General features: G+C 55.3%; 56 protein-coding genes, 1 tRNA gene and 1 other RNA gene (1 of these 58 running past the window's edge). 35 read left to right on the top strand and 23 right to left on the bottom strand.

Annotated elements, in window-relative coordinates:
• Both LRM19_RS17580 and LRM19_RS17575 read right to left on the bottom strand, forming a co-directional pair.
• On the bottom strand, positions 1-420 hold the 5' portion of the coding sequence (locus tag LRM19_RS17580; protein ID WP_111963226.1) for a YggT family protein. It extends 147 nt beyond the left edge of the window; only the first 420 of its 567 coding nucleotides appear in the window; the start codon lies at positions 418-420; its stop codon lies off the left edge, out of view.
• 21 nt (positions 421-441) lie between these two features.
• Complete coding sequence (locus LRM19_RS17575; RefSeq protein WP_271369537.1) at positions 442-1,143, bottom strand: YggS family pyridoxal phosphate-dependent enzyme; 702 nt, start codon at positions 1,141-1,143, stop codon at positions 442-444.
• Between the two features lie 17 nt (positions 1,144-1,160).
• On the opposite strand from LRM19_RS17575, the gene LRM19_RS17570 reads away from it, so the two are divergent.
• Positions 1,161-2,141: a type IV pilus twitching motility protein PilT gene (locus tag LRM19_RS17570; protein ID WP_271369536.1), complete on the top strand. Its 981-nt coding sequence runs from the start codon at positions 1,161-1,163 to the stop codon at positions 2,139-2,141.
• A gap of 9 nt (positions 2,142-2,150) precedes the next feature.
• On the opposite strand, the gene ruvX is transcribed toward LRM19_RS17570, so the two are convergent.
• From ruvX to metK, 8 genes are all read right to left on the bottom strand, one after another.
• Positions 2,151-2,567 (bottom strand): Holliday junction resolvase RuvX, encoded by a 417-nt coding sequence (ruvX, locus tag LRM19_RS17565; RefSeq protein ID WP_127732267.1) that lies wholly within the window; start codon positions 2,565-2,567, stop codon positions 2,151-2,153.
• The gene (locus tag LRM19_RS17560; protein ID WP_020883695.1) at positions 2,567-3,127 is read right to left on the bottom strand and encodes a YqgE/AlgH family protein; all 561 of its coding nucleotides are present in this window, start codon (positions 3,125-3,127) and stop codon (positions 2,567-2,569) included. The genes ruvX and LRM19_RS17560 overlap by 1 nt, the downstream gene beginning before the upstream one ends.
• A gap of 87 nt (positions 3,128-3,214) precedes the next feature.
• Positions 3,215-4,162, bottom strand: a complete 948-nt coding sequence (gshB, locus tag LRM19_RS17555) for a glutathione synthase (protein ID WP_047173570.1) — start codon at positions 4,160-4,162, stop codon at positions 3,215-3,217.
• Between the two features lie 19 nt (positions 4,163-4,181).
• The gene (gene rsmE, locus LRM19_RS17550; protein WP_127732265.1) at positions 4,182-4,913 is read right to left on the bottom strand and encodes a 16S rRNA (uracil(1498)-N(3))-methyltransferase; all 732 of its coding nucleotides are present in this window, start codon (positions 4,911-4,913) and stop codon (positions 4,182-4,184) included.
• A 51-nt stretch (positions 4,914-4,964) separates the two neighbouring features.
• Positions 4,965-5,672, bottom strand: coding sequence for a deoxyribonuclease I (endA, locus tag LRM19_RS17545; RefSeq protein ID WP_115876242.1), 708 nt, complete (start codon positions 5,670-5,672; stop codon positions 4,965-4,967).
• A gap of 94 nt (positions 5,673-5,766) precedes the next feature.
• Positions 5,767-6,264 carry a SprT family zinc-dependent metalloprotease gene (locus LRM19_RS17540; RefSeq protein ID WP_021242073.1) on the bottom strand — a complete coding sequence of 166 codons (498 nt, stop codon included), beginning with the start codon at positions 6,262-6,264 and terminating at the stop codon, positions 5,767-5,769.
• Between the two features lie 58 nt (positions 6,265-6,322).
• Positions 6,323-7,720, bottom strand: coding sequence for a galactose/proton symporter (gene galP / locus LRM19_RS17535; protein WP_111963220.1), 1,398 nt, complete (start codon positions 7,718-7,720; stop codon positions 6,323-6,325).
• Positions 7,721-8,066: 346 nt separating this feature from the next.
• Complete coding sequence (gene metK / locus LRM19_RS17530) at positions 8,067-9,221, bottom strand: methionine adenosyltransferase (RefSeq protein ID WP_014885184.1); 1,155 nt, start codon at positions 9,219-9,221, stop codon at positions 8,067-8,069.
• Between the two features lie 425 nt (positions 9,222-9,646).
• On the opposite strand from metK, the gene LRM19_RS21245 reads away from it, so the two are divergent.
• The 4 genes from LRM19_RS21245 (at position 9,647) to speB (ending at position 13,152) form a co-directional block, all read left to right on the top strand.
• Entirely contained in the window at positions 9,647-9,790 is a 144-nt protein-coding gene (locus tag LRM19_RS21245; protein ID WP_442876251.1) for a hypothetical protein, read from the top strand.
• A 94-nt stretch (positions 9,791-9,884) separates the two neighbouring features.
• Entirely contained in the window at positions 9,885-10,016 is a 132-nt protein-coding gene (gene yqgB, locus LRM19_RS17520) for an acid stress response protein YqgB (protein ID WP_127312443.1), read from the top strand.
• 8 nt (positions 10,017-10,024) lie between these two features.
• Positions 10,025-12,001, top strand: coding sequence for a biosynthetic arginine decarboxylase (gene speA / locus LRM19_RS17515; RefSeq protein WP_008499744.1), 1,977 nt, complete (start codon positions 10,025-10,027; stop codon positions 11,999-12,001).
• Positions 12,002-12,231: 230 nt separating this feature from the next.
• Positions 12,232-13,152: an agmatinase gene (gene speB, locus LRM19_RS17510; protein ID WP_014071686.1), complete on the top strand. Its 921-nt coding sequence runs from the start codon at positions 12,232-12,234 to the stop codon at positions 13,150-13,152.
• Between the two features lie 52 nt (positions 13,153-13,204).
• On the opposite strand, the gene LRM19_RS17505 is transcribed toward speB, so the two are convergent.
• A complete protein-coding gene (locus LRM19_RS17505; protein ID WP_115876239.1) occupies positions 13,205-14,473 on the bottom strand; it encodes an OprD family outer membrane porin in 1,269 nt (422 codons plus the stop codon).
• Positions 14,474-14,683: 210 nt separating this feature from the next.
• Positions 14,684-15,442 (bottom strand): M48 family metallopeptidase, encoded by a 759-nt coding sequence (locus LRM19_RS17500; RefSeq protein WP_021242066.1) that lies wholly within the window; start codon positions 15,440-15,442, stop codon positions 14,684-14,686.
• A gap of 272 nt (positions 15,443-15,714) precedes the next feature.
• Here LRM19_RS17500 and tkt point away from each other — a divergent pair, with 272 nt between their 5' ends.
• The 7 genes from tkt (at position 15,715) to LRM19_RS17465 (ending at position 24,081) form a co-directional block, all read left to right on the top strand.
• Positions 15,715-17,706, top strand: a complete 1,992-nt coding sequence (tkt, locus tag LRM19_RS17495; protein WP_045355615.1) for a transketolase — start codon at positions 15,715-15,717, stop codon at positions 17,704-17,706.
• Positions 17,707-18,031: 325 nt separating this feature from the next.
• Positions 18,032-19,051, top strand: a complete 1,020-nt coding sequence (gene epd, locus LRM19_RS17490) for an erythrose-4-phosphate dehydrogenase (protein WP_127732263.1) — start codon at positions 18,032-18,034, stop codon at positions 19,049-19,051.
• Positions 19,052-19,100: 49 nt separating this feature from the next.
• Entirely contained in the window at positions 19,101-20,264 is a 1,164-nt protein-coding gene (gene pgk, locus LRM19_RS17485; protein WP_023309116.1) for a phosphoglycerate kinase, read from the top strand.
• Between the two features lie 92 nt (positions 20,265-20,356).
• A complete protein-coding gene (fbaA, locus tag LRM19_RS17480; RefSeq protein ID WP_008499731.1) occupies positions 20,357-21,436 on the top strand; it encodes a class II fructose-bisphosphate aldolase in 1,080 nt (359 codons plus the stop codon).
• Positions 21,437-21,622: 186 nt separating this feature from the next.
• The gene (locus LRM19_RS17475) at positions 21,623-22,477 is read left to right on the top strand and encodes a small-conductance mechanosensitive channel MscS (RefSeq protein ID WP_111963216.1); all 855 of its coding nucleotides are present in this window, start codon (positions 21,623-21,625) and stop codon (positions 22,475-22,477) included.
• Between the two features lie 145 nt (positions 22,478-22,622).
• Positions 22,623-23,258 carry an arginine exporter ArgO gene (gene argO, locus LRM19_RS17470; protein ID WP_127732260.1) on the top strand — a complete coding sequence of 212 codons (636 nt, stop codon included), beginning with the start codon at positions 22,623-22,625 and terminating at the stop codon, positions 23,256-23,258.
• Between the two features lie 91 nt (positions 23,259-23,349).
• Positions 23,350-24,081: an oxidative stress defense protein gene (locus tag LRM19_RS17465; RefSeq protein WP_271369535.1), complete on the top strand. Its 732-nt coding sequence runs from the start codon at positions 23,350-23,352 to the stop codon at positions 24,079-24,081.
• Between the two features lie 43 nt (positions 24,082-24,124).
• On the opposite strand, the gene argP is transcribed toward LRM19_RS17465, so the two are convergent.
• On the bottom strand, positions 24,125-25,018 hold the full coding sequence (argP, locus tag LRM19_RS17460; RefSeq protein ID WP_008499727.1) for a DNA-binding transcriptional regulator ArgP: 894 nt from the start codon (positions 25,016-25,018) through the stop codon (positions 24,125-24,127).
• 127 nt (positions 25,019-25,145) lie between these two features.
• On the opposite strand from argP, the gene rpiA reads away from it, so the two are divergent.
• Together rpiA and serA are read left to right on the top strand one after the other, a co-directional pair.
• On the top strand, positions 25,146-25,805 hold the full coding sequence (gene rpiA / locus LRM19_RS17455) for a ribose-5-phosphate isomerase RpiA (protein ID WP_003860091.1): 660 nt from the start codon (positions 25,146-25,148) through the stop codon (positions 25,803-25,805).
• Between the two features lie 266 nt (positions 25,806-26,071).
• Entirely contained in the window at positions 26,072-27,304 is a 1,233-nt protein-coding gene (serA, locus tag LRM19_RS17450) for a phosphoglycerate dehydrogenase (RefSeq protein ID WP_271369534.1), read from the top strand.
• 96 nt (positions 27,305-27,400) lie between these two features.
• Here serA and LRM19_RS17445 read toward each other — a convergent pair whose 3' ends face one another.
• From LRM19_RS17445 to zapA, 3 genes are all read right to left on the bottom strand, one after another.
• A complete protein-coding gene (locus tag LRM19_RS17445) occupies positions 27,401-27,997 on the bottom strand; it encodes a 5-formyltetrahydrofolate cyclo-ligase (protein ID WP_271369533.1) in 597 nt (198 codons plus the stop codon).
• A 24-nt stretch (positions 27,998-28,021) separates the two neighbouring features.
• Positions 28,022-28,205: non-coding RNA, 6S RNA (ssrS, locus tag LRM19_RS17440), on the bottom strand.
• 41 nt (positions 28,206-28,246) lie between these two features.
• Positions 28,247-28,576, bottom strand: coding sequence for a cell division protein ZapA (gene zapA / locus LRM19_RS17435; protein ID WP_006811891.1), 330 nt, complete (start codon positions 28,574-28,576; stop codon positions 28,247-28,249).
• A 168-nt stretch (positions 28,577-28,744) separates the two neighbouring features.
• Between zapA and LRM19_RS17430 the strand changes: the two genes are divergently transcribed.
• The 8 genes from LRM19_RS17430 (at position 28,745) to LRM19_RS17395 (ending at position 38,777) form a co-directional block, all read left to right on the top strand.
• Positions 28,745-29,323, top strand: coding sequence for a YecA/YgfB family protein (locus LRM19_RS17430; protein WP_029739212.1), 579 nt, complete (start codon positions 28,745-28,747; stop codon positions 29,321-29,323).
• A 31-nt stretch (positions 29,324-29,354) separates the two neighbouring features.
• Complete coding sequence (pepP, locus tag LRM19_RS17425) at positions 29,355-30,668, top strand: Xaa-Pro aminopeptidase (protein ID WP_271369580.1); 1,314 nt, start codon at positions 29,355-29,357, stop codon at positions 30,666-30,668.
• The gene (gene ubiH / locus LRM19_RS17420; protein ID WP_271369532.1) at positions 30,665-31,843 is read left to right on the top strand and encodes a 2-octaprenyl-6-methoxyphenyl hydroxylase; all 1,179 of its coding nucleotides are present in this window, start codon (positions 30,665-30,667) and stop codon (positions 31,841-31,843) included. The genes pepP and ubiH overlap by 4 nt, the downstream gene beginning before the upstream one ends.
• A 12-nt stretch (positions 31,844-31,855) precedes the next feature.
• Positions 31,856-33,058, top strand: coding sequence for an FAD-dependent 2-octaprenylphenol hydroxylase (gene ubiI / locus LRM19_RS17415; protein WP_136195101.1), 1,203 nt, complete (start codon positions 31,856-31,858; stop codon positions 33,056-33,058).
• A 397-nt stretch (positions 33,059-33,455) separates the two neighbouring features.
• On the top strand, positions 33,456-34,550 hold the full coding sequence (gene gcvT, locus LRM19_RS17410; RefSeq protein ID WP_115876383.1) for a glycine cleavage system aminomethyltransferase GcvT: 1,095 nt from the start codon (positions 33,456-33,458) through the stop codon (positions 34,548-34,550).
• 23 nt (positions 34,551-34,573) lie between these two features.
• The gene (gene gcvH, locus LRM19_RS17405) at positions 34,574-34,963 is read left to right on the top strand and encodes a glycine cleavage system protein GcvH (protein WP_008499718.1); all 390 of its coding nucleotides are present in this window, start codon (positions 34,574-34,576) and stop codon (positions 34,961-34,963) included.
• Between the two features lie 126 nt (positions 34,964-35,089).
• Positions 35,090-37,963, top strand: coding sequence for an aminomethyl-transferring glycine dehydrogenase (gene gcvP, locus LRM19_RS17400; protein ID WP_271369531.1), 2,874 nt, complete (start codon positions 35,090-35,092; stop codon positions 37,961-37,963).
• 70 nt (positions 37,964-38,033) lie between these two features.
• Positions 38,034-38,777 (top strand): SDR family oxidoreductase, encoded by a 744-nt coding sequence (locus LRM19_RS17395; protein ID WP_271369530.1) that lies wholly within the window; start codon positions 38,034-38,036, stop codon positions 38,775-38,777.
• Positions 38,778-38,838: 61 nt separating this feature from the next.
• On the opposite strand, the gene bglA is transcribed toward LRM19_RS17395, so the two are convergent.
• Positions 38,839-40,272: a 6-phospho-beta-glucosidase BglA gene (bglA, locus tag LRM19_RS17390; RefSeq protein WP_271369529.1), complete on the bottom strand. Its 1,434-nt coding sequence runs from the start codon at positions 40,270-40,272 to the stop codon at positions 38,839-38,841.
• A gap of 116 nt (positions 40,273-40,388) precedes the next feature.
• Positions 40,389-41,120, bottom strand: coding sequence for a MurR/RpiR family transcriptional regulator (locus LRM19_RS17385; RefSeq protein ID WP_271369579.1), 732 nt, complete (start codon positions 41,118-41,120; stop codon positions 40,389-40,391).
• A 51-nt stretch (positions 41,121-41,171) separates the two neighbouring features.
• Between LRM19_RS17385 and yqfB the strand changes: the two genes are divergently transcribed.
• Together yqfB and trhA are read left to right on the top strand one after the other, a co-directional pair.
• Positions 41,172-41,483 carry a N(4)-acetylcytidine aminohydrolase gene (gene yqfB / locus LRM19_RS17380; protein WP_115876232.1) on the top strand — a complete coding sequence of 104 codons (312 nt, stop codon included), beginning with the start codon at positions 41,172-41,174 and terminating at the stop codon, positions 41,481-41,483.
• A 165-nt stretch (positions 41,484-41,648) separates the two neighbouring features.
• Positions 41,649-42,308, top strand: coding sequence for a PAQR family membrane homeostasis protein TrhA (gene trhA / locus LRM19_RS17375; RefSeq protein ID WP_115876231.1), 660 nt, complete (start codon positions 41,649-41,651; stop codon positions 42,306-42,308).
• Between the two features lie 84 nt (positions 42,309-42,392).
• Here the strand turns inward: trhA and ygfZ are convergent, their stop codons facing one another.
• Positions 42,393-43,373, bottom strand: a complete 981-nt coding sequence (gene ygfZ / locus LRM19_RS17370; RefSeq protein WP_271369528.1) for a tRNA-modifying protein YgfZ — start codon at positions 43,371-43,373, stop codon at positions 42,393-42,395.
• Positions 43,374-43,667: 294 nt separating this feature from the next.
• On the opposite strand from ygfZ, the gene sdhE reads away from it, so the two are divergent.
• A complete protein-coding gene (gene sdhE / locus LRM19_RS17365; protein WP_006178375.1) occupies positions 43,668-43,934 on the top strand; it encodes an FAD assembly factor SdhE in 267 nt (88 codons plus the stop codon).
• On the top strand, positions 43,915-44,325 hold the full coding sequence (locus tag LRM19_RS17360; RefSeq protein WP_021242050.1) for a protein YgfX: 411 nt from the start codon (positions 43,915-43,917) through the stop codon (positions 44,323-44,325). The genes sdhE and LRM19_RS17360 overlap by 20 nt, the downstream gene beginning before the upstream one ends.
• A gap of 6 nt (positions 44,326-44,331) precedes the next feature.
• On the opposite strand, the gene fldB is transcribed toward LRM19_RS17360, so the two are convergent.
• Positions 44,332-44,853, bottom strand: a complete 522-nt coding sequence (gene fldB / locus LRM19_RS17355) for a flavodoxin FldB (protein WP_271369527.1) — start codon at positions 44,851-44,853, stop codon at positions 44,332-44,334.
• Positions 44,854-44,954: 101 nt separating this feature from the next.
• On the opposite strand from fldB, the gene xerD reads away from it, so the two are divergent.
• The 5 genes from xerD (at position 44,955) to lysS (ending at position 51,048) form a co-directional block, all read left to right on the top strand.
• The gene (gene xerD, locus LRM19_RS17350) at positions 44,955-45,851 is read left to right on the top strand and encodes a site-specific tyrosine recombinase XerD (RefSeq protein ID WP_115876228.1); all 897 of its coding nucleotides are present in this window, start codon (positions 44,955-44,957) and stop codon (positions 45,849-45,851) included.
• A gap of 28 nt (positions 45,852-45,879) precedes the next feature.
• A complete protein-coding gene (gene dsbC, locus LRM19_RS17345) occupies positions 45,880-46,593 on the top strand; it encodes a bifunctional protein-disulfide isomerase/oxidoreductase DsbC (protein WP_111963201.1) in 714 nt (237 codons plus the stop codon).
• A gap of 5 nt (positions 46,594-46,598) precedes the next feature.
• The gene (gene recJ, locus LRM19_RS17340; RefSeq protein WP_271369526.1) at positions 46,599-48,332 is read left to right on the top strand and encodes a single-stranded-DNA-specific exonuclease RecJ; all 1,734 of its coding nucleotides are present in this window, start codon (positions 46,599-46,601) and stop codon (positions 48,330-48,332) included.
• Between the two features lie 90 nt (positions 48,333-48,422).
• Positions 48,423-49,521, top strand: a protein-coding gene (gene prfB / locus LRM19_RS17335) for a peptide chain release factor 2 (RefSeq protein ID WP_096151315.1) whose coding sequence is annotated in 2 segments (ribosomal slippage) — positions 48,423-48,497 and positions 48,499-49,521 — 1,098 coding nt in all. Because the reading frame shifts where the segments join, the coding sequence is not laid out codon by codon here.
• Positions 49,522-49,530: 9 nt separating this feature from the next.
• Entirely contained in the window at positions 49,531-51,048 is a 1,518-nt protein-coding gene (gene lysS, locus LRM19_RS17330) for a lysine--tRNA ligase (protein ID WP_271369525.1), read from the top strand.
• 38 nt (positions 51,049-51,086) lie between these two features.
• On the opposite strand, the gene idi is transcribed toward lysS, so the two are convergent.
• Positions 51,087-51,629, bottom strand: a complete 543-nt coding sequence (idi, locus tag LRM19_RS17325; protein ID WP_133295107.1) for an isopentenyl-diphosphate Delta-isomerase — start codon at positions 51,627-51,629, stop codon at positions 51,087-51,089.
• A gap of 163 nt (positions 51,630-51,792) precedes the next feature.
• Between idi and actS the strand changes: the two genes are divergently transcribed.
• Positions 51,793-52,536 carry an amidase activator ActS gene (gene actS, locus LRM19_RS17320; RefSeq protein WP_271369524.1) on the top strand — a complete coding sequence of 248 codons (744 nt, stop codon included), beginning with the start codon at positions 51,793-51,795 and terminating at the stop codon, positions 52,534-52,536.
• A gap of 80 nt (positions 52,537-52,616) precedes the next feature.
• Positions 52,617-52,690 (top strand) — tRNA-Gly (locus tag LRM19_RS17315).
• Between the two features lie 755 nt (positions 52,691-53,445).
• Here LRM19_RS17315 and LRM19_RS17310 read toward each other — a convergent pair.
• Together LRM19_RS17310 and LRM19_RS17305 are read right to left on the bottom strand one after the other, a co-directional pair.
• Positions 53,446-53,925, bottom strand: coding sequence for a hypothetical protein (locus LRM19_RS17310; RefSeq protein WP_133166648.1), 480 nt, complete (start codon positions 53,923-53,925; stop codon positions 53,446-53,448).
• A complete protein-coding gene (locus LRM19_RS17305) occupies positions 53,925-54,644 on the bottom strand; it encodes a winged helix-turn-helix domain-containing protein (protein ID WP_271369523.1) in 720 nt (239 codons plus the stop codon). The genes LRM19_RS17310 and LRM19_RS17305 overlap by 1 nt, the downstream gene beginning before the upstream one ends.
• 248 nt (positions 54,645-54,892) lie before the next feature.
• Between LRM19_RS17305 and LRM19_RS17300 the strand changes: the two genes are divergently transcribed.
• Both LRM19_RS17300 and LRM19_RS17295 read left to right on the top strand, forming a co-directional pair.
• Positions 54,893-55,585 (top strand): EAL domain-containing protein, encoded by a 693-nt coding sequence (locus LRM19_RS17300; protein WP_271369522.1) that lies wholly within the window; start codon positions 54,893-54,895, stop codon positions 55,583-55,585.
• 82 nt (positions 55,586-55,667) lie between these two features.
• Positions 55,668-56,672 (top strand): AIDA repeat-containing protein (locus LRM19_RS17295; protein WP_271369521.1); only part of this gene is annotated, 1,005 nt, incomplete at its 3' end.

Below are 56,672 nucleotides of genomic sequence, written 5' to 3'. Positions count from 1 at the left end.
CGGGCGCAGCAGCGGTTCGGCCAGTTGGATCAGCGCATATTCTACCGGACTACGGCCCTGGCTTACCCAACTCATGATGGCCATGACCAGCAGCACCCAAAAAATCAGCAGACCGACGGTTTTGATTAAAATCAGGACCGCAGCAATCCAGATAATCGGCTGGAAGGTGATGACCATAAACAGCACGATCGCTTTGATCACGCTAAGAATAAACGCTACCAGCAGAGACGAACTGTCGATGGGACCCATCGCCGGGATAATACGACGCAGCGGTCCGACAACAGGCTGCGTGATTTTCACGACAAACTGCGAGAACGGATTGTAAAAATCACAGCGGGCCCACTGCATCCAGACGCGCAGCAAAAGCGCCATCGTATACAGCTCAAGCACAGTTGAGAGCAGGAAAGTCAACGTCTTCATGGCGTTCCTCAGGTTTCCTTATTATTTTGAGTAGTCGCGCGCACCGAAAATTGCCGTGCCGATGCGCACCATAGTGCTGCCTGCCGCGATGGCGGCTTCCATATCGTCCGACATGCCCAGAGAAAGCGTGTCTACCGTGTTATAGCGCGCTTTAAGCGCCTCAAATGCTACAGCCATTTGCTGTGCCACGGCAAACTGCCTTTCATAACTTGACTCAGGCGCCGGAATTGCCATCAGCCCGCGCAGGGTTAGGCGCGGCAGGGCGGCCACTTCGGCTGCCAGCGCATCCAGCTCGCTCAGCGCAATGCCGGACTTGCTGTTTTCATCGCTGATGTTGATTTGAATCAGCACGTTAAGCGCTTGCATCTCTGACGGACGCTGGTCGTTCAGGCGTGTCGCAATGCGCAGACGGTCAACGGTATGGCACCAGTCAAAGTGCTCCGCCACCAGACGGCTTTTGTTCGACTGCAGTGGACCAATAAAGTGCCACTGCAGATCCGTATTCCCCTGTTCCTGGAAGGAACGAATTTTATCCACGCCTTCCTGGACGTAGTTTTCACCAAACGCGCGTTGGCCTGCGTCAATAGCTTCTGCGATGGCGCTCGCAGGCTTGGTTTTGCTGACTGCAAGCAGCATAATTTCTTCTGAAGCCCGGCCGCAACGCGCTGCGGCGGCTGAGATTTTGTCCCGGACCTGTGCCAGGTTATGCGCAATGTCGTTCATTTTCCGAGGAGTAGTCTATGGATGTGGAAGAAATTGTGGCCCTTAGTGTAAAGCATAACGTCTCCGATCTACACCTGTGCAGTGATTCGCCACCCCGCTGGCGCAGAACGGACCGCCTTGAACCGGCACCGTTTCCTCCTCCTGACGTCGGGGCGTTGTTAAAAGCGTGGCTCAACGATGAGCAGCAGGGAACATGGTGGGCAAAGGGGCAGGTGGATTTTGCCGCGACGGTAACGGGAGGCCAGCGTCTGCGCGGGAGTGCCTTTAAGCAGATGCGCGGTGTCTCTGTGACGCTGCGGCTGTTGCCGCGTACCTGTCCGCAGCTCGCTACGCTGGGCGCGCCGCGGGCAATCCCGGAACTGTTATCCAATGACGCCGGGCTGATTCTGGTCACCGGGGCGACCGGCAGCGGCAAATCCACTACGCTGGCGGCGATGGTCGATTTTCTCAACCACCATACTGACGGCCATATCCTCACGCTTGAAGATCCGGTGGAGTTTATCTACCAGAGCGAGCGTTGCCTGATCCAGCAGCGGGAGATTGGCCAGCACAGTCCGTCATTTGCCGACGCGCTGCGCAGCGCCTTACGCCAGGATCCGGACGTTATTTTGCTGGGGGAGCTGCGCGACAGCGAAACGGTCCGCCTGGCGCTAACGGCGGCGGAAACCGGACATCTGGTGCTGGCGACGCTGCATACGCGCGGGGCATCGCAGGCGATTGAACGGCTGGTCGATACGTTCCCGGCGCAGGAGAAAGATCCGGTGCGTAACCAGCTGGCCGGCAGCCTCCGGGCAGTGCTGGCGCAGAAGCTGCTTCCCGATCTGCAGGACGGCCGCGTCGCGCTGTATGAACTGCTGGTGAACACCGCTGCGGCGGCAAATCTTATTCGTGAAGGGAAAACGTGGCAACTGCCCGGCATCATCCAAACCGGTCTGCAGGCAGGAATGCAGAACTTTGACCAGAGCCTGGCGGAGAGACGGGCGCAGGGGCGGCTGTAGGCCCCGTGCTTAAAAGCCCTGTTCGAAATAGCTTTCGAGGATAATCACGGCAGAAGCGGAGTCCACGCTGCCTTTGTTGAGCGCCCGGAAGCCGCCGTGCTCAAACAGACCCGCACGCGCTTCGACGGTGCTAAGACGCTCGTCGTGAAGCTTCACGGAGACGCCAAAGCGGCCATGGATTTTATTGGCGAACTTTCGCGCCCGGGCGGTAAGCGGCTGTTCGGTACCGTCCATGTTCAGCGGCAGCCCAACAATAATGTCATCCGGCTGCCACTCCTTGAGCAGGCGCTCAATAAGATTCCAGTCCGGCGTACCGTCGTTGGCCTTCAGGGCAGTAAGCGGACGCGCGGTACCGGTGATGCGCTGCCCCACGGCGACGCCAATGCTTTTGGTGCCAAAATCGAAGGCCAGAAGCGTTCCGCTCATCAGGCGTGCCCCGCTACGCCAGGCATGGTCAGGATATCAATACCAATCAGCTTCGCCGCGTCACGCCAGCGATCGGCGATGGGGGTTTTAAACAGGATATTCATGTCCGCAGGCGCGGTAAGCCATGCGTTATCGAGGATCTCCTGCTCAAGCTGGCCTTTCTCCCAGGACGAATAGCCCAACGCCACCAGCACTTCAGAAGGCTGCTCTGCGGTACCCAGCGTTTCGAGCACGTCACGCGAGGTGGTGATGACGGTGTTATCCGAAATTCGAATACTGGAAGAGAACACCGGCGGCGTATGCAGGATAAAACCGCGATCTTCTGCAAGAGGTCCGCCCAGCATCACAGGTTTATCAAGCCGTATTTCCGGCAGGCGCTCTTCAGCCGAGATTTTCAGCTTGTCCAGAATTCCTTCAACCTGAAGATTTTCCAGCGGTTTATTAATGATAATACCCATCGCGCCGTCTTCATTGTATTCACAAATATAAACCACGGCGCGGCGAAAAATCGGGTCCTGGAGAGCAGGCATGGCAATAAGAAAGTGATGCTGTAAATTCATTGTCAGAGGTACTGTTTCCTGGTTTAAAAAGCGACAGCGCCCAGTATGGGGACAAACACAGGCGCTGTCACTAATAGTATTGTTAGGTTATTTCTGTAAACGTTTTTCGATAGCGTCCATCAGCATTCCGGTGATCGAAATCGGGAATTCAGCCTCAATTTCACGAATGCAGGTCGGGCTGGTGACGTTCACTTCGGTCAGACGATCGCCGATGATATCCAGGCCAACGAAGATCAGGCCTTTGGCTTTCAGCGTCGGGCCAACGCGGCGGGCAATTTCCCAGTCGCTTTCGGTCAGCGGACGCGGTTCGCCGCGGCCACCGGCGGCCAGATTACCGCGGGTTTCACCACCCTGCGGGATACGCGCCAGGCAGTAAGGAACCGGTTCGCCATCCACGACCAGAACGCGTTTGTCGCCGTCTTTGATCGCCGGAATATAGTTCTGCGCCATGCAGTAACGCGTGCCCAGCTCGGTCAGGGTCTCGGCAATCACGCCAATGTTCGGGTCGCTCTCTTTCACGCGGAAAATCGACGCACCGCCCATGCCGTCCAGCGGCTTCATGATGATGTCGCCGTGCTTCTGCCAGAATTCCTTCAGCTGAGCTTTGCTGCGGGTCACCAGCGTTTCCGGCGTCAGGTCAGAGAACCAGGCGGTGTAGAGCTTCTCGTTGCAGTCGCGCAGGCTCTGCGGCTTGTTGACGATCAGCGTTCCTTTCTCTTCTGCGCGTTCGAGAATATAGGTGCAGTAGATGTATTCAGTGTCGAATGGCGGATCTTTACGCATCAGGATGACGTTGAGATCGGCAAGCGCAATGTCCTGCTCGGTGCCGAATTCGTACCATTTGTCGTAGTTCTGCTCGACGTTAACGATGCGGGTGCGGGCGCGGGCTTCACCGTTGATCAGGTAAAGATCGTTCATCTCCATATAGTGGAGTTCATAGCCGCGACGCTGCGCTTCCAGCAGCATGGCGAAGCTGGAATCTTTCTTGATGTTAATGTTTGCGATGGGGTCCATCACGATGCCGAGCTTGATCATGTTCTTCTCCGTTAATGCTTCAACCCAGATCGCCAAACCGTACCTGTAGCGCGGTAATGGCCGTGAGTGCCGTTGTCTCAGTGCGCAGAACGCGAGGTCCCAACAGAATATCAGTAAACTGGTAACGTGCCGTCATCGCAATTTCGTCCGCCGACAGGCCGCCTTCGGGGCCAATCAGCAGGCGAACGCGCTCAACGGGCAGCGGTAGCGTATTGATGCTGGCGCTGGCGCGCGGATGAAGATTGAGCTTCAGCCCACTGTCCTCTTCTGCACACCATTCCTCCAGACCCATCGCCGGGCGGATCTCCGGAATACGGTTCCGGCCACTCTGTTCGCAAGCCGCAATGGCAATTTTCTGCCACTGCTGGATCTTTTTGTTCAGACGTTCCGCGTCCAGTTTAACGCCACAGCGCTCAGAAAAAAGTGGCGTAATGAGGCTTACACCCAGTTCAATGGATTTCTGAATGGTGAACTCCATTTTCTCACCGCGCGACATGACCTGGCCCAGATGAATGTGCAGCGGTGATTCCCGGTCATCCACTTCACCGCGCAGGACGTTCACGTGTACGCTTTTTTTATCTGCCCGCGTAATTTCGGCGTCGAACACCTGGTTCGAGCCGTCGAACAGCTGGATTGCCTGACCGGCGCCCATGCGCAGCACGCGGCCAACGTGGTTGGCGGCGTCATCAGACAGGGCGATTTCGCGGCCTGCGGTAATCAGTTCAGGGTGGTAAATGCGGGGAATGCGCATAGTCAGAAATTCCATGTGTCATGCGATATAAGCGAATTGCCGTAGTGTAGGTTAGCTCTTTTGCGCCTGGCAAGCCCGCTGGACGTAAGGGTTGTGATTCCCCTGGACTCTGGCGATACGGTCGTCGCGCTGGCATTCCCACTCCGTCACCGGATACTGCTTGTCCCAGGCGTTGAACAGCTGCGTCTGCTGGCGGGAGAGGTTGAGATCGTAACGGTCGCGCATATAGAAGTAGGTACGGGCAATGCTGCCGCGCGCGCGGGCAGGGGGCTCGGCGACTTTCTCTTTAAAATCAATCTTCATACCGCACTGGCCGTACTGGCCTTCGCCACCGTTCCACTGGCTGTACATGAAGTTACCCCGGTCGCCGTTCACTTCGCCCACCGCGGGCTGCAGGTTATGCATGTCGCTTTCCATCTGGCGGTAAACCGGGTCTTTGGCACAGTTTTTACGTCCGCCATCCTGCCAGCACTGGCGCTGGTGGCCAAACTGCCATGCCGGAACGACATGTTCCCATTCAATACGGCTGGCGCGGTTTTCGTTTTTACGCACCTTGTAGCCGCAGGATTCAAGGTCAACGACCCCTTTTTTACCCTGCCAGTTAATTTTACAGCCGCAGTAGAAATCGCCCGGCACATCGGCGTTCACCTTCACGCCTGCGGCCTTGGCCTGGGAAAAACTGTTGATACCGTCGGCCAGAGCATGGCCTGAGAGCGCCGTCGTCAGAAAGGCGACCGCGAGAGAAAAATTACGGGACATCTTACACTCCGTGTCAAAACGAGCCCGCAACGTAACGAATGTTGTTCCTGTATGCAATCAGTCAGATCAGGAAAGTTCCTGAAAGTTCAGATGATTATTCCGCAACCAGCGGCTCGCCGCATTTGACGCAGCGGTAGGTCGCCTCGCCGCGCACCACGCGATTATGGCGACGGACGGTAAGCTGGTGCTGCTGGCACTGACAGCGGTAGGGGAAGGTATTGCGGCGCACCGACTCCAGCTCGAACTGGTGGGTACGGCGCGCCGGAACGCCGAGCACCGCCTCCATCATCCACTTCCACTCTTTTCCATGGGGGGCGACGCGCCCGAAGTGCTTCCACACCAGCAGATGCGCCAGCTCGTGCGGCACCACTTCATCGATAAACGCCTGCTGGTTTTCCATCATCAGCACCGGGTTAAGGCGGATTTCATACGACTCGAGCCAGGCGGTACCGGCCGAGGTGCCACGCTGCTGGTAGACGAGTTTGGGTTCAGGGTAGTTGCGCCCAAGCTTCAGGTTCGCCTGGGCGAGCTTTTCCCGCAGGCTGCGCATAACGGCCTGCTGAATGGCGATGGGGAGACGGGGTGCTTTCATAGGGGCAGAGCATAAAGCGCGAAGCGGGGAGGTGCAAGAGGCACCTCCCGAGTGAGGATTAGTCGTGGGCGCCGATTTCGCGCAGAGGACGACCTTTCATCAGGTTACGTTCAATATGTTCCAGAGAAACGTGTTTGGTTTCTGGAACCAGCCAGATGGTCAGCACAATAAAGAAGATATTCAGACCGGCGTAAACCCAGAAGGTGTTGGCGTTGCCCAGGGTATTGAGCATGGTCAGGAACGTTGCGCCGACGATCATGTTGGCAATCCAGTTGGTTGCGGTAGAGCAGGTGATGCCAAAATCACGTCCTTTCAGCGGCTGGATCTCAGAGCACAGCACCCAGATCAGCGGACCTGCGCTCATCGCAAACCCGACGATAAACATCAGCAGCATGCCTACCGCAAAGTACTGGGCGGTTGGGGAGTGAATGCCCACATGCATCATAGTACCGAGGACCCCCATGCCTGCCGCCATCACCAGGAAGCCTAGCGTCAGGGTTGGCTTACGTCCCCAGCGGTCCACCAGACCAATTGCGATAAAGGTCGCCAGCACGTTGGTCAGACCCACGATGACGGTCCCCCACATCTGCTCGGTGGTGTTGGTGTAACCCGCCAGTTCAAAGATTTTTGGCGCATAGTACATGATGACGTTCATTCCGGTGAACTGCTGCATGACCTGCAGCAGTACGCCGAGGAAAACCGCGCGGCGGAAGTTGCTGTTCTCTTTAAATAGCGCCCAGCCGGACTGTTTGACCTTCAGGCTTTCGCGAATCTCTTCCAGCTCGTTTTTCGCTTCCGCGCTGGTATCGCGCAGGCGCATCAGCACGCGTTCGGCATCGTGGAATCGACGTTTTGCAGCAAACCAGCGAGGGCTGTCCGGCAGGAAGAAGACGCCAATCAGCAGCAGAACCGCAGGGATGATGATCACGCCGAGCATCCAGCGCCATGCGCCGCTGTAGCTAAACGCCGTATCGGAAAGGTACGCGCCCAGGATACCAATGGTGATCATCAGCTGGTACATCGAAATCATACTGCCGCGGATTTTCTCCGGCGCAATTTCAGACAGGTAAAGCGGGGCGGTATAGGACGCCACGCCCACGGCCAGACCAAGCAGCACGCGGGAAACCAGCAGGACCTCAACGTTAGGCGCTGCGGCAGAGAAGAGTGAGCCGGCAACGAACAGGATCGCGCCGATCATCAGGCTCTTTTTACGTCCGAGCTTAAAGGAGAGCCAGCCGCTGCCGACGGCCCCGACGGCCGCGCCAAACATCATTGAGCTAACCACCCACTCCTGGGTGTGAGCGCTGATCTGGAACTCTTCTGTAATGAAAGGTAATGCACCGGCAATCACGCCGATATCCAGGCCAAAAAGTAATCCTGCCAGGGCGGCGAGGAAACAGACGAAGAATGTCATCGCCTTGTTGGACGTACGCCCCTGTTTTTTATTGTCAGGCATTATGCCCTCCAGTTGGGTTATCAGTTTTATTGATGTTAAGGGTAGGTGAGCGACCCACAAAAATATGTGAGATTAATCACATAGGTGTAATCGGTTACACAGCCTTGCAACCGTAAATAAAATTAAAGCTTTGAAAATATAGAGGTAAATGAGGTGATATGCATCGCGAAAGGACACATTTCAGACTTAACTGAAAGGGAATGTAACAGCAGAAGAAAGTCGATCGTGCAAAGAGAATATTCTGAAAGCGGGGGATGTCCGGTGCGGTGTAATCGGTTCCAAATATCGCCACCCGACAAAAAAAGGCCAGCCTTCAGGCTGGCCTTTTAAAAGCGATGTCAGTCGATTACTTCAGACCGGCAGCTTCACGCAGCAGAGCGGCTTTGTCGGTTTTTTCCCATGGGAAATGTTCACGACCAAAGTGACCATATGCAGCGGTTTCTTTGTAGATTGGGTGCAGCAGATCCAGCATCTGAATCAGGCCGTATGGACGCAGGTCGAAGAACTCGCGTACCAGCAGCGTCAGCTGTTCTGAAGGCACTTTCTCGGTACCAAAGGTTTCAACCATGATGGAGGTGGGTTCAGCCACGCCGATTGCGTAGGAGACCTGAATCTCACAGCGGTCAGCCAGGCCGGCAGCAACGATGTTTTTCGCCACATAACGTGCCGCGTACGCCGCAGAACGGTCAACTTTAGACGGATCTTTACCGGAGAACGCACCGCCACCGTGACGCGCCATGCCGCCGTAGGTATCAACGATGATTTTACGACCTGTCAGACCGCAGTCACCCATTGGGCCGCCGATAACAAAGCGTCCGGTTGGGTTGATGAAGAATTTGGTCGCAGAGCTCAGCCATTCGGTAGGCAGAACCGGCTTGATGATCTCTTCCATCACTGCTTCCTGCAGGGATTTCTGATCGATTTCTTCGGAATGCTGGGTAGACAGAACCACCGCGTCAATACCGACGATTTTGCCGTCGTCATACTGGAAGGTGACCTGGCTCTTCGCATCCGGGCGCAGCCACGGCAGGGTGCCGTTTTTACGCACTTCTGCCTGACGCTGCACCAGACGGTGTGCGTAGGTGACCGGTGCTGGCATCAGCACGTCGGTTTCGTTGGTTGCATAGCCGAACATCAGACCCTGGTCGCCCGCGCCCTGTTCCAGCGGATCGGCACGGTCAACGCCCTGGTTGATATCCGGAGACTGTTTGCCAATTGCGCTCAGTACCGCGCAGGAGTTGGCATCAAAACCCATATCAGAATGCACATAGCCGATCTCACGCACCGTGTTACGGGTGATCTCTTCGATATCAACCCATGCGCTGGTGGTGATCTCACCGCCAACCAGAACCATGCCGGTTTTGACATAGGTTTCGCACGCTACGCGCGCTTTAGGATCCTGCGCCAGGATCGCATCCAGCACCGCATCGGAGATTTGGTCAGCAATTTTATCAGGATGTCCTTCTGATACGGACTCGGACGTAAACAGGTGTTTTGCCATGTTTTATTTCACCTAAGAGGAATTTGGTTAGCTCAAGCTGCTGTGTGGAATAGCCAAAGGAGATAATTCTACCAAGGCCTGCAGGTTTTTGACACTGGCAGTATGAGTGTTAATCAGTATAGATGGATTAACATCTGGATGGCTATTTTAGGTCACTTCTTCGCCCGATTTCCAGTTTTTTTTGACTAACCTCTCACTCAGTTGAAATTGCTGCTGGCAATAATTCCTGACGGCCCCGGCAATACGCGCATTTTTGTTTTGCTTTTTAGCCCCCTTCTCGGTATAAAACGCGGCGCGCGGCTCATATAAAATAAGCGCTCGATGAACTCATCGTGTCGCCACTTCCAGCCGGGTTAAGCAGTGAACTTTTAGCTTTGGCTTGGGGTCCGTTTCAGCAGAAGCGGCCGTGGAGGTGATACGAGATAATGAACCATCGTTTTCCGCTAATTCTGCGCAGCCGTTCTGGCGCGCATTTGATTCCCGCAACCCGCATTTTTAGTCTGCAAACCTGCCGATGTTATACCCATCTCGGCGCTTCTCAGGATTCCAGGGCCGGTCACGCTTTGTGAAAACTGAACAAGGGCGCTCTTGTTAATACAAGAGTTTTCTCGTGGTTTCGCCGAACCTTGTCATACAGAGTTCGGATACGTGTTTTACAATGATATGAATAAGAAACCGGTCGCACGGTCTGGATTTCAGCATACTCTGCTGGGAAACGGAGCCGTTTATGGGTTGTTATCGCCGTATAACGCTGCGATAGTAGTCAACTGTTTTACACTTAATACAAAGAGTTGAGGTTCGCTATGTCTGACGACATGTCTTCTTTTTCGCCTTCGTCAGCGGGCGAACAGGGTGTACTACGTTCTATGCAGGAGGTTGCGATGAGCTCCGAGGAAGCCAGCAAGATGCTGCGCACTTACAATATTGCCTGGTGGGGCAATAACTATTACGACGTCAACGAACTGGGCCACATCAGCGTCTGCCCGGATCCGGACGTCCCTGAAGCGCGCGTGGATCTCGCGAAGCTGGTTAAAGCCCGTGAAGCTCAGGGCCAGCGTTTGCCTGCACTGTTCTGCTTCCCGCAGATCCTGCAACATCGCCTGCGTTCGATTAACGCCGCGTTTAAGCGCGCGCGTGAATCCTACGGTTATAAAGGTGACTACTTCCTGGTTTACCCGATCAAGGTGAACCAGCACCGCCGCGTAATTGAATCTCTGATCCACTCCGGCGAGCCGCTGGGTCTGGAAGCGGGTTCCAAAGCTGAACTGATGGCAGTTCTGGCGCATGCGGGCATGACCCGTTCAGTGATCGTCTGTAACGGCTATAAAGACCGTGAATACATTCGTCTGGCGCTGATTGGCGAGAAGATGGGCCACAAGGTCTATCTGGTTATCGAAAAGATGACCGAAATCGCCATCGTGCTGGAAGAAGCCGAGCGTTTGAACGTGGTGCCACGCCTTGGCGTGCGTGCGCGTCTGGCGTCACAGGGTTCCGGCAAATGGCAGTCCTCCGGCGGCGAAAAATCCAAGTTCGGCCTGGCGGCGAACCAGGTGCTGCAGCTGGTGGAAATCCTGCGCGAGCGCGGTCGTCTGGACAGCATTCAGCTGCTGCACTTCCACCTCGGCTCGCAGATGGCCAACATTCGCGATATTGCGACCGGCGTGCGTGAGTCAGCGCGTTTCTACGTTGAGCTGCATAAGCTTGGCGTAAATATTCAGTGCTTCGACGTGGGCGGCGGCCTGGGCGTGGACTACGAAGGGACCCGCTCGCAGTCTGACTGCTCCGTGAACTACGGCCTGAACGAATACGCGAACAACATCATCTGGGCGATCGGCGATGCCTGTGAAGAGAACGGCCTGCCGCACCCGACGGTGATCACCGAATCCGGTCGCGCGGTCACTGCGCACCATACGGTGCTGGTCTCGAACATCATCGGCGTTGAGCGCAGCGAAACCACCGAAGCGACACCGCCGGCAGACGATGCGCCGCGTTCCCTGCAGAGCATGTGGGAAACCTGGCAGGAGATGCACGAGCCGGGCACGCGTCGTTCCCTGCGCGAATGGCTGCACGACAGCCAGATGGACCTGCACGATATTCACGTGGGCTATTCTTCAGGCACCTTCAGCCTGCAGGAGCGCGCGTGGGCGGAGCAGCTCTATCTGAACATGTGCCATGAAGTGCAGAAACAGCTCGACCCGAGCAACCGCGCGCACCGTCCGATTATCGACGAGCTGCAGGAGCGTATGGCGGATAAGATTTACGTCAACTTCTCGCTGTTCCAGTCGATGCCGGATGCCTGGGGTATCGATCAGCTGTTCCCGGTTCTGCCGCTGGAAGGGCTGAACCACGCCCCGGAACGTCGCGCGGTGCTGCTGGACATTACCTGCGATTCCGACGGTGCTATCGACCACTACGTTGACGGCGACGGCATCGCAACGACAATGCCAATGCCGGAATACGACCCGGAGAACCCGCCGATGCTGGGCTTCTTTATGGTCGGCGCGTATCAGGAGATCCTCGGCAACATGCATAACCTGTTCGGTGATACCGAAGCGGTGGACGTGTTCGTGTTCCCTGACGGCAGCGTGGAAGTTGAGCTGTCCGATGAAGGGGACACCGTGGCAGACATGCTGGAATACGTTCAGCTGGATCCGAAAACCCTGCTGACGCAGTTCCGCGATCAGGTGAAAAACACCGGTCTGGACGACGCGCTCCAGCAGCAGTTCCTGGAAGAGTTTGAAGCGGGTCTGTACGGATATACGTATCTGGAAGACGAGTAGTCGCTGATGCCCGGTGGCGCTGCGCTTACCGGGCCTACGAATGTAGGCCGGATAAGGCGAAGCCGCCATCCGGCAGAATGCTATACTCACTTGAACCCGTATGCATTACCGGCGATAATTCGCCCTAATAAGCGATTTACGAATCAATCCCTTCCTCGTCGGGTTTAACGACGCGGAGGGGATTTTTTTTCATCTGTTTTTAATGTATCGACTTTAAAAGAGGTCAGGACATGAGCACTTTAGGTCATCAGTACGATAACTCTCTGGTATCTAACGCGTTTGGTTTTTTACGCCTTCCGATGAACTTCCAGCCGTACGATAGCGACGCTGACTGGGTGATCACCGGCGTGCCGTTCGATATGGCGACATCTGGCCGCGCGGGTGGTCGTCACGGCCCGGCAGCGATTCGTCAGGTTTCCACTAACCTTGCGTGGGAGCATAACCGCTTCCCGTGGAACTTCGACATGCGCGAGCGCCTGAACGTGGTGGACTGCGGTGACCTGGTGTACGCCTTCGGCGACGCGCGTGAGATGAGCGAAAAGCTGCAGGCCCACGCCGAGAAGCTGCTGGCTGCCGGTAAGCGCATGCTCTCCTTCGGCGGCGACCACTTCGTGACCCTGCCGCTGCTGCGCGCCCACGCGAAGCACTTCGGTAAAATGGCGCTGGTACACTTTGATGCGCATACCGACACCTACGCGAACGGCTGTGAGTTTGACCACGGCACCATGTTCTTTACCGCGCCGAACGAAGGCTTGATCGACCCGAACCACTCAGTGCAGATCGGCATTCGCACCGAGTTCGACAAAGACAACGGCTTCACCGTGCTGGATGCGGGCCAGGTTAACGATCGCGGCGTTGATGACATCATCGCTCAGGTGAAGCAAATCGTGGGTGATATGCCTGTGTATCTGACCTTCGACATCGACTGCCTGGATCCGGCTTTTGCTCCGGGTACCGGTACGCCGGTCATCGGCGGTTTGACCTCAGATCGTGCCATCAAACTGGTGCGCGGCCTGAAGGATCTGAACATTGTTGGGATGGACGTGGTGGAAGTGGCGCCTGCCTATGACCAGTCCGAGATCACTGCGCTTGCCGCAGCGACTCTGGCACTGGAAATGCTCTACATTCAGGCAGCTAAAAAAGGCGAATAAGCCTCGCCTGGCGTGAAAAAAAACCTCTCTATTGAGAGGTTTTTTATTGCCTTTAGAACACGTTAAAAGGGTATTCCACGTAAGCGCGGATCTCGTCCCCGCCCACGTTGTAATCGCTGGCGTTGCTGGAGACGCGCAGGACGGAGTAGCGCAGTTTAAGCTTCAGATCCTTAGCCGGACCATCCTGCACCTGGTACTGGATCTGGTTAAACCACTCGTGCTCTTTGCCGTTGCTGGTTTCAGAGGTTTTGATGTTATCGCCACGCACGTAGGCGGTGGTCCAGCTCAGGCCCGGTAAGCCAAGGCCGCTAAAGTCCAGACCGTAGGAAGCCTGCCATGAACGTTCATCTTCGCCGTTAAAATCTGACCAGTAGGAGTTCGCCAGCCAGATGGTGTTACCGCCGTCACCCACGCCGCCCTTGTCACGATAGCCGCCGTAGTTGTAGCCGGTACTGCCGCTGCTCTGCTGGTACGCCACTTTGAACGTGTGAATATCCCAGATGTAGCTCGCCGCCAGGCTCCAGATAGTGTTGCTGCGGCCCGTGTCGAGGCTGTCCGCGTAACTCTGATCGAGACGGGAGTTATAGCCGTTGAAGTCGAGCACCAGCTGCTGCCCGGTGCTGAACGGCTGCTTGAAGTTCAGGCCCAGATACTGCTTGTTCATCACCTCTTCATTGTGAGAGGCGTAAAGCGCGCCGCTGAACTGGTCGTTAAACTGGTAGCTCGCGCCGCCGAAGGAGAGGCTCTTCAGTCCGCTGTCGTGGCGATCGTCACTTTTACGCTGCTCGTCGGTGAAATAACCGGCGTTGATTTCCAGACCGTCGATCTCTTTTGAGGTCAGCATGGCGCCGGTGTAGCTTTCAAACAGCAGGCGAGAGCTGTCGGCATTGACGATAGGCAATTCAGGACGCTGATTCCCGTAGCTCAGTACGGTATTCGAGATGCGCATTTTGGCGGTTGCGCCAAACTTTGCCAGATCGGATTTTGCCCGGCCGTCGTCTTCCTGCTTAAAGAAGTCGATGCCGCCTGCGCCGCTTTTGCCGCGACCGCCGTCCAGGCGCACGCCGTATTGAGCAATACCGTCCACACCAAAGCCCACCAGCCCTTCGGTATAGCCGGATGCAAACGTGGCGATAATCCCCTGACCCCATTCGGCTTTGTCCTGCTGGCCCTGATGGTAGTCGCGGCTGATATACGCATTGCGGAAAAACAGGTCCAGACGGCTGTCGTCAATAAAACCCTGGCTGTCGGATTGCTGGCTTGCAGCGGCAGGTAATGCGGCAAATAAGCTTAAAGCAACTAATGATAATTCTTTTTTCACGGAGGGAACGTCTCTGTCTGGATATATTAATTTGAATAACTGCGGAGGTGATAATTACCGGAAAAAGTGACCTTTGCAATAATTATGTGACCAGACATTTCAATGCCATAGGGCAGATTTGGCGGGGCTTTCAGGGGTGTTATCGATACGTGCTGTTAAGTTAACAATTCATGCGAAATAAAAAGGAGGCAAAACTGCCTCCTTCTGAAATTATTTAATTCCGTCTGCGGCCATACGGTCGCGAATATGCTGTGCGCGTTCTTCTGAGGCCGGGTGATCGTCAAACATGGAGCTTTGGCGTCCGGCTTCCAGCTTGGCCAGTTTTTCGAAGCTGGTGGCTAAGCCTGATGGATTAATGCCGCGTTTGCGCAACAGATCGTAGGAGTAGTCATCCGCCTCGGACTCCTGACGCTGTGAGAACTGAGAGTTAACCAGCTTTTCACCCACGTCCCCAAGCTGTGACTGCGACAGGCTGCCAACGATACCGCCTGCAGAGGCCGCCGCTGCGCGGATGGCATTGGTGCCCAGGGCAACCTGCATCCCTTTCTTCACGTGGCCCAGGGCAACGTGGCCCATTTCATGGCCGATAACCGCTTCCACTTCATTGTCGGTCATCATGTCCATCAGTCCGCTGTAAACGCGGATACAGCCGTTCGCCATCGCGAAGGCGTTGACGTCTTTCGCCATGTACACCTTGTAGTTAACCGGCTGGCCGTTGATGTTGTCGCCCAGTGCGGAAGCAATCTTATTCAGACGCTGCGTGTAGGTACTGTTGGCCGGCGCAAGCGTGGCTTTTCCGTCCATATCTTTACAGGCCTGGTCGCTCAGCGCTTTCACCTGCGCATCGCTCAGGGAATAGGCCTGAAAGGCCTCTGCCCCTGACGTCATCAGACCGTTAGAATCCATATTCTGACAGCCGCTCAGCAGGAGCGTTGTACCCAGGGCCAGCACTATTGCACGCATTTTCATGAGGTTGCTTCCGTACTCGTTAATCTGAATAAAATCCGAAAAGGTCACCGTCAGCGAAGCCGGTGTCGAGCTAAGTATAAGGAATATCTACAGGGCCGGGCGAGTAGATTGCGCAACATGCGAGCATGATCCAGAGATTTCTTAAGCTGCAAAAGAATGGTCCATGTACATGGCATGCCGCTTGGGTTACATTGTTGGCACTTTTTTCCGGCGTAGCCCAAAACGCGCTGTCGTCAAGGGCATGGCCTTTAACAGTCCGATCTGGAGTTAAAATGTCCTCACGTAAAGAGCTTGCTAATGCTATTCGTGCGCTGAGCATGGACGCAGTTCAGAAAGCCAAATCCGGCCACCCAGGGGCTCCTATGGGTATGGCTGATATCGCCGAAGTCCTGTGGCGTGATTTCCTGAACCACAACCCACAGAACCCGTCATGGGCTGACCGCGACCGCTTCGTGCTGTCCAACGGCCACGGCTCTATGCTGATCTATAGCCTGCTGCACCTCACCGGCTACGATCTGCCTATCGAAGAGCTGAAAAACTTCCGTCAGCTGCACTCCAAAACTCCAGGTCACCCGGAAGTGGGCTACACCGCTGGCGTAGAAACCACCACCGGCCCGCTGGGTCAGGGTATTGCTAACGCCGTGGGTATGGCGATTGCAGAGAAGACCCTGGCGGCGCAGTTCAACCGTCCTGGTCACGACATCGTTGACCACTTCACCTACGCGTTCATGGGCGACGGCTGCATGATGGAAGGCATTTCTCACGAAGTGTGCTCCCTGGCAGGTACCCTGAAGCTGGGTAAACTGGTTGCGTTCTATGACGACAACGGTATCTCTATCGACGGTCACGTTGAAGGCTGGTTCACCGACGACACCGCAGCACGTTTCGAAGCCTACGGCTGGCACGTTGTGCGTGGCGTTGATGGTCACGATGCTGACTCGATTAAACGTGCAGTAGAAGAAGCGCGCGCGGTGACGGACAAGCCGTCCCTGCTGATGTGCAAAACCATCATCGGCTTCGGTTCACCGAACAAAGCGGGTACGCACGACTCCCACGGCGCGCCGCTGGGTGATGCAGAAATCGCACTGACCCGCGAAGCGCTGGGCTGGAAACACCCTGCATTTGAAATCCCATCCGAGATCTACGCTCAGTGGGATGCAAAAGAAGTAGGTCAGGCGAAAGAAGCGGCCTGGAACGAGAAGTTCGCTGCTTACGCGAAAGCCTTCCCGCAGGAAGCGGCTGAATTCACCCGTCGTATGAAAGGTGACATGCCGTCTGACTTTGACGCGAAAGCGAACGAGTTTATCGCTAAGCTGCAGGCGAACCCGTCTAAAATCGCGAGCCGTAAAGCGTCTCAGAATGCGATTGAAGCGTTCGGCCCATGGCTGCCAGAATTCTTGGGCGGCTCTGCTGACCTGGCGCCATCTAACCTGACCCTGTGGTCCGGTTCTAAGCCAATCAACGAAGACACTGCCGGTAACTACATCCATTACGGTGTACGTGAATTCGGTATGACCGCGATTGCCAACGGTATCTCCCTGCACGGTGGTTTCCTGCCGTACACCTCTACCTTCCTGATGTTCGTTGAATATGCACGTAACGCCGTGCGTATGGCGGCGCTGATGAAACAGCGTCAGGTGATGGTCTACACCCACGACTCCATCGGTCTGGGCGAAGACGGCCCAACTCACCAGCCGGTAGAGCAGGTGGCTTCCCTGCGCGTGACCCCGAACATGAGCACATGGCGTCCATGTGACCAGGTTGAATCCGCGGTGGCGTGGAAATACGGCGTTGAGCGTCAGGACGGTCCAACCGCGCTGATCCTCTCCCGTCAGAACCTGGCGCAGCAGGAGCGTACCCCTGAGCAGCTGGCGAACATCGCTCGCGGTGGTTACGTGCTGAAAGATTGCGCGGGCCAGCCTGAGCTGATCTTCATCGCTACCGGTTCTGAAGTTGAGCTGGCTGTTGCCGCATGGGAAAAACTGACTGCCGAAGGCGTGAAGGCGCGCGTGGTCTCCATGCCGTCTACCGATGCGTTTGACAAGCAGGATGCCGCTTACCGTGAATCCGTTCTGCCTAAAGCGGTTTCCGCGCGTGTGGCAGTGGAAGCGGGTATCGCTGACTACTGGTTCAAATACGTGGGCCTGAACGGTGCCATCGTCGGTATGACCACCTTCGGTGAGTCTGCTCCGGCAGAGCAGCTGTTCGAAGAGTTCGGCTTCACCGTTGAGAACGTTGTCGCGAAAGCGAAAGAACTGCTGTAATCGCCGTTTTGCCCGGTGGCGCTACGCTTACCGGGTCTACAAATGGCTCGAAAGTAGGCCGGGTAAGCGCTAGCGCGCCACCCGGCTTTTTTTGCGTCATTACTCCACCTAAAATGTGACGCAAGTCATATAGCTCGCTTATTCATCTGGACAGACATTCCTTTTATTCCCCGATTCGCTTATTCTTGCTGAAGCGTTTCAGTCGATTAAATGTTCGACAATTGACCAATCAATCGCAGTTTGTGACAGCAAGGATTCCCCTTCGGGCGTAGCTGGATTACTCTTTCAGCCACCTCAAACTCAGGGATTGCTTTGCAGGAGATCTATGACCGTACGCGTAGCGATTAATGGCTTCGGTCGCATCGGGCGTAACGTGGTTCGTGCTTTGTATGAATCCGGACGTCGGGCGGAAATAACCGTGGTGGCAATCAATGAACTGGCGGATGCTGCGGGCATGGCGCATTTATTGAAGTATGACACCAGCCACGGACGTTTCGCCTGGGATGTGCGCCAGGAAAGAGATCAGCTCTTTGTGGGTGATGACGCTATTCGTGTTCTGCATGAGAACAGCATTTCCGGGCTACCCTGGCGTGAACTGGGTGTGGATGTCGTGCTTGACTGTACCGGTGTTTATGGCAACCGCGAACACGGCGAAGCTCATCTGGCTGCAGGCGCGAAAAAAGTCCTGTTTTCTCATCCCGGCAGTAATGACCTCGACGCGACAGTCGTGTTTGGCGTCAACCAGCATGAGCTGCAGGCCGAACACCGCATTGTTTCCAACGCCTCCTGTACCACCAACTGCATTATTCCGGTCATCAAACTGTTAGACGATGCGTATGGCATTGAATCCGGCACCGTGACCACGATTCATTCCGCCATGCACGATCAGCAGGTTATCGACGCCTACCATCCGGATTTACGACGCACTCGCGCGGCGAGCCAGTCAATTATTCCGGTAGATACGAAACTGGCGGCAGGGATCACCCGAATTTTTCCGCAGTTTAATGACCGGTTTGAAGCGATTGCCGTGCGTGTTCCAACGATTAACGTTACCGCAATCGACCTTAGCGTGACGGTAAAAAAACCTGTAAAAGCCTGTGAAGTCAACCTGTTGCTGCAAAAAGCGGCACAGGGGGCATTTCATGGTATAGTTGACTATACGGAATTACCGTTGGTCTCAGTAGATTTTAACCACGACCCGCACAGCGCCATCGTCGATGGTACGCAAACGAGAGTCAGTGGGGCACACCTTATCAAGACGCTGGTCTGGTGTGATAACGAATGGGGCTTTGCTAACCGAATGCTCGACACCACGTTAGCAATGGCCGCTCAAGGTTTCAGGTAAGACGCATCGTGCGTCTGCAAAACTTTAAGAATCAACGAGAGGATTCACCATGTCTGTAATTAAGATGACCGATCTGGATCTGGCTGGTAAACGCGTTTTCATCCGTGCCGATCTGAACGTACCGGTTAAAGATGGCAAAGTGACCAGCGACGCGCGTATCCGTGCATCTCTGCCAACCATCGAACTGGCTCTGAAGCAGGGCGCGAAAGTGATGGTCACCTCCCACCTGGGTCGTCCAACTGAAGGCGAGTACAACGAAGAGTTCTCTCTGCTGCCAGTGGTTAATTACCTGAAAGACAAACTGTCCAACCCGGTTCGCCTGGTGAAAGATTACCTGGACGGCGTTGAAGTTGCGGCCGGTGAACTGGTTGTTCTGGAAAACGTTCGCTTCAACAAAGGCGAGAAGAAAGACGACGAAACCCTTTCCAAAAAATACGCTGCACTGTGCGACGTATTCGTGATGGATGCCTTCGGTACTGCTCACCGTGCACAGGCGTCAACCCACGGTATCGGTAAATTCGCAGACGTAGCGTGTGCCGGTCCTCTGCTGGCTGACGAACTGGAAGCGCTGGGTAAAGCACTGAAAGAACCAGCTCGTCCGATGGTGGCTATCGTTGGTGGTTCTAAAGTTTCTACCAAACTGACCGTTCTGGATTCCCTGTCTAAAATCGCTGACCAGCTGATCGTTGGCGGTGGTATCGCGAATACCTTCGTTGCCGCTCAGGGCCACAACGTCGGTAAATCCCTGTACGAAGCAGACCTGGTTGACGAAGCCAAACGCCTGCTGGGTACCTGTGATATCCCGGTTCCAACTGACGTTCGCGTGGCGACCGAGTTCTCCGAAACCGCAACCGCGACCCTGAAATCTGTAAACGACATCAAAGACGAAGAGCAGATTCTGGACCTGGGCGACGTTTCTGCACAGAAACTGGCTGAAATCCTCAAAAACGCAAAAACTATCCTGTGGAACGGTCCTGTTGGCGTGTTCGAATTCCCGAACTTCCGCAAAGGTACTGAAATCGTTGCTAACGCTATCGCAGACAGCGAAGCGTTCTCTATCGCAGGCGGTGGTGACACCCTGGCAGCAATCGACCTGTTCGGTATCGCTGACAAGATCTCCTACATCTCCACTGGCGGCGGTGCATTCCTCGAATTCGTGGAAGGCAAAGTACTGCCAGCAGTAGCAATGCTCGAAGAGCGCGCTAAGAAGTAAGCCATTCAAGGGCAGGGAAACCTGCCCAATTTTCAGCGCGCTTTTAAGAGCTCGCACCTTTTCTAACGGCCGAAGATACAGGACTAAGCAACATGTCTAAAATTTTTGATTTCGTAAAACCTGGCGTTATCACTGGTGATGACGTACAGAAAGTGTTCCAGGTAGCTAAAGAAAACAACTTCGCTCTGCCAGCAGTTAACTGCGTGGGTACCGACTCCATCAACGCCGTACTGGAAACTGCTGCTAAAGTTAAAGCTCCAGTTATCGTTCAGTTCTCTAACGGCGGCGCTGCGTTCATCGCAGGTAAAGGCGTGAAAACTGACATTCCTCAGGGTGCTGCAATCCTGGGCGCTATCTCTGGTGCGCACCACGTTCACCAGATGGCTGAACACTACGGTGTTCCAGTTATCCTGCACACTGACCACTGCGCGAAGAAACTGCTGCCGTGGATCGACGGTCTGCTGGACGCGGGTGAAAAACACTTCGCGGCAACCGGTAAGCCACTGTTCTCTTCTCACATGATCGACCTGTCTGAAGAGTCACTGCACGAAAACATCGAAATCTGCTCTAAGTACCTGGCGCGCATGGCCAAAATGGACATGACCCTGGAAATCGAACTGGGCTGCACCGGTGGTGAAGAAGACGGCGTGGACAACAGCCACATGGACGCTTCTGCCCTGTACACCCAGCCAGAAGACGTTGATTACGCTTACACCGAGCTGAGCAAGATCAGCCCACGCTTCACCATTGCAGCGTCCTTCGGTAACGTACACGGCGTTTACAAACCAGGTAACGTGGTTCTGACCCCAACCATCCTGCGTGATTCTCAGGAATACGTGTCTAAGAAACACAACCTGCCGCACAACAGCCTGAACTTCGTCTTCCACGGCGGTTCCGGTTCTTCTGCTCAGGAAATCAAAGACTCCGTAAGCTACGGCGTAGTGAAAATGAACATCGATACCGATACCCAGTGGGCAACCTGGGACGGTATCCTGCAGTACTACAAAGCGAACGAAGCTTACCTGCAGGGCCAGCTGGGCAACCCGAAAGGCGAAGACCAGCCGAACAAGAAATACTACGATCCACGCGTATGGCTGCGCGCTGCTCAGACGTCCATGGTGACCCGTCTGGAGCAGGCTTTCAAAGAACTGAACGCGATCGACGTTCTGTAATTTGAGCTGCTAACAGCATCAGAAGGCCCGCAAATGCGGGCCTTTTTTTATGCTTTTTCAATACCCTGCCAGACCTGTTTTTGTGATCTGTTTGGCAAACCCGGCGCTTTTTGTTTACCCTTTACGAACCTGCCTGTCTCCATGGGGGATGGATTTTGTGTTTTGGTTTAACAAAAGGAAGAATAAATGGAACAACTCGATGTTGTAGACAGCATCAATAACGCCGGTAACTGGCTGGTACGCAACCAGGCGCTATTGCTGAGCTATGCCGTGAACATTGTCGCGGCGATTGCCATCATCATCGTCGGGATGATCGTGGCGCGTATCGTATCGAACGCGGTTAACCGCGTGATGCTGGCCCGTCACATTGACGCCACGGTGGCTGACTTCCTCTCCGCACTGGTGCGCTACGGCGTCATCGCCTTTACGCTGATTGCGGCGCTGGGCCGTGTGGGCGTGCAGACCGCCTCCGTCATCGCCGTTCTCGGTGCCGCCGGTCTGGCCATTGGTCTGGCGCTGCAGGGCTCGCTTTCAAACCTGGCGGCAGGCGTGCTGCTGGTCACCTTCCGTCCGTTCCGCTCCGGCGAATACGTTGACCTGGGCGGCATTGCCGGAACCGTGCTGCAGGTGCAGATTTTCTCAACCACTATGCGTACCGTTGATGGCCGCATCGTGGTCGTGCCGAACGGGAAAATCATTGCGGGCAACATTATTAACTTCTCCCGTGAACCGGTGCGTCGTAACGAACTGATTATCAGCGTGGCATACGACTCCGACATCGATCAGGTGAAGTCGCTGATTACTAATATCATTGCTTCAGACGATCGCATTCTGAAAGACAAAGAGCAGACGGTTCGCCTGAACGAACTCGGTGCTTCCTCCATTAACTTTGTGGTGCGTATCTGGAGCAAAAGCAGCGATCTGCAAAACGTGTACTGGGACGTGCTGGAACGCATTAAGCGCGACTTCGATGCCAACGGCATCAGCTTCCCGTACCCGCAGATGGACGTAAACGTCAAAAAAGTCAAAGAAGCAGAATAACGTCACCCATAGGCCCGGTAAGCGCTCGCGCCACCGGGCTTTGCTTTCATAAGCTCCGCTAATACCCAATTAATATTATCCATTTCCTCTAATGTGATTCGCGCAGTATAGTCAGCCTCCAGAACAACACTGCGAGAAAATCGTCATGCTATCTTATTATTTTCAAGGGCTTGCCTTAGGCGCGGCCATGATCCTTCCGCTCGGACCGCAAAATGCGTTCGTGATGACTCAGGGCATCCGCCGCCAGTACCATCTGATGATTGCCCTGCTGTGCGCGGTAAGTGATTTACTGCTGATCTGCGCCGGGATTTTTGGCGGCAGCGCGCTGCTGATGCAGTCTCCGTGGCTGCTGGCGCTGGTTACCTGGGGCGGCGTGGCGTTTCTGCTCTGGTATGGTTTTGGTGCCCTGAAAACGGCGATGAGCAGCAACCTCGAGCTGGCGAGCGCGGAGGTCATGAAGCAGGGCCGCTGGAAGATTATCGTCACCATGCTGGCGGTCACCTGGCTTAATCCGCATGTTTATCTCGACACCTTTGTGGTGCTGGGCAGCCTGGGCGGACAGCTGGACGTTGAGCCGAAACGGTGGTTTGCGCTCGGTACGGTCAGCGCCTCGTTCCTCTGGTTCTTCGGTCTCGCCATTCTGGCGGCATGGCTGGCACCTCGCCTGCGTACGGCCAAAGCCCAGCGCATCATTAATACCCTTGTGGGGCTGGTGATGTGGTTTATCGCTTTCCAGCTGGCGAAAGAGGGGATTCATCATGTCCAGGAATTGTTCAACTAATCCTTGTCTTATGGACAACTGAACAAGACCCGCTAAGCTTGCTGGCATGCGCCCTGTTAATGGGCACTCTTCGCAACATGGAGGAATAACAGTGAAGTTTAAGGTGATGGCCCTGGCGGCATTAGTAAGTTTCGGTGCGGTGTCGGTGCAGGCAAGTGAACTGCCGGATGGTCCGCACATCGTCACGTCAGGCACCGCAAGCGTGGACGCGGTACCCGATGTTGCAACCCTGGCAATTGAGGTGAATGTGGTGGCGAAAGATGCGGCGACGGCCAAGAAGCAGGCTGACGATCGCGTTGCGCAATACCTCTCTTTCCTCGAGCAGAACGGTGTCGGTAAAAAAGATATCAACTCTGCGAACCTGCGTACTCAACCCGATTACGACTACCAGAATGGCAAAAGCATCCTGAAGGGCTACCGCGCCGTGCGTACCGTCGAAGTGACCGTGCGTCAGTTGGATAAGCTTAACTCGCTGCTGGACGGTGCGCTGAAGGCGGGTCTCAACGAAATTCGTTCCGTGTCGCTGGGCGTTGCGCAACCGGAAAAATATAAAGACGAAGCGCGTAAAGCGGCGATTGATGATGCCATTCACCAGGCGGAACAGCTGGCTTCTGGCTTTAAGAGCAAGCTTGGCCCGGTTTACAGCGTGCGTTACCACGTCTCTAACTACCAGCCAAGCCCGATGGTTCGTATGATGAAGGCTGATGCAGCTCCGGTGTCCGCTCAGGAAACTTACGAGCAGCCAACTATTCAGTTCGACGATCAGGTCGATGTGGTCTTCCAGCTGGAACCAGTTGCAGCACAGCCGAAACCTGCTCAGTAATCTGTAGGCCGGGTAAGGCGTAGCTGCCACCCGGCTTTTCTTTTTAATCCTGTCTCAACACCTTATGCCCGTATGCCAGCAGCGCGTCGGTGACGTTGCGCATCATACGGCTTTCCGGCGCAAAACGGTGCCAGTAGAGCATCCGGCGCTGATACAGCCCCGGCGTCAGGTCAATCAGCTCACCGCTTTTCAACTCTTTCTCAATCTGCAGGTGTGGGATCATGCAGCAGGTGGTGCCCTGGCGCGCAAGCTGCACGAAGGCTTCAGACGAGTTGACGATATGGCACGGCACGCTGCCAGGCGGCAGATCGAAGTTTTGCTGCAGGAACGCCTGATGCATATCGTCCAGATGGTCGAACGCCACGGCAGGGGCTTTCAGCAGCGCGGCGCGGGTGACGCCGTTGGGGAAGTAGCGCTCGGCAAAGGCTTTTGACCCCACAAACAGATAGTCCAGTGCGCCCAGCTGATCGACAAGACAGCTTGGCAGCGCCTGAGGCTGAATACTGACGGCCCCAACCACTTCACCGCGACGCAGGCGCTCCTGGGTTCGGGTTTCATCTTCAACCTGTAAGTTCAGGCGGATAGGGGAATCTGCTAATACCGGCGCAAGAGCCGGCAGCAGCCAGGTTGCCAGACTGTCGGCGTTGACCGCCAGAGAGAGCAGCAGCGGCGTAGAGCCCGTTTGTTCGTCACCCAGCCACTCGTCTTCCAGCAGTTCAACCTGGCGCAGCAGGGCGAGGAGTTTTTGCCCTTGCTCGGTTGGACGTGGCGGCACGGTACGCACCAGCAGCGGCTGGCCGAACATGTTTTCAAGCTGTTTTATACGCTGTGATACGGCGGACTGGGTGATGCAAAGCTTTTGCGCCGCGCGCTCAAAACCGCGTTCACGAATAACTGCATCAAGTGCCTGTAGTGTTCTGTAGTCCGGACGTTTCATTGCTCTGGCTGACTCCTTAATTTTGCTTAATCTGCACTATGACACAATTTTCCCTTTGTGGCAGACGAATTCCATTCGACGTGTTCTATAATGCGCCCTGAGTTTTCACACCACAGGCAAAACGATCATGACGCAGGATGAACTGAAAAAAGCAGTAGGATGGGCCGCTCTCCAGTACGTACAGCCGGGTACCATTGTCGGTGTCGGTACGGGATCAACCGCGGCACACTTTATCGATGCGCTGGGCACGATGAAGGGGCAAATCGAGGGCGCGGTTTCCAGCTCTGATGCTTCCACGGAAAAGCTGAAAAGCCTCGGCATTACCGTTTTCGATCTCAACGAAGTGGATCGTCTGGGGATTTACGTTGACGGCGCGGATGAAATCAACGGCCACATGCAGATGATCAAAGGCGGCGGCGCGGCGCTGACGCGCGAAAAAATCATCGCCTCCGTTGCGGACAAGTTTATCTGCATCGCGGACGCCTCCAAGCAGGTCGACATTCTGGGTAATTTCCCGCTGCCGGTCGAAGTGATCCCAATGGCCCGTAGCGCGGTTGCCCGTCAGCTGGTGAAGCTTGGCGGTCGTCCGGAATACCGTCAGGGTGTAGTCACCGATAACGGTAACGTGATCCTCGACGTTCACGGTCTGGAAATTCTTGACGCGATTGCGCTGGAAAATGCCATCAACGGCATTCCGGGCGTAGTGACCGTAGGGCTATTCGCCAACCGTGGCGCGGATGTGGCGCTGATCGGCACCGCTGACGGCGTGAAAACCATCGTAAAATGATCTGATGGGGGGAGTCCTCCCCCCGCTAAAAAATTTTTGAAAAGCTAAATTCGGTGACTTGTGTCACGTTTTTACGCCTCTTTTGCCGATCCTGCCGCGTTTGTAAATTTCCATAGCATTTTCCTCTGACATTTTGCTCTGTATGACTTTTCTTCAGAGTGCCGACGCAAACGTTCATATTGCTGCAATAGTTTTTTTTGATATGTTGGCTACGGCGGATTCATATCCAGCACAACATCAGTTCAGACAAAAACAGGGTCGGGTAAATGGCAAAGGTATCACTGGAGAAAGACAAGATTAAATTCCTGCTGGTCGAGGGCGTACATCAAAAAGCAATCGATAGCCTTCGTGCGGCAGGTTACACCAACATCGAATTTCACAAAGGCGCGCTCGATACCGAAGAGCTGAAAACGTCCATCCGTGATGCCCACTTCATTGGCCTGCGATCCCGTACTCACCTGACTGAAGAGGTTATTGCCGCGGCGGAAAAGCTGGTGGCTATCGGCTGCTTCTGCATTGGTACTAACCAGGTTGACCTGAATGCTGCCGCGAAACGCGGTATTCCCGTCTTCAACGCCCCGTTCTCCAACACCCGTTCCGTGGCGGAGCTGGTGATTGGCGAACTGCTGCTTCTGCTGCGCGGCATTCCTGAAGCTAACGCCAAGGCGCACCGCGGCGTGTGGAACAAACTGGCGTCTGGCTCATATGAAGCGCGTGGTAAAAAGCTGGGGATTATCGGCTACGGCCACATCGGTACCCAACTGGGGATTCTGGCGGAATCTCTCGGTATGCATGTCTATTTTTACGATATCGAAAGCAAGCTGCCGCTGGGCAATGCCACCCAGGTTCAACACCTGTCTGACCTGCTGAACATGAGTGACGTGGTGAGCCTGCACGTGCCGGAAAATGCGTCCACCAAAAACATGATGGGCGCGGAAGAGCTGGCGCTGATGAAGCCGGGCTCACTGCTGATTAACGCCGCGCGCGGCACGGTTGTCGATATCCCTGCGCTGTGCGATGCGCTGAAGCGTAAGCACCTGGCGGGCGCAGCCATCGACGTGTTCCCGACGGAGCCTGCGACCAACAGCGATCCGTTTACCTCTCCGCTGTGCGAGTTCGACAACGTGATCCTGACGCCTCACATTGGCGGTTCTACCCAGGAAGCGCAGGAAAATATCGGTCTGGAAGTGGCGGGTAAACTGAGCAAATACTCCGATAACGGTTCTACGCTCTCTGCCGTGAACTTCCCGGAAGTGTCTCTGCCGCTGCACGGTGGTCGTCGTCTGCTGCACATCCATGAAAATCGTCCAGGCGTGCTGACCGCTATCAACCAGATCTTTGCCGAGCAGGGCGTTAACATTGCCGCGCAGTATCTGCAAACGAACTCGCAGATGGGCTACGTGGTTATTGATATCGAAGCGGATGATGATGTGGCCGAGAAAGCGCTGCTGAGCATGAAGTCTATTGCGGGGACGATTCGCGCGCGTCTGCTGTACTGATAGTGCGGTTTGTGGTGTCGGGTGGCGGCTGCGCCTTACCCGACCTACTCTGAGCATTTGTAGGCCGGGTAAGCGTAAGCGCCACCCGGCTTTATTCTACCAGACCCAGATTTTGCTGGGCGTCACCACCGCCGGCAACGGCACATCCCATTTCTCCACCGGTAACGCCTCCACGCCCTGACAATCATGCGCATAGCCCACCGGCTGCAACCCGTACTGCTGCCAGTTTTGCAGCGTCCGGTCATAAAAACCGCCGCCCATCCCTAAACGCTGGCCCTGTTCATCAAACGCCACCAGTGGCGTGATCAGTACATCCAGCTGTGACAGCGGCAGCACGTCGCGCACGTCGAGTTTCGGTTCGGTGATTTTCAGGCGGTTCACCACCAGCTCGCTGTGCGGGTGGTAGTGCAGAAACAGCAGATTCCCCTCGCTAAACGGGTGCAGCACCGGCAGATAGACCTTCTTCCCGGCGCGCCAGAGTTGCTCTATCAGCGGTTGGGTGTCCAGTTCGCCGTCAAACGATAGAAACAGCGCAACGGTATGCGCCATCAAGACAGGGGGATACGCCATCATACGGGCGGCGGCCTGCTGGGCAAAATGCGCTTGCTGATCGGATGTTAACGCACGGCGGCGCTGACGAATTAGCTGACGGATGTCCTGGCGTGAAGCAGAAATTTCAGGGAATTGAGTCATGGTAGTCGGTAGAAGAAAAGAGAGGGAATCTCCGAGATGCCGCCGCAGGCTGTAACCCTTGAACCCTTGGTTCAAGGTGAATGTGTCGTCATAGTTTTAAGGCTTCTCGGACGGACCGAGCATGCTCACCAACCATGGAGCGCCACATTCTTGTGGTATGAAATATCGGCTCAGGGGACTGGCCCGCTTGCGAACATCTCAGAGAAATTCTGTCTTCACAGTTACTCTACCATAGTCAACTGAGAAGTGTTATTCAAACTTGGGTCCCGGTCTTTCGGGATTGCGACCTTGATCAAGCAATGCCTGTTCTATGGTCTGCTGGAGCATTTTAATGCGCTGCTCCATGCTTGCCGCGTAGTCGCGGGTCTTCGCTTTTTCCTGAGTCAGTTCATAGCTGATGTTCAACGCGGCGATGAAAACCAGCTGCTCAGTATTTGTGACTCTAGTGCGTTCTTTTAGATCTTGCAACCGCTGATTCAAATCGTCCGCAGCCTGATTCAAAGCATCCCTTTGTTCAGGCGGACAATTCACTCGCAGTGAACGGCCAAAAATCTGGAGATCGACGGGTTGTGCAGACATGCCACCTTCCTGCTGATTGACTGCGCTGCCTTCGCTTACGGCCCCGGGGGCTGCGAAGGGGCGACACTATAGCTACCCTGATGTGAAGATACAAGCCCTTTTCTGGTATCACCAGGGTCCAAAGTGGTAGCATATCATGAAACTTCCCCCCTTTGACGACGAATGCTCATGTCTATACAGAACGAAATGCCTGGTTACAAGGATTTAAACCAGTTACTGAACCAGCAGGGAGTCGGTTTAACCCCTGCCGAAATGCACGGTCTGATCAGTGGCATGCTGTGCGGCGGAAACAGCGACAGCTCATGGCAGCCGCTGATCCACGACCTCACGAATGAAGGGCTGGCGTTTGGTCACGAGCTGGCGGAAGCGCTGCGTAAAATGCACGCCGCCACCAGCGATTCTCTGGAAGACGATGGCTTCCTTTTTCAGCTTTATCTGCCTGAAGGCGACGACGTTAGCGTGTTCGATCGCGCCGATGCGCTGGCCGGCTGGGTAAACCACTATCTGCTGGGGCTGGGCGTGACGCAGCCTAAACTGGATAAAGTGACCGGCGAAGCGGGTGAGGCGATCGACGATCTGCGTAATATCGCTCAGCTCGGCTACGATGAAGACGAAGACCAGGAAGAGCTGGAAATGTCTCTCGAAGAGATCATCGAGTACGTGCGCGTGGCGGCACTGCTGTGCCACGACAACTTTACGCGCTCACAGCCGACCGCGCCGGAAGTCCGCAAGCCAACCTTACATTAAGAAAAATAACGCACAGGAGGGTGTCATGGTTATCTCGAGTCAAGAGTATTCGCGCCGCCGTCAGGCGCTGCTGGCGAAAATGCAGCCGGGCAGCGCTGCGCTAATTTTTGCTGCGCCCGAAGTGACGCGCAGCGCCGACAGCGAATATCCCTATCGCCAGAGCAGCGATTTCTGGTACTTCACCGGCTTTAACGAGCCGGAAGCGGTGCTGGTGCTGATTAAGAGCAATGACACCCACAACCACAGCGTGATTTTCAACCGCGTACGAGACTTAACTGCTGAAATCTGGTTTGGCCGCCGCCTGGGGCAAGAGGCCGCACCGGCGAAGCTGGGCGTTGACCGCGCGCTGGCGTTTAGCGAAATCAACCAGCAGCTCTATCAGCTGCTTAACGGCCTCGACGTGCTCTATCACGCGCAGGGCGAATATGCGTACGCAGATGAGATTGTTTTCACAGCGCTGGATAAGCTGCGCAAAGGCTCGCGCCAGAACCTGTCCGCACCGGCCACGCTGACGGACTGGCGTCCGGTGGTGCATGAGATGCGCCTGTTCAAGTCTGAAGAGGAGCTTAACGTGATGCGCCGTGCGGGCGAAATCAGCGCCCTGGCGCACACCCGCGCGATGGAGAAATGCCGTCCCGGGATGTTCGAATACCAGCTGGAAGGCGAAATTCACCACGAATTTAACCGCCACGGCGCGCGCTATCCCTCTTACAACACCATTGTCGGCGGCGGGGAAAACGGCTGCATTCTGCACTACACCGAGAACGAAAGCGTGCTGCGCGACGGCGATCTGGTGCTGATTGACGCCGGTTGCGAATATCAGGGCTATGCGGGGGACATCACCCGTACCTTCCCGGTGAACGGTAAGTTCTCACCGGCACAGCGCGCCATTTACGACATCGTTCTCGAGTCTCTTGAGACGGCGCTCAGGCTGTATCGTCCCGGTACCTCCATGCAGGAAGTGACCGACGAAGTGGTGCGCATCATGATTACCGGTCTGGTCAGGCTCGGGATCCTGAAAGGGGATGTCGACAGCCTGATTGCTGAAAATGCGCATCGACCGTATTTCATGCACGGCCTGAGCCACTGGCTGGGGCTGGACGTGCATGACGTTGGCGCGTACGGCACCGACCGTTCGCGCGTGCTGGAGCCGGGCATGGTGTTAACCGTGGAGCCGGGCCTGTATATCGCGCCGGATGCCGACGTGCCTGAAGAGTACCGCGGGATTGGCATTCGTATTGAAGATGACATCGTGATTACCGAAACCGGTAACGAAAACCTGACCGCCAGCGTCGTGAAAAACGCTGACGATATCGAGGCGCTGATGGCAGCGGCACGCGCATGAGCGTGATTATCGTTGGCGGCGGCATGACCGGGGCCACGCTGGCGCTGGCCATTTCGCATTTGACGCAGGGCCAGCTTCCGGTGCACCTGGTGGAAGCCGTTGCGCCAGAGGCGTCAAACCACCCCGGTTTTGATGCGCGCGCCATTGCGCTGGCGCAGGGCACCTGCCAGCAGCTTTCACGCATTGGTATCTGGCAGGCGATAGCCGACCGCGCCACGGCGATCGGTACCGTGCACGTCAGCGATCGCGGCCATGCTGGCTTTGTCACGCTGGACGCGCAGGACTACCGGATTGATGCCCTGGGACAGGTCGTTGAGCTGCACGACGTCGGATTGGGACTGTTCCGCCTGCTCCAGGACGCGCCGGGCGTCACGCTGCATTGCCCCGCGCGCGTGGCCAGCGTGAGCCGTAGTGAGGCGTCGGTTAGCGTGACGCTGGAAAACGGCACCGTTCTTGAAGGCCAGCTTCTGGTCGCCGCGGACGGTTCGCGCTCGTCGCTCGGCACCCAGTGTGGCGTGGAGTGGCGCCAGCAGCCTTACGGGCAGGTGGCGGTCATTGCGAACGTCTCTACCGCAGCTGACCACCACGGCAGGGCGTTTGAACGCTTTACGCAGCATGGTCCGCTGGCGATGCTGCCGATGTCGGACGGGCGCTGTTCCCTGGTGTGGTGTCATCCTCAGGATAAGGCGGAAGAGGTTAAGGGCTGGTCCGACGAACGTTTTTGTACCGAGCTGCAGAAAGCCTTTGGCTGGCGGCTGGGGCGTATTACCCACGCAGGCAAGCGGACGGTCTACCCGCTTTCGCTGACCACGGCGTCTCAGTCTGTCTCCCATCGTCTGGCGCTTGTCGGTAATGCCGCACAGACGCTGCACCCCATCGCGGGGCAAGGCTTTAACCTGGGCTTACGCGACGTCATGAGCCTGGCCGAATCACTGGCGCATGCGTGGGGCGAGCAAAAAGACTGCGGGGCGTATTCGGTGCTGATTCATTACCAGAAGCGCCGTCAGGCGGATAAAGAGGCCACCATCGGCGTTACCGACGGCTTAGTCCATCTCTTTGCCAATCGCTGGGCACCGCTGGTTGCGGGCCGCAACCTCGGGCTGATGGCGATGGAACTATTCATTCCGGCACGTGACGTGCTGGCGCAGCGGACCCTGGGTTGGGTCGCGCGTTAAGGAGTTATCATCGTGCAAAATGTTGATGTCGCCATCGTTGGCGGCGGAATGGTTGGACTGGCATTGGCCTGTGGATTGCAGGGCAGCGGCCTGCGCGTGGCGGTGCTGGAGCAAAAGCAGCCCCAGCCCGTTGCACCGGATGCGCCGCCGGAACTCCGCGTCTCGGCGATCAATGCGGCCAGCGAAAAGCTGCTGACGCACCTTGGCGTCTGGGCAGATATTGTGGCGCACCGCGCCAGCTGCTATCACGGCATGGAAGTGTGGGATAAAGACAGCTTTGGTCATATTGCTTTTGATGATGAAAGCATGGGCTATAGCCATCTGGGGCACATCGTTGAAAACGCGGTGATCCACCACGCGCTGTGGCAGAAAGCACAGCAGTGCAGCGACGTGACGCTGATTGCGCCTGCGCAGATCCAGCAGGTGGCATGGGGCGAAAACGAGGCGTTTATCACCCTGCAGAGCGGCGACATGCTGACCGCGCGTCTGGTGGTCGGTGCTGACGGTGCCAACTCCTGGCTGCGGAATAAAGCCGACATCCCGCTGACCTTCTGGGACTATCGTCATCACGCGCTGGTCGCGACGATCCGTACCGAAGAGCCGCACGGCGGCGTGGCGCGCCAGATTTTCCACAACGACGGCATTCTGGCGTTCCTGCCGCTTAGCGACCCGCACCTGTGCTCGATTGTCTGGTCCCTGGTGCCGGAAAAAGCCCAGCAGATGCATGAGGCGACGCCGGAGGCCTTTAGCCAGGCGCTGTGCGTGGCCTTTGATAACCGCCTTGGCCTGTGCACGCTTGAAAGCGAACGTCAGGTATTCCCGTTAACCGGCCGCTACGCGCGTCAGTTTGCGGCGCACCGTCTGGCGCTGGTGGGGGATGCGGCGCATACCATTCATCCCCTGGCAGGACAGGGCGTTAACCTCGGCTTTATGGACGCGGCGGAGCTGGTTGAGGAGCTGCGTCGCCTGCATCGCGAAGGGAAAGATATTGGTCAGCATCTGTACCTGCGCCGCTACGAGCGCAGCCGCAAGCACAGCGCGGCGATGATGCTGGCGGGCATGCAGGGCTTCCGCGAGCTGTTTGCCGGAGCGAATCCGGCGAAAAAACTGCTGCGCGATATTGGCCTCAAGCTTGCTGACACCCTTCCGGGCGTTAAGCCCCAACTCCTCCGTCAGGCGATGGGTCTTAACGACCTGCCGGACTGGCTGCGTTAATTTAGACCCCTGTCACACTTTCTTTTCCCGGCCTCTGCGCCGGGGAAATTCCCTCGTTTGAAATATTCTAATTTCACGTCATTTTTCGCATTAGATAATCTAATGTCGCATTTTTCTCGTTACGGAAATTCGGCCCGATTTTCCGCACGAAATATCACCATGTGCTAAATCCTGTTAGAGCATTGTTAATTTTGTGCGGGGTTAATCGCATTTTTCCAGTGAATAACTCTGTAGGCTTTTTAGCGTTTTTTGGTCATAAGCTAATGTGATGACCCATTTTGCCTTATGGTTAACCGCCGGTTTCGGTGGTAAGTTCAGGTAAAAGAGAACGTTTGCGTCGGTGCCCGAACGCGGGGCCGATACCGGGTTTCACGGTGAATTTTTCAACGAGGACAAGATGGCTCAACAGACTCCTTTGTACGAACAACACGTGTTATGCGGCGCCCGCATGGTGGACTTCCATGGCTGGATGATGCCGCTGCACTACGGCTCTCAGATTGATGAGCACCACGCGGTGCGCACCGATGCTGGTATGTTCGACGTGTCCCATATGACGATTGTCGATCTGCGCGGTAGCCGCACCCGGGAGTTTTTGCGTTATCTGCTGGCAAACGACGTCGCCAAACTGAAGACGCCGGGCAAAGCGCTCTATACCGGCATGCTGAATGCCTCGGGCGGCGTGATTGATGACCTTATCGTTTATTACTTCACTGAAGATTTCTTCCGCCTCGTTGTAAACTCCGCCACCCGCGAAAAAGACCTCTCCTGGATCACCCAACACGCCGAACCTTATGCCATCGACATCACCGTCCGTGACGATCTGTCGCTGATCGCCGTGCAGGGACCAAACGCGCAGGCGAAAGCCGCCTCTCTGTTTAACGACGAGCAGCGCAAAGCAACCGAAGGCATGAAGCCGTTCTTCGGCGTGCAGGCGGGCGATCTGTTTATCGCCACCACCGGCTACACCGGTGAAGCGGGCTACGAAATTGCGATGCCGAACGAGAAGGCCGCCGATTTCTGGCGTGCGCTGGTGGAAGCGGGCGTGAAGCCTGCGGGTCTGGGCGCGCGCGATACGCTGCGTCTGGAAGCAGGGATGAACCTCTACGGTCAGGAGATGGATGAAGGCGTCTCTCCGCTGGCTGCCAACATGGGCTGGACCATCGCGTGGGAACCGGCTGACCGTGAGTTTATTGGCCGTGAAGCGCTGGAGATGCAGCGCGAGAAGGGCACTGAACAGCTGGTGGGTCTGGTGATGACCGAGAAGGGCGTGCTGCGCGGTGAACTGCCGGTGCGCTTTACCGATGCTGACGGCAATCCTCGCGAAGGCGTGATCACCAGCGGTACCTTCTCCCCGACGCTGGGCTACAGTATTGCACTGGCACGCGTGCCGGCGGGCATTGGCGAAACGGCGGTGGTGCAAATCCGCAACCGCGAAATGCCGGTCAACGTGACCAAACCGATTTTTGTTCGCGCCGGTAAGCCGGTCGCCTAATCATTTTTATCAGGAGAACTTCAATGAGCAATGTGCCAGCAGAACTGAAATACAGCAAAGAACACGAGTGGCTGCGCAAAGAGGCGGACGGCACTTACACCGTAGGGATCACCGAGCACGCGCAAGAGCTGCTGGGCGACATGGTGTTTGTTGACCTGCCTGACGTGGGCACGACCGTTAGCGCGGGCGACGACTGCGCCGTGGCGGAGTCCGTAAAAGCGGCATCCGATATCTACGCGCCGGTAAGCGGTGAGATTGTTGCCGTCAACGACGCGCTGAGCGATTCGCCAGAGCTGGTCAACAGCGAGCCTTATGAAGGCGGCTGGATCTTCAAGATCAAAGCCAGCGACGAATCCCAGGTTGCCGCACTGCTGGATGCGACCGCGTACGAAGCACTGTTAGAAGACGAGTAAGCCATTATCCCTCTCCCCTTTGGGGAGAGGGTAGGGTGAGGGGAACAGACGACACCCTCACCCCAGCCCTCTCCCTCAGGGAGAGGGAGAAAACACATTCACTGCACGTTTCAGGAACCATCGCTCATGACACAGACTTTAAGCCAGCTTGAAAACCGTGGCGCCTTCATCGAACGTCACATTGGGCCGGATGCTCAGCAACAGCAGGAGATGCTGAAGACGGTTGGCGCGGATTCATTAAACGCACTGATCGGCCAGATTGTGCCAAAAGACATCCAGCTTGCCACGCCGCCTCAGGTGGGGGATGCCACCACGGAATTCGCCGCGCTGGCGGAGCTGAAGGCCATCGCAGGCCTGAACAAGCGCTATAAGTCTTACATTGGCATGGGCTATACCAACGTGCAGTTACCGCCGGTTATCCTGCGCAACATGCTGGAAAACCCGGGCTGGTACACCGCTTACACCCCCTATCAGCCAGAAGTCTCCCAGGGCCGCCTGGAAGCGCTGCTGAACTTCCAGCAGGTGACGCTGGACCTGACCGGCATGGATATCGCCTCTGCTTCTCTGCTGGACGAAGCGACCGCCGCCGCCGAAGCGATGGCAATGGCTAAGCGCGTGAGCAAGCTGAAAAATGCCAACCGCTTCTTCGTCGCGGCGGACGTGCATCCGCAGACGCTGGACGTGGTGCGCACCCGTGCGGAAACCTTCGGCTTTGACGTGATCGTCGACGACGCTGACAAAGTGCTGGATCACCAGGACGTTTTCGGCGTTCTGCTGCAGCAGGTGGGCACCACCGGCGAAGTTCACGACTACGGCGCGCTGATTGCCGAGCTGAAATCCCGCAAGGTGGTTGTTAGCGTTGCCGCCGATTTTATGGCGCTGGTGCTGCTGACGGCACCGGGCAAACAGGGCGCGGATATCGTCTTCGGCTCTGCGCAACGCTTCGGCGTACCGATGGGCTACGGCGGCCCGCACGCGGCGTTCTTCGGCGCGAAAGATGAATTCAAACGCTCCATGCCTGGCCGTATTATCGGCGTCTCCAAAGACGCTGCCGGTAATACCGCGCTGCGCATGGCGATGCAGACCCGCGAGCAGCACATCCGCCGCGAAAAAGCGAACTCCAATATCTGTACCTCACAGGTGCTGCTGGCTAACATCGCCAGCCTGTACGCCGTGTTCCACGGCCCGGCAGGCCTGAAACGCATTGCCAGCCGCATTCACCGCCTGGCCGATATCCTGGCCTGCGGCCTGCAGCAAAAAGGTCTTAAGCTGCGCCATACCCACTACTTCGACACCCTGTGCGTGGACGTGGCGGACAAAGCGGCCGTGCTGGCCCGCGCGAACGCGGCAGAGATCAACCTGCGCAGCGACATCCACAACGCCGTCGGCATTACGCTCGATGAAAGCACCACCCGCGACGATATCCTGAACCTGTTCAGCGTGCTGCTGGGTGACGCGCACGGTCTGGACATTGACGCGCTCGACAAAGAGGTCGCGCTCGACAGCCGCTCCATTCAGGACAGCATGCTGCGTAACGACGCCATCCTGACGCACCCGGTCTTTAATCGCTACCACAGCGAGACCGAGATGATGCGTTACATGCACTCTCTGGAGCGTAAGGATCTGGCGCTGAACCAGGCGATGATCCCGCTGGGATCATGCACCATGAAGCTCAACGCCGCGGCAGAGATGATCCCGATCACCTGGCCCGAATTCTCCGAGCTGCACCCGTTCTGCCCGCCGGAGCAGGCAGAAGGTTATCATATGATGATCAACCAGCTTTCCGACTGGCTGGTGAAGCTGACCGGTTATGACGCGATCTGCATGCAGCCGAACTCCGGCGCGCAGGGTGAATATGCGGGCCTGCTGGCAATCCGTCATTATCACGAAAGCCGCAACGAAGGCCACCGCGATATCTGCCTGATCCCAAGCTCCGCCCACGGTACCAACCCGGCCTCTGCCCAGATGGCGGGTATGGAAGTGGTTGTGGTGGCGTGCGATAAGAACGGCAACATCGATCTGGTCGACCTGCGCGCGAAAGCCGAGCAGGCGGGCGACAAGCTCTCCTGCATCATGGTGACCTATCCGTCCACCCACGGCGTGTACGAAGAGACTATCCGTGAAGTGTGCGAAGTGGTGCACCAGTTCGGCGGTCAGGTTTATCTCGACGGCGCAAACATGAACGCTCAGGTGGGCATTACCTCTCCGGGCTTTATCGGCGCGGACGTGTCGCACCTGAACCTGCACAAAACCTTCTGCATCCCGCACGGCGGTGGCGGCCCGGGCATGGGTCCTATCGGCGTGAAAGCGCACCTGGCGCCGTTTGTGCCGGGCCACAGCGTGGTGCAGATTGAAGGCATGCTGACCCGTCAGGGCGCGGTTTCTGCGGCACCGTTCGGTAGCGCCTCTATCCTGCCAATCAGCTGGATGTACATTCGCATGATGGGCGCGGAAGGGCTGAAGCAGGCGAGCCAGGTGGCAATTCTGAACGCTAACTATATTGCGACTCGCCTGAAGTCCGCCTTCCCCGTGCTCTATACCGGCCGCGACGGCCGCGTGGCGCACGAGTGCATCCTCGATATTCGTCCGCTGAAAGAGCAGACCGGCATTAGCGAGCTGGATATCGCCAAGCGTCTGATCGACTATGGCTTCCACGCGCCAACCATGTCGTTCCCGGTTGCGGGTACGCTGATGGTTGAGCCAACGGAGTCTGAAAGCAAAGCAGAGCTGGACCGCTTTATCGACGCGATGCTGGCCATCCGCATGGAGATCGACCGCGTGCAGGACGGTGAGTGGACGCTGGAAGATAACCCGCTGGTCAACGCTCCGCACACCCAGCACGAGATGGTGGCGGAGTGGAACCACGGTTATTCCCGCGAGCTGGCGGTCTTCCCGGCAGGTGTGGCGAACAAATACTGGCCGACCGTGAAGCGTCTCGATGACGTCTACGGCGACCGTAACCTGTTCTGCTCCTGCGTACCGATGAGCGAATACCAGTAATCGCGCAGGTGCAGTAATCCAGGCCGGGTAAGGCGAAGCCGCCACCCGGCTTTTTTATTGGGAGAAGAAAATGGGCATTGCACTTGTGACCGGCGCCAGTCGGGGCATTGGGAAAGCCACCGCACTCCAGCTGGCACGCGAAGGCTACACCGTGGCGGTGAACTATCATCACAACATTAAAGCCGCGACGGACGTGATAAACCAGATCGTTGAAGCTGGCGGTAAAGCCTTTGCCGTCCGCGCAGATATCAGTGATGAAACTCAGGTGCTGGCGATGTTTGACAGCATCGATCGTGAAGGCGAGCCGCTTACCGCGCTGGTCAATAATGCGGGAATTCTGTTTGAGCAATCCACCATCGAAAATCTCTCCGCTGAGCGCATTAACCGCGTCCTGGCGACCAACGTCACGGGCTACTTCCTCTGCTGCCGGGAAGCGGTAAAACGAATGTCCTTCAGGCATGGCGGCAAGGGTGGGGCGATAGTGAATGTCTCTTCTGCAGCGTCGCGTCTGGGCGCGCCGGGTGAATATGTGGATTATGCCGCGTCCAAGGGGGCGGTGGATTCGCTGACAACGGGTTTATCGCTGGAGGTAGCGGCGCAGGGCATTCGCGTCAACTGCGTCCGTCCGGGTCTGATCTATACCGATATCCATGCTTCCGGCGGAGAGCCGGGGCGAGTGGATCGCGTGAAATCGTTGCTGCCGATGCAGCGCGGCGGCCAGCCGGAAGAGGTAGCCCAGGCGATTGTCTGGCTGCTGAGCGAGAAGGCGTCGTACGTAACGGGGAGCTTTATTGAGCTGGCGGGTGGGAAGTAAACCCCTCACCCTAACCCTCTCCCCCAAGGGGAGAGGGGAACAAGCGTAACGGCGCCCGGCGTTAAAGTTTCTCGCCGTTGCTGGCAATCACGCCCTTATACCACTCGAAGCTTTTCTTGCGTGAACGCGACATGTCGCCCGTACCGTCGTCGTGTTTATTCACATAGATAAAACCGTAGCGTTTGCTGTACTGGCCGGTGGTGAACGACACGCAGTCGATACAGCCCCATGGCGTATAGCCCATCAGATCCACGCCATCGTGGGTAACGGCTTTGATCATCTCCTCCACGTGGGCACGCAGATAGTCGATACGATAGTCATCGTTGATGCTGCCGTCTTCTTCAACCTTGTCGTAGGCGCCGAAGCCGTTTTCAACGATAAACAGCGGTTTCTGGTAACGCTCGTACAGTTCGCACAGGGAATAGCGTAACCCTACCGGGTCAATCTGCCAGCCCCAGTCGGAAGCCTTAACGTACGGGTTCGGCACGCTGCCTTCGAAACCGGAAATCGCGTCCCCGGTGCCGCCTTCCGCTTTCACCGCGTTGGTCATGTAGTAGCTGAAGCCCAGGTAGTCGCAGGTACCTTCACGCAGGATCTGCTCGTCACCTTGCTCCATCTTGATGGAGAACCCGCGGCGCTCCCACTCGTTCAGGACGTAAGACGGGTAGTAACCCCGCAGCTGGACGTCGGTAAAGACGTAGCGCTCGCGCATCGATTCCTGGGCGAACATCACGTCTTCCGGCTTGCAGGAGAATGGATAGAGCGCCACCATGGCCAGCATGCAGCCGACTTTCATCTCCGGATTGATGCGGCGCGCGGCTTTCACCGCCAGGGCGCTGGCCACAAACTGGTGGTGAAGCACCTGATACATAGTCTCTTCGGGATTTTCGTGTTCGGTATAGACCACACCGGAGCAGCAGTAGCCGAACAGCGGTGCGCGCCAGTTGCGCTGGTTATTGATTTCGTTGAAGGTCATCCAGTATTTGACCTTGTTTTTGTAGCGCTCAAAAACCACTTCCGCGAAGCGCACAAAGAAATCGACCACTTTACGGTTGGTCCAGCTACCGTATTCCTGCACCAGGTGCAGCGGCATTTCGAAGTGGGAGAGGGTGATCACCGGTTCGATATTGTACTTCAGCAGCTCATCGAACATGTCGTCGTAAAACTTCAGCCCCTCTTCGTTTGGCTGCGTTTCATCACCTTTCGGGAAGATGCGCGTCCAGGCGATGGAGGTACGGAAACACTTGAAGCCCATCTCGGCAAACAGCTTGATGTCTTCTTTGTAGTGGCCGTGGAAATCGATAGCTTCATGGTTGGGGTAGTATTTCCCCGGCACCACCTCCTGCGTGATTTCGCGCGGTACGCCGTGTGCGCCGCCGGTCAATACGTCGCAAATGCTTGGCCCTTTGCCGCCTTTGTTCCAGCCGCCTTCAACCTGATGAGCGGCAACCGCGCCACCCCATAAAAAATCTTTTGGTAAGGTCAATTTTTTCATCGCTGCTATTCTCAATAAATGACTTATTGGCATCGAGTCTAGCAAAGCGAAATTAAATGTCACGATATAACAATTTACGGTAAATGTGATTTGTCACATCAAAAAAACAGGGTGTTTTATTCTGTAAGTTTCTTCGACAGCTTACGGCCGAGAGATTCCAGAATATAGATGACGGGAATTTGCGTGGTTATATCGTAGACGCCTGCAATTCGAGTCTGAGGAACGTGCCAGGAGAGATTAAAGTCCGCCAGTTTTGCCAGGCGCGAGTGCTCGTGGCTGGTAATGGAGAGCACCTTACAGTGATGCAGGCTGAACTGGCTGGCGAAGCGCAGGATCTCCTCGGTCTCGCCCGAGACGGAGAGCACAATCGCAAGCGCATTTTTTGCCATGTCATTCGTGACCGGGAAATAAGGGTCATCAATATGGTTACTGAATTTCCCAATATTAGAAAAGAAACGTGCGCCATATTTTGCCAGCGAACCTGATGTCCCGGCACCGACAAATATAATTCGCTCGGAAGATAAAATAATATCGACCGCCTTATCCAATAACGCGTCGAACTCTTCATTATTCACGCTTTTAAAAAAGCTGATTATTTCGCTGGCGCCGAAGTTCGCCTGCTGGGGCTCGTTCTGCTCAAGGTACAGCTTAAAGCGCACGCGGAATTCAGAATACCCTTCGCAGTTAAGCTTGCGGCAAAAGCGCAGGATTGTGGTCGTCGAGACGTCTGCAGCATCCGCCAGCTCGCGAATGGTCATGTACATCACTTTGTCACGATTTTTTATGACATAGTTGTAGACCATCATCTCCAGGTTATTGAGACTGGCAATGGCGGAATGGGAGAACATGCTCACAATGGCTACACTCACTCATCAGACTTTTCTTCAGGGAATAATAACATGCAGCCAAACGACATCACTTTTTTTCAGCGCTTTCAGGACGACATTCTGGCCGGGCGTAAAACCATCACTATCCGGGATCAAAGTGAATCCCATTTCAAAACCGGCGATATCCTGCGGGTGGGGCGTTATGAGGATGATGGTTATTTTTGCACCATCGAAGTAACAAGGACGTCAATCGTTACGTTCGACACATTGACGCAAAAACATGCTGAACAGGAGAATATGAACCTGGATACGCTGAAAAGCGTGATCGCAGAGATCTACCCCAGGCAGAACCAGTTTTATGTGATTGATTTTAAACGTCTATAATTTAAATCGAAACGCACGTTCGCTGAAATTAAACTGTAACTGTCTGATTGTAATTTAGAAACGTTATGTTTAACTTTATTTTAGCTAACATGTGTTCACTGGAATCATTCTCAGTTAGCATAGTGATGCGATGAATAATCATCTTTTGTTTTCCCGGAGTTTTGTATGGTGAGCAGACCATTAATCGCACAGGGATATTCGCTGGCTGAGGAAGTAGCCAACAGCATCAGCCACGGCATTGGCCTGGTGTTTGGGATTGTCGGTTTAGTCTTATTGCTGGTGCAGGCGGTGGACGCTAATGCCAGCGCGATGGCCATTACCAGCTACAGCCTGTATGGCGGGAGTATGATCCTGCTGTTTCTGGCGTCGACGCTGTATCACGCGATCCCGCATCAGCGGGCCAAGATGTGGCTCAAGAAATTTGACCACTGCGCTATCTATCTTCTTATTGCAGGCACCTACACGCCATTTTTGCTGGTGGGGCTCAACTCGCCGCTGTCGCGTGGCCTGATGATTGTTATCTGGAGCCTGGCACTGCTGGGGATCCTGTTTAAGCTGACCATCGCGCACCGCTTTAAGGTGCTGTCGCTGGTAACCTATCTGACCATGGGCTGGCTGTCGCTAATTGTGGTGTATCAACTGGCAATCAAACTGTCGATAGGGGGCGTGACGCTTCTGGCCTTAGGCGGCGTGGTATACTCGCTCGGCGTGATTTTCTACGTCTGCAAGCGCATTCCTTACAACCATGCCATCTGGCACGGCTTTGTGCTGGGCGGCAGCGTGTGCCACTTTTTAGCGATTTATTTGTATGTGGGGCAGGCGTAGTTTTTTGTCGGGTGGCGGCTTCGCCTTACCCGACGTACGGGATAAGTAGGCCCGGTAAGCGCAGTGCCACCGGGCGATACAGCATCACTCTTCCAGTGAATAGGGCAGAGGCTCGATGCTCAGTGTGTTCACATCGTCGCGCACGCGGAACACGCTGTCAGCTTCCATGTCGTTGTTCATAACGGCCTGCACCAGAAGACGTCCATCATCCAGCTGTACGGCGGCTAATACGGTGCCGGTACGGCGCCAGTTTTCACCCATCTTCAGCTCTAAATCTTCCCCTGCTTCAGGTACGCGGCTGGCATGGCCCGCGAGTGTCCATAGCGCGCGTTTGTTTGCCCCGCGGAATTTCGCACGTGCGACCATCTCCTGGCCGGTGTAGCAGCCTTTTTTAAAGCTGATGCCGCCCAGTGCCTGCAGGTTGGTTGCCTGAGGAATAAACTGTGCGCTGTTTGCTGCGTCAATTACCGGCAGACCCGCTTCGATGTTCAGCGCCAGCCACTGCTGACTGTTGTTAAGCTGCGCTTCGCCGCGCAGCGCCTCGGTGATGCGCTCGGCGGTTTCGGCATCCGTAACTAACAGAAAACGCTCTGCCGGGTGTTCAAACCACAGGATGGAGGTGGCGCCTTCGCTGACGAGCTGCTTTTCGGCATCCGGCAGTTCGCTGAAGAGATTTTTCAGCGCCGCACGTGCCTGGAAGCCGGCCACACCCAGCAGGACATGTTCGTCGTCCGGGGCGATAGTGACTTTGGAAAAGACCGCGTACTTTTTCAACTCTTTGAGCTGGGCGTCACGCAGGCTGCGGCGCTCAATAAAGGCAAAGCCATCCTGACGTCGGAAGAGACGCAGGTTGCTCCACATTTTGCCTTTTGGGTCGCAATGCGCGGCCAGCAGGTGCTGGTGTTCGGTCATCTGACTGACGTCGGCGGTCACCTGGCCCTGCAGATATTTTTCGGCGTCGGCACCGGTGAGCGTCGCCAGCGCCCAGTCATCAAGAGAAATAAGCGTCAGCGGCAGACGCGCAGAGGCGGCGGGCTGGCGAGGAGAAAATGGTGTAAATGCCATAACGATATCCTGAATTGCTTAACGCTTTGATAATGCCTAATGGTAAAAGAGCCTGCAGGCAATGCAAGCGCTTTCAACAGGCCATTTGTGCCCTAAACCGGTTATGCGTAACGCTACGCAAAATAATGTAATCCGCTGTCTTTGTAGGGATTATTCTGGAAGCCTGCTCGTCGATCGCAATATTCCAGTAATGAAACGGTCAAAAACACGTTACACTAGCTGGTGTCCCCGTAGAGAAATAAAGAACACTGAACGGGGCGCCGACTGTGCCAAACGTAATGCAGGAAACTGAACATGGATATTAACAACAAGGCCCGTATTCACTGGGCGTGCCGTCGCGGAATGCGTGAACTTGATATTTCCATCATGCCTTTCTTCGAATATGAGTATGACACCTTAAGCGACGATGATAAGCGTCTGTTTGTTCGCCTGCTTGAATCTGACGATCCGGATTTATTCAACTGGCTGATGAACCACGGCAAACCCGCCGATACCGAGTTGCAACGGATGGTGCAATTAATTCAAACACGGAATCGGGAACGTGGTCCTGTGGCAATCTGATCTTCGCGTCTCGTGGCGCTCGCAGTGGATGTCTTTATTGCTCCACGGCCTGGTTGCGGCCTTTGTGTTACTGATGCCGTGGCCGCTAAGCTATACGCCGCTGTGGCTGCTGTTACTCTCGTTTGTCGTTTTTGACAGCGTACGCAGCCAGCGTCGAATTAATGCCCGTCAGGGAGAGATCAAATTACTGATGGATTCCCGCCTGCGCTGGCAGGGTAAAGAGTGGGATATCCTCGGTATGCCCTGGATGCTCAACTGCGGCATGATGTTACGGTTACGCAAGGTGGACGGCGGGCGTTGCCAGCATCTTTGGCTGGCGGCTGACAGTATGGATGCTGCCGAGTGGCGAGACCTGCGCCGGATGCTATTGCAACAGACGACGCAGGGATAATACGCGTTAGCTAAACTTTTCAGCCATTTCGCCCAAAATCTGCTCGCACCAGATTTGCAGGCGCTCATCGCTGAGATCGTACTGGTTGGTTTCATCCAGCGCGAGTCCAACAAACAGCTCGCCGTCGGCAATAATCGGCTTTTTACTGGTGAACTCGTAACCTTCGGTTGGCCAGTAGCCGATAAACGACACCCCTTTCGGCGCCACTTTGTCGTGCAGCATGCCAAGCGCGTCCAGGAACCACTCCCCGTAACCCAGCTGATCTCCCATGCCGTACATGGCAATGATTTTGCCGTCGAGATTGACTGAATCGAGTTGATCCCAGATGGCTTCCCAGTCTTCCTGTATCTCACCAAAATCCCAGGTTGGGATGCCGAGGATCAGTACATCGTACTGTTCCATCAGCGCGACCGCGTCATCTTTCAGGTTATGCAACGTCACCAGTTCCGGGCCAATGATGTCGCGAATTTTCTCTGCCGCCATTTCGGTGTAGCAGGTGCTGGAACCATAGAACAGACCAATATTCATCGCGTAACTATCTCAATTCTTGCGTTGACTTTGCGCGTAGTGTACCAGAAACCGGTCACAATCAGGCATAATGGCCTGACTGCAAAATCAAAGGGGCTGATGTGGAAAAGGATCTCGCACTCGTTGAACAGTTTCTCGACGCGCTGTGGCTGGAAAAAAACCTGGCCGAGAATACGCTCAGCGCCTACCGGCGCGATCTTACCATGCTGGTGGAGTGGCTGGCCCGTCGGCAGCTCTCGCTGGCGAGCGCGCAAAGCGATGACCTGCAGGCGCTGCTCGGTGAACGTGTACAAGGGGGGTATAAAGCCACCAGCTCCGCGCGTTTGCTCAGCGCCATGCGTCGGCTTTTCCAGCATCTCTACCGTGAGAAGATTCGCCAGGACGATCCCAGCGCGCTGCTGGCATCCCCTAAGCTCCCGCAGCGGCTGCCGAAAGATCTCAGCGAAGCACAAGTTGAGAGATTATTACAGTCACCGGCAGTTGACCTGCCGCTGGAGTTACGCGATAAAGCCATGCTTGAGCTATTGTATGCTACCGGCCTGCGCGTTTCGGAACTGGTTGGCCTGACGATGAGCGACATCAGCCTGCGTCAGGGCGTGGTGCGCGTCATCGGTAAAGGCAATAAAGAAAGGCTGGTTCCGCTGGGCGAAGAGGCGGTTTACTGGCTGGAAACGTATCTGGAGCATGGCCGTCCGTGGTTGCTCAACGGCGTGTCTATCGATGTCCTGTTTCCGAGCCAGCGCGCACAGCAGATGACGCGACAAACGTTCTGGCATCGCATCAAGCATTACGCCACACTGGCGGGTATCGACAGTGAAAAGCTTTCGCCGCACGTATTGCGTCACGCCTTCGCGACGCATCTGCTCAACCACGGCGCTGATTTACGCGTGGTGCAGATGCTGCTGGGACACAGCGATCTTTCCACGACGCAAATTTACACCCATGTCGCGACGGAACGCCTGCGGCAGCTACACCAACAGCACCACCCTCGAGCGTGAGTGCCGACGAATTGTAACAGGATCACATATGAAAAAGACTTTCGCGCTGTTCACCCTGCTGGCAGCCTCCTTTACCGGTTTCGCCCATGCGGACGACGCCGCCATCAAGCAGTCGCTGGCTAAGCTCGGCGTCACCGGAAGCGATATTCAGCCTGCGCCGGTCGCTGGCATGAAAACAGTACTGACCAACAGCGGCGTGCTGTACGTCACTGAAGACGGCAAACACATTATTCAGGGACCAATGTACGATGTGAGCGGCGCGCAGCCGGTCAACGTGACCAACCAGCTGCTGATGAAAAACCTGAACGCGCTCGAAAAAGAGATGATCGTCTATAAGGCGGCGCAGGAAAAACACGTCATTACCGTCTTCACCGACATCACCTGCGGCTACTGCCACAAGCTGCATGAAGAGATGAAAGACTACAACGCGCTGGGCATTACCGTGCGCTATCTTGCTTTCCCGCGCGCGGGTGTGCAGAGCCAGCCAGAGCAGGACATGAAGGCCATCTGGTGTGCGAAAGACCGCAACAAAGCCTTTGATGATGCGATGAGCGGAAAAGAGGTTAAGCCAGCCTCCTGCGATATCGACATTGCTAACCACTACGCGCTGGGCGTGCAGTTTGGCGTGAGCGGGACGCCAGCGATTGTCCTGAGCAATGGCTATGTCGTTCCGGGCTATCAGGGACCGAAAGAGATGAAAGAGTTCCTCGACGCGCACCAGAAACAGTTTGGTGGTAAATAATCCGCGTGAAAGCCCCGATAAAATTGCGCCGCCGCGAGGCGGTTGAACCGGTTGATTTGCCGGACGATCTCCCGGCGCTGCTTAAGCGCCTCTACGCCAGTCGCGGCGTGCGTAGCGCTGAGGATCTTGAACGCAGCGTGAAAGGGATGCTGCCCTGGCAGCAGCTGAGCGGTATCGAAAAAGCCACTGAGATGCTCTACAACGCCCTTCGTGAAGGAACGCGGATTGTGGTGGTAGGGGACTTCGACGCCGACGGCGCAACCAGCACCGCGCTGAGCGTGCTCAGCCTGCGCGCGCTGGGCTGCGATAACGTCACGTATCTGGTGCCGAACCGTTTTGAAGACGGCTACGGACTCAGCCCGGAAGTGGTCGATCAGGCCCACGCCCGGGGTGCGCAGATGATCATGACCGTCGATAACGGGATCTCTTCCCATGCGGGAGTCGATCATGCCCACGCGTTGGGGATCCCGGTGCTGGTCACCGATCACCACCTGCCGGGAGAAACGCTGCCCGCAGCGGAAGCGATTATTAACCCCAATCTGCGCGACTGCGATTTCCCATCGAAATCCCTCGCAGGCGTGGGCGTGGCGTTTTATCTGATGCTGGCGTTACGGACCCTGCTGCGCGATAAGGGCTGGTTCGAATCCCGCGGTATTGCCGTGCCAAACCTGGCCGAATATCTCGATCTGGTGGCGCTGGGTACCGTCGCCGACGTGGTCCCGCTCGATACCAATAACCGTATCCTGACCTGGCAGGGCCTAAGCCGCATCCGGGCGGGCAAGTGCCGTCCGGGGATCAAGGCGCTGCTGGAAATTGCCAACCGCGACCCGCTCAAGCTGGCGGCAAGCGATTTGGGCTTTGCCCTTGGGCCGCGCCTGAACGCGGCCGGGAGGCTGGACGATATGTCCGTCGGCGTGGCGCTGCTGCTGTGCGACAACATCGGTGAAGCGCGCGTGCTGGCCAACGAGCTGGACGCCCTGAACCAGACACGTAAAGAGATTGAGCAGGGGATGCAGGCCGAAGCGCTGACCCTGTGTGAAAAACTGGAGCGCAGCGGCGATACGCTGCCGGGCGGCCTGGCGATGTACCATCCCGAGTGGCATCAGGGCGTGGTCGGCATTCTGGCGTCGCGCATCAAAGAGCGCTTCCACCGCCCGGTGATCGCGTTCGCACCCGCGGGCGACGGCACGCTGAAAGGCTCTGGCCGCTCAATTCAGGGGTTGCACATGCGTGATGCTCTGGAGCGTCTCGATACACTGTACCCGGGTCTGATGATCAAGTTCGGCGGCCATGCGATGGCGGCTGGACTGTCGCTGGAAGAGGCGAAATTCGACGAGTTCCAGCGCCTGTTCGGCGAGCTGGTCACCGACTGGATTGACCCGGCCCTGCTGCAGGGGGAAGTGGTGTCCGATGGCGAGCTTTCACCGCTTGAGATGACGATGGACGTGGCGCAAATGCTGCGCGATGCCGGCCCGTGGGGGCAGATGTTCCCGGAACCGCTGTTTGACGGGCGATTCCGCCTGCTGCAGCAGCGCATTGTCGGCGAACGTCATCTGAAAGTGATGGTTGAGCCCGTGGGCGGTGGAGCGCTTCTGGACGGCATTGCTTTTAACGTCGATACCTCCATCTGGCCGGACAACGGCGTGCGCGAGGTCGAGCTGGCGTACAAACTGGACATCAACGAGTTTCGCGGTAACCGCACCCTTCAGATCATCATCGACAATATCTGGCCAATTTAGCGGCAGTAATCTCTATAAAAAAGGGCGTGGATTCGGTACAATCCCGCTCTTATCACCGCATTTTGACAAGTCCATAAAAGAAAACAGACCATGTTTGAAATTAATCCGGTAAAAAACCGTATTCAGGACCTCACGGAGCGCTCTGACGTTCTTAGGGGGTATCTTTGACTACGATGCCAAGAAAGAGCGTCTTGAAGAAGTAAACGCCGAGCTGGAACAGCCGGACGTCTGGAACGAACCTGAACGCGCACAGGCGCTGGGTAAAGAGCGTTCCTCTCTCGAAGCTATCGTAGATACGCTGGATCAAATGGCCCAGGGGCTGGAAGATGTTTCCGGTTTGCTGGAGCTGGCCGTCGAAGCTGACGACGAAGAAACCTTTAACGAAGCCGTGGCAGAACTCGACGTGCTGGAAGAGAAGCTGGCGCAGCTTGAATTCCGTCGCATGTTCTCCGGCGAATACGACAGCGCTGACTGCTATCTCGATATTCAGGCAGGTTCTGGCGGTACCGAAGCGCAGGACTGGGCCAGCATGCTGACGCGTATGTACCTGCGTTGGGCAGAAGCGCGCGGTTTCAAAACCGAAATTATCGAAGAGTCTGAAGGTGAAGTTGCGGGTCTGAAATCCGTCACCATCAAGATCATTGGCGATTACGCCTACGGCTGGCTGCGTACCGAAACCGGCGTTCACCGCCTGGTGCGTAAGAGCCCGTTCGACTCCGGCGGCCGCCGTCATACCTCCTTCAGCTCCGCGTTCGTTTACCCGGAAGTTGACGAAGATATTGATATCGAAATTAACCCGGCGGACCTGCGTATCGACGTTTACCGCGCATCCGGCGCGGGCGGTCAGCACGTTAACCGTACGGAATCGGCGGTGCGTATTACCCACATTCCAACCGGGCTGGTCACGCAATGCCAGAACGACCGTTCCCAGCATAAGAACAAAGACCAGGCCATGAAGCAGATGAAAGCGAAGCTTTATGAGCTGGAGATGCAGAAGAAAAATGCTGAGAAACAGGCGATGGAAGACAACAAGTCTGACATCGGCTGGGGCAGCCAGATCCGTTCTTACGTCCTTGATGACTCCCGCATCAAAGACCTGCGTACCGGGGTTGAAACCCGCAACACGCAGGCGGTGCTGGACGGCAGCCTGGACCAATTTATCGAAGCAAGTTTGAAAGCAGGGTTATGAGGAACCAACATGTCTGAACAACAAGCACAGGGCGCTGACGCGGTAGTCGATCTTAACAACGAACTGAAAACCCGCCGCGAGAAGCTGGCAGCGCTGCGCGAGCAGGGCGTGCCGTTCCCGAACGATTTTCGTCGTGACCACACCTCAGACCAACTGCACGCTGACTTCGACGCGAAAGAGAACGAAGAGCTGGAAGCGCTGAACGTTGAAGTGGCCGTTGCAGGCCGCATGATGACCCGTCGTATCATGGGTAAAGCCTCATTCGTGACCCTGCAGGACGTTGGCGGCCGCATTCAGCTGTACGTTTCCCGTGACGATCTTCCGGAAGGCATCTACAACGAGCAGTTCAAGAAGTGGGACCTGGGCGATATCCTGGGCGCGATAGGTAAACTGTTCAAAACCAAGACCGGTGAACTTTCTATCCACTGCACCGAGCTGCGTCTGCTGACCAAAGCCCTGCGCCCGCTGCCGGACAAATTCCACGGCCTGCAGGATCAGGAAGCGCGCTATCGTCAGCGCTACCTGGATCTCATCTCTAACGATGAATCCCGCAAGACCTTTAAAATTCGCTCCCAGATCATGGCCGGTATCCGCCAGTTCATGGTCAACCGCGACTTTATGGAAGTGGAAACCCCGATGATGCAGGTGATCCCTGGCGGCGCGTCTGCGCGTCCGTTCATCACCCATCACAACGCCCTGGACCTGGACATGTACCTGCGTATCGCGCCGGAACTGTACCTGAAGCGTCTGGTGGTTGGTGGTTTTGACCGCGTGTTCGAGATCAACCGTAACTTCCGTAACGAAGGTATCTCCGTTCGTCATAACCCAGAGTTCACCATGATGGAACTCTACATGGCGTATGCGGATTACAAAGATCTGATTGAGCTGACCGAATCTCTGTTCCGTACCCTGGCGCAGGATATTCTGGGCACCACGCAGGTCCCTTACGGTGAAGAAGTCTTCGACTTCGGCAAGCCGTTCGAAAAACTGACCATGCGCGAAGCGATCAAGAAATACCGTCCGGAAACCAACATGGCGGATCTGGATAACTTCGACTCTGCGAAAGCGATCGCCGAAAGCATCGGTATCAAGGTTGAGAAGAGCTGGGGTCTGGGCCGTATCGTGACCGAGATCTTCGAAGAGGTGGCCGAAGCGCACCTGATTCAGCCGACCTTCATCACCGAATACCCGGCAGAAGTCTCTCCGCTGGCGCGTCGTAATGACCAGAACCCGGAAATCACTGACCGCTTCGAATTCTTCATCGGCGGCCGTGAAATCGGTAACGGCTTCAGCGAGCTGAACGATGCGGAAGACCAGGCTCAGCGCTTCCAGGACCAGGTTGACGCGAAAGCGGCAGGCGACGACGAAGCGATGTTCTTCGACGAAGACTACGTGACCGCGCTGGAACACGGTCTGCCACCAACGGCGGGTCTGGGCATTGGTATCGACCGTATGGTTATGCTGTTCACCAACAGCCACACCATCCGCGACGTGATCCTGTTCCCGGCGATGCGCCCGGTGAAGTAAGACGTTAAGATGTAAAAAAAGCCCCGAAAGGGGCTTTTTTATTGCGCCGCGAAGGCTTTAAGTTCTTCGCGGGCGGTCGTCGCTTCCATGACCATCCACGGGCTAAAGGCCCAGGGCGTCGCGTCCAGCGCGCGGAATAACGCCTCCAGCTCAACCCACTGATAGTCCATCACTTCATCTTCGTTTATCGTCACGTCATTGGTGATGCGGGCGGCGAACACCGGGCAAATTTCGTTTTCCACGATCCCGGACGGGTCGGTTTCCCGATAGCGAAATTCAGGGGCGACGGCGGTGATATCGGTCAGTTCAGCGCCCACTTCAAAGCGGCAGCGGCGGATTATCGCCTGGACTGTCTCTTCGCCCGACTGCGGGTGGCCGCAAACGGAGTTGGTCCAGACGCCGGGCCAGGCTTTTTTGCTTAAGGCGCGTCGGGTGATCAGACATTCCCCTTTTGCGTTAAAAAGCCAGGAAGAGAACGCCAGATGCAGCGGGGTATGTAACGTGTGAGCGGCATATTTTTCCTGAGTGCCAATCACCATTCCCTGGTCGTTTACCAAAATAACGTGTTCTTGAATACTCATTGATGCTCCAGTGCCAAAATGCCGAGTGGTTCAGCACCATCAGCCGAAGCATTATACTGCATTCTTATACGAACGGTTTGGCTCGTAGAGCGGAAAAGGGCATGACCCTTATTCGTTTTGGCTGTTATCATAGTGCGCCATTCACGCTGACCGAGGATCTGTTTTGTTTGCAGGAAGCCTGACGAGAAACCCCATTACCGCAATTTTTTGCCTGACGCTGACGCTATTACTGGCGGGCTGTTCAGGGAGCAAATCTTCGGATACGGGAAGCTATTCCGGTTCGGTCTACACCGTTAAGCGCGGGGACACCCTGTACCGGATTTCGCGCGCAACGGGGACCAGCGTGAAGGATCTGGCGCGGCTGAATAATCTTTCGCCGCCTTACACCATCGAGGTAGGGCAGCAGCTGAAGGTTAGCGGCGGATCGTCCTCGGGCAAAAAATCCTCTTCGAAAGGCAAAACCGCTAAAGTAACGCCGTCCTATCAGGTGCCGCAATCGTCATGGCCGCCGGTTGGACAGCGCTGCTGGATTTGGCCTGCCAGCGGTAAAGTGGTCGCCCCTTACTCACTCTCTGAAGGTGGCAACAAGGGTATTGATATCGCCGCTGCGCGAGGTACGCCGGTTTATGCCTCCGGCGCCGGGAAGGTGGTTTACGTCGGTAACCAGCTGCGCGGCTACGGTAACCTGATCATGATTAAGCATGGCGAAGACTACATCACGGCCTATGCGCACAACGACACGATGCTGGTCAACAACGGGCAGAACGTCAAAGCCGGGCAGAAGATTGCCACCATGGGCAGTACCGGTACGGATACGGTGAAGCTGCATTTCCAGATCCGCTACAAGGCGACGGCCATCGATCCGCAGCGCTATCTTCCTGCGCCCGGCAGCAAACCGAAGTGCTAAGTGATTATTTAATCACCGGTTAGTTGTGAAGAGGCTTGTATGAAGGTGTGTAAGGTCTATAATGCCTTACGCACCTTAAAGCGGGCGTAGTTCAATGGTAGAACGAGAGCTTCCCAAGCTCTATACGAGGGTTCGATTCCCTTCGCCCGCTCCAGTTTCAACTCTTCTGAAGTCTTCCAAACTTGACTTTCACTCGATAAACCAGCGGTTACAGCGTTTTAAGAGTCTCTTACATATGAAATATTTCCGATCTGAAATATTTCTCGATTAAAGATCCAGACTTTCACCCGATTGGTTTTCCTGTCACCATCATTTCTTTCCTGATTATAAGCATCCAAATAACAACATCATAAAATTACCGGACAACTACCTTTGTGAGATCCGACTTTCCTGCATAGAGCACTTTTTCGGAAGTGTACTTCGGTGAGGTAATGTGCAAAGCGGCAACTGTTGCTTAGGGCCAGATTCGTCATCAGAGGGGAGAATCACTGCTAACTCCCTGTTAAAAATGATTTATACGGGGTAAATGGTAATCGCTTCACGAAAATGTAGCAGTGTGGATATTAAGGATCCGGAACTGGTAATTTTCGGAGCTCAGGAGCAGAGCAGCGGAATTATTGCCGAAAATTCATTAAAACCGGAGGATTGATGCAGTAAATAGAATATTGCTTTTTTGAGAAAAGAAAAATAAGGTTATGCGCAATATCGCAATAATATGCAGCCACCGACACAGCAGTTCATCCCGGAAGCTGACGTCAAAGCCAGGGGCTGGAAGCTAGTCTCTTTGTCCTCTGGATGCGGGTACTGATGCCTTCCGGACCAGGGACGCTTCAGTACCAGAAGAGAGACGTTGAACAAAAGGCAAAAGCCAGCGTGAGCACCAGCCAGACAGCTGAGCTCCGACTGGCTTCAGTGTACGGCACATATCAGATAGGGGCCTGAGTTATTGGCGATCACCCTGTCACCGGACGGCAGCTGCATCACGCTTATAATCCGGCGCGTATCCTTCAGTACGGGACCGAGATGTTTATGTTCGAATAACTCCGGAACCGAATCATTTCCGCCGATGGTCGTACTTTTGACATGCATGCTATATTCGTTCCTTCCTATCCGGCTGTAGGTATAAATTATCGTCCGGTTGACCACATATATTTTCTGACCTTCATGAAGCTCACCTGAAAGATGCAGGAAAGCTTTTCCCGTACGTTCAAATGACAGAGTCTGTGAAAAATTTAATAAGGGTTTATTACCCACATTCGTTACAAATGAGGCCGTTGAAGATGAGCAGGTAAAACTGAGGTTATGTTGGTAAAACCAGTAACCCACAGTGAGCAAAATAATCGCAAGGGCAACTGCAGATACTGAAACATAAAAATGTATTCTTTTCATTATCGGATCCAGTTGTAGTAATAAATATTCTGGCAGGTATCCCGGTCGTCTTTCCATTCAATACACCGGGTAAACAATACCCTTGCCGGTTTATGCAGATGGATCATCTCCTGGGCATAAACATAGAAGACAGTTGTTTCGGTACAAATCTGATTATTCATTTCAAGCGCCTGCCTGGCCACATCATAACTGGTGGCATCTCCAATATTGCTTTTTACCCCAGAGATATCATATACCGGACAGCCCTTCAGTTCGCCAATTTTCCGCGGCGTAATCTTTTCAGGAGTACTGGCAAACATCACAGTACCTGCGATAAATACGGAGAGTCCGATAATACCTGCCACAATTACTGGCCACAATGACACGTGCCGCTGGACGGAAGTATATTCATTAACGCTTATTTCCTTACTGAACATATATCCAGCCCGGGGAATGGTGATAATGACTTCTTTTTCCCCCAGATAACCTGAAAAAATCTTTCTTAACATGCTGACATACTGGTTCAGGGTGTTGGATGACGATACCAGTCCTGCCTTCTCCCAGATCTCATCGAAAAGCGTATTTCGGGAAACCAGCTCTCCTTGATGGATAACCAGATGCGACAGAATTTTATTGGCTATGGTCGTCAGCATCTGTGCGTCAGTTATTTTCTGATCTGCGCGGCGCAGGGAGCCGTTCAGAGAGTCGTATATAACCTGTTCATCGAGAATAAAGATCATCGTTAACCTTCTTATGCGGGGCTTCTGAACATGATAGCTTCCTCAGGCTCTGTCGGATCCTGTTACCGCACAGTAAAGCCGCATAAAGAATATAATTCTGCAAATACATTATAGTTTAGCTATAAAAGCTATAAATATACTGTCATGCAAAATATAACATCGCATCCAGAGAGAAAATTCTGAATACTTGTGCCATCCCAGTGGAGGGCAGCGTGCCATTCCACACATTACCGGAATGGTTAAATATTATGAAGAACACGGTTTTCTCCCCGAAGTCCAGTCAGACCCAGGACATCGCGTTTTATCGCCTTGAGCCTTTTATTGATTTGGAGCTTAACCAAATTACGGGTTATGAAGTGCTAAGTACACTCCGCGACGGAATTGATGCTGAAAAATGGTTCGCACGACTGTCTGGCGAAAAGCAGATCGAATTACTGCTTCTGCAGATTGAGTCGGTTGCTGACGAAGTTAAAGAAAAATGTTTTTTTAACCTGTCAGTAGAGGGGTTTCTCTGGCTGAAAGAGAGGCATATTACCAGGATCACGCGATGTGACAATGTCTGTCTTGAAGTGTCAGATTCTTCGGTCCTCAAAACGCTAGATGACAAAAAAAGACATCTGTTTTTTAAACAGACCGCCGCATTACGCAAGGGCGGCGTAGAAATCTGGATGGACGATTTTTGTACCGATGACCTTATCAGCCTCCCTGAATATAAAGGTAAAGTGGACGGGGTGAAAATTGATCGCAGTGAAATGCGCAGCGTTCATCTCTGTAATTTGATAAATATTGTCAAAAAAATGCTTGGCAATATTCCTGTCCTCATCGAAGGCGTCGAAACACTGAAAGACCTGGCTAAGGGAGCCTGCTCCGGAGCAGATATTGCTCAGGGGTATTTATGGAGTGCGCCAGATAATAATCCGGGAACAAACAGAGCAACTTAATCTGATCATTTTCCGAAATAAAATATAAGCCAAAATTGTCCCTGCACAAGTTTTCAAAATTAAATAAATGAAGGTATTTTAAATGTCTGTATATAAAGTAAAACCCCTTGCTTTGATGATTGCCTCTGCGCTCACCTTTGCCCCACTGGTTCATGCGACAGTATTAGAAGACGGATACATGAACGTCGGCAGCGGTGAAGTTGTTAATGATATGACCCTTATTAACCTCGGATCTATGACTATATCGGAGGGTGGCCTGTCATATAACACTGTAATAGATTTTCGCGGAACTGAGAGTGTCGAGGGGGGGCGTTCAGAGAACGCCACGATCAAATCTGACGGCACACAATATGTACAAAGCAATTATTACAGTGGTACAGCCGGAGTGGCCAACAATGCCGTGATTGAGAGCGGCGGAACACAATTCGTCAGGAACAATGGCATTGCGAGCAATACGGTGATTTCTGGCGGACTCCAGAATGTGGAGGGCGGGCTCGCAACAGGAACCATTATTCTTGAGGGCGGTAAGCAGGCTCTCTATGAGGGGGCGAGAGCTGAGGACACACTCGTGAAGAGTGGTGGTTCACAGTCAGTTAACGCTGGCGCGACCGCCGAAAATACGGTTATCGAAGGAGATGCTATACAGGATGTTTACGGCGGCACTGCCACCGACACCACGATAAAATCTGGCGGCGTGCAGAAGGTAAGCGCCAATGGTCTGGGTACAAGCGGAGTGGCCAACAATGCCGTGATTGAGAGCGGCGGAAAACAAATGCTCGGATACGGTGGCATTGCGAACAATACGGTGATTTCTGGCGGAACCCAGAATGTGGAGGGCGGGCTTGCAACAGGAACCATTATTCTTGAGGGCGGTAAGCAGGATCTCCATGAGGGGGGAAGAGCTGAGGACACACTCGTGAAGAGTGGTGGTTCACAGTCAGTTAACGCTGGCGCGACCGCCGCAAATACGGTTATCGAAGGGGATGCGATACAGGATGTTTACGGCGGCACGGCCACCGACACCACGATAAAATCTGGCGGCGTACAGAAGGTTACAGGCACTGATAATGGTATGGGCGAAATAGTA

Source organism: Enterobacter sp. PI-10 (genome assembly GCF_027947695.1).
GTDB lineage: Bacteria > Pseudomonadota > Gammaproteobacteria > Enterobacterales > Enterobacteriaceae > Enterobacter > Enterobacter vonholyi.
This window is presented reverse-complemented; position numbering and strand designations above follow the sequence as displayed.

Coding starts and splice junctions, on each gene's coding strand:
- LRM19_RS17300 (WP_271369522.1), top strand. CDS start 54,893: ATGAAGAACACGGTTTTCTCCCCGAAGTCCAGTCAGACCCAGGACATC.
- pgk (WP_023309116.1), top strand. CDS start 19,101: ATGTCTGTAATTAAGATGACCGATCTGGATCTGGCTGGTAAACGCGTT.
- argP (WP_008499727.1), bottom strand. CDS start 25,018: ATGAAACGTCCGGACTACAGAACACTACAGGCACTTGATGCAGTTATT.
- ubiH (WP_271369532.1), top strand. CDS start 30,665: ATGAGCGTGATTATCGTTGGCGGCGGCATGACCGGGGCCACGCTGGCG.
- gcvH (WP_008499718.1), top strand. CDS start 34,574: ATGAGCAATGTGCCAGCAGAACTGAAATACAGCAAAGAACACGAGTGG.
- trhA (WP_115876231.1), top strand. CDS start 41,649: ATGGTGAGCAGACCATTAATCGCACAGGGATATTCGCTGGCTGAGGAA.
- LRM19_RS17560 (WP_020883695.1), bottom strand. CDS start 3,127: ATGAATTTACAGCATCACTTTCTTATTGCCATGCCTGCTCTCCAGGAC.
- endA (WP_115876242.1), bottom strand. CDS start 5,672: ATGTCCCGTAATTTTTCTCTCGCGGTCGCCTTTCTGACGACGGCGCTC.
- LRM19_RS17395 (WP_271369530.1), top strand. CDS start 38,034: ATGGGCATTGCACTTGTGACCGGCGCCAGTCGGGGCATTGGGAAAGCC.
- ruvX (WP_127732267.1), bottom strand. CDS start 2,567: ATGAGCGGAACGCTTCTGGCCTTCGATTTTGGCACCAAAAGCATTGGC.
- zapA (WP_006811891.1), bottom strand. CDS start 28,576: ATGTCTGCACAACCCGTCGATCTCCAGATTTTTGGCCGTTCACTGCGA.
- gcvT (WP_115876383.1), top strand. CDS start 33,456: ATGGCTCAACAGACTCCTTTGTACGAACAACACGTGTTATGCGGCGCC.
- LRM19_RS17445 (WP_271369533.1), bottom strand. CDS start 27,997: ATGACTCAATTCCCTGAAATTTCTGCTTCACGCCAGGACATCCGTCAG.
- LRM19_RS17475 (WP_111963216.1), top strand. CDS start 21,623: ATGGAACAACTCGATGTTGTAGACAGCATCAATAACGCCGGTAACTGG.
- bglA (WP_271369529.1), bottom strand. CDS start 40,272: ATGAAAAAATTGACCTTACCAAAAGATTTTTTATGGGGTGGCGCGGTT.
- dsbC (WP_111963201.1), top strand. CDS start 45,880: ATGAAAAAGACTTTCGCGCTGTTCACCCTGCTGGCAGCCTCCTTTACC.
- yqgB (WP_127312443.1), top strand. CDS start 9,885: ATGAATAAGAAACCGGTCGCACGGTCTGGATTTCAGCATACTCTGCTG.
- metK (WP_014885184.1), bottom strand. CDS start 9,221: ATGGCAAAACACCTGTTTACGTCCGAGTCCGTATCAGAAGGACATCCT.
- LRM19_RS17385 (WP_271369579.1), bottom strand. CDS start 41,120: ATGTTCTCCCATTCCGCCATTGCCAGTCTCAATAACCTGGAGATGATG.
- LRM19_RS21245 (WP_442876251.1), top strand. CDS start 9,647: ATGAACCATCGTTTTCCGCTAATTCTGCGCAGCCGTTCTGGCGCGCAT.
- tkt (WP_045355615.1), top strand. CDS start 15,715: ATGTCCTCACGTAAAGAGCTTGCTAATGCTATTCGTGCGCTGAGCATG.
- fldB (WP_271369527.1), bottom strand. CDS start 44,853: ATGAATATTGGTCTGTTCTATGGTTCCAGCACCTGCTACACCGAAATG.
- idi (WP_133295107.1), bottom strand. CDS start 51,629: ATGAGTATTCAAGAACACGTTATTTTGGTAAACGACCAGGGAATGGTG.
- LRM19_RS17575 (WP_271369537.1), bottom strand. CDS start 1,143: ATGAACGACATTGCGCATAACCTGGCACAGGTCCGGGACAAAATCTCA.
- gcvP (WP_271369531.1), top strand. CDS start 35,090: ATGACACAGACTTTAAGCCAGCTTGAAAACCGTGGCGCCTTCATCGAA.
- lysS (WP_271369525.1), top strand. CDS start 49,531: ATGTCTGAACAACAAGCACAGGGCGCTGACGCGGTAGTCGATCTTAAC.
- LRM19_RS17430 (WP_029739212.1), top strand. CDS start 28,745: ATGTCTATACAGAACGAAATGCCTGGTTACAAGGATTTAAACCAGTTA.
- LRM19_RS17310 (WP_133166648.1), bottom strand. CDS start 53,925: ATGAAAAGAATACATTTTTATGTTTCAGTATCTGCAGTTGCCCTTGCG.
- epd (WP_127732263.1), top strand. CDS start 18,032: ATGACCGTACGCGTAGCGATTAATGGCTTCGGTCGCATCGGGCGTAAC.
- gshB (WP_047173570.1), bottom strand. CDS start 4,162: ATGATCAAGCTCGGCATCGTGATGGACCCCATCGCAAACATTAACATC.
- galP (WP_111963220.1), bottom strand. CDS start 7,720: ATGCCTGACAATAAAAAACAGGGGCGTACGTCCAACAAGGCGATGACA.
- rsmE (WP_127732265.1), bottom strand. CDS start 4,913: ATGCGCATTCCCCGCATTTACCACCCTGAACTGATTACCGCAGGCCGC.
- LRM19_RS17500 (WP_021242066.1), bottom strand. CDS start 15,442: ATGAAAATGCGTGCAATAGTGCTGGCCCTGGGTACAACGCTCCTGCTG.
- argO (WP_127732260.1), top strand. CDS start 22,623: ATGCTATCTTATTATTTTCAAGGGCTTGCCTTAGGCGCGGCCATGATC.
- rpiA (WP_003860091.1), top strand. CDS start 25,146: ATGACGCAGGATGAACTGAAAAAAGCAGTAGGATGGGCCGCTCTCCAG.
- LRM19_RS17305 (WP_271369523.1), bottom strand. CDS start 54,644: ATGATCTTTATTCTCGATGAACAGGTTATATACGACTCTCTGAACGGC.
- speB (WP_014071686.1), top strand. CDS start 12,232: ATGAGCACTTTAGGTCATCAGTACGATAACTCTCTGGTATCTAACGCG.
- sdhE (WP_006178375.1), top strand. CDS start 43,668: ATGGATATTAACAACAAGGCCCGTATTCACTGGGCGTGCCGTCGCGGA.
- fbaA (WP_008499731.1), top strand. CDS start 20,357: ATGTCTAAAATTTTTGATTTCGTAAAACCTGGCGTTATCACTGGTGAT.
- LRM19_RS17540 (WP_021242073.1), bottom strand. CDS start 6,264: ATGAAAGCACCCCGTCTCCCCATCGCCATTCAGCAGGCCGTTATGCGC.
- LRM19_RS17570 (WP_271369536.1), top strand. CDS start 1,161: ATGGATGTGGAAGAAATTGTGGCCCTTAGTGTAAAGCATAACGTCTCC.
- speA (WP_008499744.1), top strand. CDS start 10,025: ATGTCTGACGACATGTCTTCTTTTTCGCCTTCGTCAGCGGGCGAACAG.
- serA (WP_271369534.1), top strand. CDS start 26,072: ATGGCAAAGGTATCACTGGAGAAAGACAAGATTAAATTCCTGCTGGTC.
- yqfB (WP_115876232.1), top strand. CDS start 41,172: ATGCAGCCAAACGACATCACTTTTTTTCAGCGCTTTCAGGACGACATT.
- ygfZ (WP_271369528.1), bottom strand. CDS start 43,373: ATGGCATTTACACCATTTTCTCCTCGCCAGCCCGCCGCCTCTGCGCGT.